The sequence below is a fragment of the Corynebacterium sp. 401_CJEI genome (genome assembly GCF_001076435.1).
In the GTDB taxonomy this organism is placed as follows: Bacteria; Actinomycetota; Actinomycetes; order Mycobacteriales; family Mycobacteriaceae; genus Corynebacterium; species Corynebacterium jeikeium_D.
In genome coordinates, this window is the sequence record NZ_JVIP01000007.1 from 57838 (window position 1) to 114756 (window position 56919).

The following is a 56919-nucleotide window of genomic DNA, read 5'->3' on the forward strand; positions in this document are numbered from 1 at the left end:
CACAGGCCGATATCGAGCAGGCCGAGGACGCCCCCACTGAGGCTGCACAGGTCGAGACCACACCGACCCAGGCCGCAGCTGACGAGAAGCAGGCGGAGCCCCGGGACGTCGTTAAGCGTGAAGAATCCAAGAGCTCCAAGGGCAAGGCCGTCGCGCGCGATGGCTACGCCGAGGACAATTCCCTCTCGGTGCCGTTGCTGCTAATCCAGGTCTTCGTGGGTCTGATTGCTGGTGCATTGGTGTTCCTGGGCTTCACCATGGCCTGGTCGTCGCTGCCAAAGATTGTGGTTGTCATCATGGCTCTCGTGGTCGCTGGTGGCTTCGCGGGAATGGCGAACTACCTGCGCCGTGAGAAGGACAAACTGACACCGATTCTCGCAGGACTTGTCGGTTTGGCGCTGACATTTGGCCCCTGGATTCTCTTCCAGTTGTAGTGGGGTCAACAGAATAATCATCACCTGATGCAGGGGTCGGAAGCGTAGTTTTCCGGTCCCTGCATTCGCATGTGTGGGCCAGTTTTGGCACACTTAGCGTCCATGACAAGAATTGCTGTAATTGGTGGCGGAAAGATTGGTAGCGCACTCGTCGGTGGTCTCATCGACGGTGGTGTCTCGCCCTCCTCGATTTATGTGGTGGGGCGCACCAAGGAGAGCCTGGCCGGTCTGAAGGAGACCTACGGCATTGTCGATGCCGACGACCCAGTAGGGGCCGTCGACGGTGCCGACGTGGTGTTCTTGTGCGTAAAACCGTACTTGATTATCGACATGCTCGAGCAGATTGCCGACGTGCTCGATGACTCTGAGGTCGACACCATTGTGGTGTCGATGGCGGCTGGCATCACGCTGGACAAGATGGAAAGCGTCTGTGCTGTCGGTACTCCGGTGATCCGCGTCATGCCGAATACCCCGATGCTGGTGGGCAAGGGGGTCTGTGCAGTCGCGCCGGGCCGCTTTGTCACGGAGAGCCAGACCGACGAGGTTGTCGAACTGTTGAAGAAGGTCGGCAGCGTTGAGGTTGTCGATGAGTCGCTGATGTCTGCAGTCACTGCAGTCTCGGGCTCCGGTCCGGCTTACTTCTTCCAGTTCGTCGAGGCGATGACCGACGCGGGTGTGAATCTGGGCCTCAAGCGTGATCAGGCTAAGCGTCTGGCGTCGGCTACGGCTGCTGGTGCAGCCGAGATGATGATGCAGGAAGGCGCGGACCCGACTGCGTTGCGTGCCGATGTCACCTCTCCGGGCGGTACAACCGCTGCGGCCACCCGAGTTTTCGAGGAAGAAGGCATTCGTCGCGCGGTGCATCGTGCGCTGCAGGCTTGCTATGACAAGGCCAACGAGATGGGTAAATAAGCATTTCGCCGAGTAGAGGCGGGTGTACAAGTAACCCCAATATTTGGGGCATTGGAAATGGTCAGCGGCAGTAGCTAATCCGATACGCAGGGACGATGGGTTAGTCACAACTGTCACACCATTCGCCAATGCCCCTATTTTTTATCAAAAATCGCACCGGCACCTTGCCTACCGGTAGGATATGAAAAGCACGTGCGTGTCACGATTTTCTGCAGGAGGGGAAGCCTGCAGCGCGTCGCGTGCGCTGAAGGGAATATTTACTAATGCAGAATGCAGATAAAGGCACCTTTCTGACCGTTGCAGAAGTTGCTGACATCATGCGCGTATCCAAGATGACCGTCTACCGCCTGGTTCACGCTGGCGAGCTGCCGGCAGTGCGCGTTGGCCGTTCTTTCCGCGTCCATGAGTCCGCAGTCAAGGAATACCTGGACTCCTCCTTCTACAACGCGGGTTAATTTTTTCTGCCTTTAAGTGGGGCTGTTTGACCTGAACGCATATGTCCCCGCTATGATTAATCCGATTAGTACATGGTGCTGTGCTGCGCCCCTGTTTCCTATCGTCTTCAAGTCATGAAGTATCTAGCTGTGAAGGCGGAAGGAAAAAGGGCGTGACATCTCGGCGGTTGTAAGGCCGCATTGAGTACGCCGCCATTGTGCAAGAAAAGAAATTTCCGTCAACGAATAGCGAGGTCGAGCCGATGGGTTCCGTCATTAAGAAGCGTCGCAAGCGCATGTCGAAGAAGAAGCACCGCAAGATGCTTCGCCGTACCCGCGTGCAGCGTCGTAAGCTCGGCAAGTAAGCCAGCATTCCTGCCGTTATCGCAGGAGCGCGCGTGCTGCGTCGCGTACACGTTTTAAAAGCAGAACCCGCCCGGTCTCGTTGAGATAGGGCGGGTTTTGTCGTTGGGGGCTAATCACGGGCTGCCGATTACGGGCTGCAAATGTGAAACTGTAGGAGTTTATGACACTTTCATGCCATTTTTCGAGCCATTTTTGTCATAAACGCAGTCACTAACTCTCGAGTACGCCTAGCAGCGCTTAACTTTCCTTATTCGCGTCCCACAGTCGCTTGCCGACGAGTCCCGCGCCCCCGACAGCTCCTGCCAGCAGTGCTCCGATCGAGAGCCACCGCATCGTGGCGAAGGTTGCGGAGCGAAAGTGGCGATAGTCGTAGATAGTCCACCCCATCTTCTGGGCGTAATTCCGCAACTTGCGGTCCGGGTTGATGGCCACGGCGGTGCCCACCATGGACAGCATGGGAATGTCGTTGGCGGAATCTGAGTATGCCGTGCAGCGAGACATGTCCAACCCGGAAGAGGCTGCCAGAGCTGCCACCGCGTGCTTCTTACCCGGGCCGTGGAGAATATCGCCTACCAGGCGGCCAGTGAACTTGCCATCTTTGACCTCGGCGACCGTGCCAAGGGCGCCGGTCAGTCCGATGTGCTTAGCGATAACCTGGGCCAGCTGCACCGGGGTGGCGGTGACCAGCCAGACCTCTTGGCCAGCCTGGATATGTAGTTCCGCCAGATCGCGGGTGCCCTGGTAAACGCGGTCGCTGATCTTTTCTTCAAAGATTTCTTCGCCGAGTTTGACCATTTCATTCACATCGTGGCCGGCGAAAAACTCCAATGCCTGTTCACGGGCCTTAGCTACGTCGGCAGCGTTTTCCGCGCCTGAGATTCGGAATTTCAGCTGCTTCCAAATCATGCCGGCCAAATCACGCTTCTTGATGAAGCCGCGCTCGACCAAACCCATGGCAAAGAGGAAGATTGATGCGCCTTGGACAAGCGTGTTGTCCACATCGAAGAAAGCGGCTGCGCCCTGATCGCGTTCGACACCTGGAATGGGCTGCGAGAGCACACGGGCACCGCCAGCGGCATCTTCGGCACCAGCTACACTGCGAAATCCCGTAGCCAGTTCTTCGCCGCCGACGTCGTAGACTTCGCCGAGAGCTTCCAGTGCATTGGCAGCCGCTGCAGCACCAGCTTCCTCCTGTGCTTCGTCATTGAGCGGAGCGAGAACTACCTGCTCGAGGAAGTTGCGGACGTTACCCTGCGAGGACGCAAGGTCACCCAGCATGTCGATGGGGAAGGGGGAGCGGTTGTCGGCACTGAACTCACTCACGGCACGAAAATCTCTTTCCACGGTGTATGCAACCGACATCCGTTATCGGAAGCTCTTGTTGAATAGTATCCGGTCTTTAGGCAAAGCTGCGCGCTGAGATTCAAGGAGCGGATGGGGCAAGGATAAGAAGAGTCACTTTTGCAGGGGAAGTGTGGGGAGGGGGACGTCGTAAAGCGAAACAGTCGACCTTTAGACTGGCCGTTATGGTGACTGTGACGGTGATGAGTAGGAAGACGTGCGGTTCGTGCGCCCGAGTGATTGCGCAGATTGAGCCGCTAGTTCGGGACCAAAATGCGCAGTTCCAGGTGGAAGACGTCGATACCGATCCGAACTTGGCCATGGAATTTGGCGATCGCGTGCCGGTGATTTTGGTCAATGATGAGGAAATCGCTTGCTGGGAAATCGATGATGATGAACTCCTGGAAGCGATAGCGGAGGCCGAATAAGTTCGGGAGACAACTCTGCCGAACTGCTAGGAGCTGCGGAGACATGGCAGAATGTGGAGTAGCGGCAAAGAAGTAGGGGAGTGCTGCGAACATCGAGGTAGAGACTAAGTAAAGTATGCCTTTGTTGTGACGAGATGGCAGAGTTGTCTAGCGTTAACAGTCATAGCTGTGTGAAAAAGCCCGTAGCGGGGCCTGTGAAGGAGCAATAGAGCGGTGATTGAGCGGTGAGTGTGCTTCTCGTCGGAATGTCGTACCGGTCTGCACCGGTGACCCTTCTTGAAAAGGTCTCCGTCGGTGAAACTGAGCGAGAGGCCATTTTGGCTCGGCTGGTCGCGGATGAAGCGATCAGCGAAGCGATGCTGTTGTCGACCTGTAACCGCGTTGAGTACTACGTGGTGGCCAACGGCTTCCACTCTGGCCTATCGGCCGTGGTCCGTGAAATTGTCGGTCGTACTGGGCTCGAACTCGATGAACTGACACCGCACCTCTATGTGCGGTACGCACAGGCCGCAGCGGAGCATGCCTTCTCGGTGTGTGCTGGTCTTGACTCGATGGTGCTGGGGGAACAGCAGATTATCGGTCAGCTTCGCAATGCTTACCAGGAAGCGGACGAAGCCGGCACCGTCGGTCGCATGCTGCATGACTTGGCGCAGAAGGCGCTGCACACAGGCAAGCGAGTCCACAGCGAAACACTGATTGATAATGCGGGCGCATCGATGGTCTCCGTGGCCATCGACGAGGCGATTGCTGCGCTGCATCCTGGGTTCAACTCTGGTGTTGACGTCGCTGAGGGTACCGATATTCTGGCCGGACGTTCGGCCCTTATCCTCGGCGCCGGTGCGATGAGTTCGCTGGCCGCCAGTTACCTGGGGCGCTGCGGCATTGATCGTCTGATTATTGCCAACCGCACCGTTGACCGGGCGCAGAACCTGGCTAACCACTCGATCGAAGCGGGCATCCCCGCTACTGCTATTGCGTTGCATGATTTCGCTGATGTCCTCGATGATGTGGACATTCTCGTCAGTGCCACCGGAGCCATGACTCCAGTGGTCTCAGCTGCAGATGTTGTCGACCACGGCCCGCTCGCCATCGTCGATTTGTCTATGCCTCGCGACGTCGCGGAGGATGTCTCCGGGCTTGAGGGGATCGCACTCTTCAACATCGAATTGCTGCAGATGACTCGCACGGAGGTTCCGGGTCGTGATGATGAGGCTGCAGCGCGCGACATTGTGGCCGAAGAGTTGGAGTCCTACCTCACGGCGCAGCGCGCAAGCGAGGTAGCACCGACTGTTCGCGCTCTGCGTGAGCGCGCGGCGGATGTGGCGGCGGCTGAGCTCGCTCGCCTGGAGGCGAAGACACCGGGTCTTACTCAAAAGGAACGTCGCGAGGTCGAGTCCACGGTTCGCCGCGTCGTCGATAAGCTCTTGCACGCGCCAACGGTTCAGGTCAAGAAGCTTTCTAGCCAGCAGGGTGGTGGCAACTACGCGCTTGCCCTGCAGAAGCTCTTCGACCTGCCCCTATCCACCCCCTCTGGCCTGTATGCTGACACCGATATCCCCGCAGATCTCATGGTAGAGGGCCGAATTGGGCGGATGCAGGGATTTGAGCAGTATGGTCTTGACAGTAGTGCCATCATTGAAGGCGTTGCTGAAACCACCAAAAATTAACACCCGGAGGGAAACATGCCTGACCCAGCGACTATTCGTATCGGTACCAGGGGCTCGGAACTGGCCACGACACAGGCCGGTCACGTCCGTGATGCACTGATTGAGCTGGGACAGCCTGCAGAGCTGGTGATTGTAAAGACCGCCGGTGACCATAACCGCCACGACCCGGTGGAAAAGATTGGCATCGGTGTCTTCACCCAGGCGCTGCGTCATGCACTCCGCGAGGGGGTGTGCGACATTATCGTGCACTCGTTTAAGGACCTGCCGACCCTGCCGGAAGACGACATGATGGTCGCAGCCGTGCCGGAGCGCGTCGATCCGCGAGAAGCGCTGATTTCCCGCGATGCCACGCCGCTGATGGACCTGCCTGAGGGGGCTCGTGTGGGTACCTCCGCGCCGCGTCGTGTCTCTCAGCTGCGTGCGCTGCGCTCCGATCTGGAACTTGTACCATTGCGTGGAAACATCGAAACCCGCATGGGGCGCGTCTCTGAGGACTTGGACGCTGTCATTCTGGCTCGCGCTGGGCTGGAGCGCACGGGTCGCCTCGGAGAGATTGCGGAATCCCTGGATGTGGATGTCCTCATGCCAGCCCCGGCTCAGGGCGCCCTGGCGCTGGAGTGCCGCACTGCTGACCGCGAAATTGTGGATATTCTGCGCAAGATTGACCACCCGGTGTCCCATGCCCGGGCTGTCGCTGAGCGCGCGGTACTCAATGAGCTGGAAGCGGGCTGCACCGCTCCGGTCGCGGCCTACTCAACCGTGAGCGACAGTGGTGAACTCACCCTGCAGGCGGGGGTGTTCGCACTCGACGGTTCGCGTCAGTTGCTCGAGACCGCTACCGCAAACGTGGATAAGGCCGATGAGCTTGGCCGGAAGGTTGCGGCGGCCCTGCTCGAACGGGGTGCTCATGAGGTAATGGGCGATACCCTGCGGGAATCTCAAAAGTAGCCGGTTAGTTAATTTGGCTCAAACCCTTTATGCTAATAGGCCTGTATGCATGCCGTTGGGATAAGGGTTTCCTTCGTGTGCTCGCATGTGAGATTCAGGTATCTACCTGCCCCTCACATGCGTTGGCGCATGTCCGCTTTCTTCCTTAGAGACTCATCGGCACGAAAAGTGAACAACCAATAGAAAAGAAATCACTCCGCAACGATGAACACCTCCCTCCCCTCAGCAACGGGACGCATCCTGTTCGTCGGCGCTGGTCCTGGAAATCCCGACCTGCTGACGCTTCGCGCCCGTGAGATTCTCGCAGACACCGCTATCGCCTACGTCGACGCCGATGTCATGCCGGGGGTTCGAGAGCTCGTCGCAACCGATGTGCCTGTTCTTCCCGAGCTGCTGAAGGAAGCCGAGGAAGAGTACGAGCGCATGTGCGCCGCAGCCAAGGCCAAGGGATCTCGTCGTAAGCCGCCGCGTCCGGCACCACCGACCGCCGCAGATCTGCGCACGCCTATCGACGATCCCAAGAAGATGGCAGAATTGCTCGTCGAGGAAGCCGCTAAAGGCAATGACGTGGTGCGTTTGGTGGCAGGCAATCCGCTGACCAACGATTCGCTGCTGGCCGAAATCAACGAGGTCTCGCACGCCGATGTTGAGTTCCAGATCGTCCCTGGCATGTCCGTGCCCTCCACCGTCCCGGCATTTGCCGGTATCGCGTTGGGCTCGACGTACACGGAGACCGATCTCGATCGCGCCGATGTGGACTGGGACGAGCTGGCCCAGGCACCGCAGCCGCTGGTACTGCAGGCCGTGCAGGACGACCTGTCCGCCATTGCAACTGAGCTCGGCGAACGCGGCCTGCCGTCGTCGTTGCCGGTGTCGGTGACTGTCAACGGTACGACTCGTCTGCAGCGCACCTACGACGTCACGCTGGGCACCTTGGCGCAGCTCTCGGGTGACCTGACCGGTCCGCTGGTGGTCACGCTTGGCAAGGGTGTGGACAATCGTTCGAAGTACTCATGGTGGGAAAACCGCGCTCTCTACGGATGGAAGGTGCTGGTCCCACGTGCCAAGGCGCAGGCAGGCCCGATGAGTGCCCGTCTCGTTGCGCACGGCGCCATCCCGATTGAGGTCCCGACCATCTCAATCGAGCCACCGCGCAGCCCGGCGCAGATGGAACGCGCCATCAAGGGGCTTGTCGACGGCCGTTACCAGTGGGTTGTCTTCACTTCCGTCAACGCCGTCACCGCAGTGTGGGAGAAGTTCCAGGAATTCGGCTTGGACGCGCGCTCCTTCGCTGGGGTCCGCATCGCAGCCGTCGGCCATCGCACCGCCGCTGCCATCCGCGATCTCGGCATCACTCCGGAGCTGCTTCCGGATGACACTCGTCAAAATGCCGCGGGCATTGTCGACGTGTTCCCGGAGTACATCGAGGATCTCGATCCGGTCAACCGCGTGCTGCTGCCGCGCGCCGATATCGGCACCGATGTGCTTGTCGACGGTCTGATTGACCTGGGCTGGGAAGTTGATGATGTGGTCGCTTACCGTACCGTGCGGGCAGCGCCACCGAGTGCGGATATCCGCGACATGATTAAGTCCGGTGGCTTCGACGCAGTGTGCTTCACCTCGGGGTCGACGGTGAAGAACCTGGTCGGCATCGCGGGTAAGCCGCATGCTCGCACCATCATTGCCTGCATCGGGCCGATGGCCGCAGCCACGGCTCGCGAGTACGGCCTGCGGGTAGATGTCGTGCCGGAGCGCGCAAGCATCCCGGAGCTGGTGGATGCGCTGGCAGAGCATGTTGCGCAACTGCGGGCGGCAGGGCAGCTGCCACCACCGCGCAAGAAGCGTCGTCGTTCGCGTAAAACCAAGGACTGAGCAGGGGCGTACCGGAGCGAGTTCGCGTTTTGATTAAGGTTGTCTTTATGACTACATCTGGAGCTTCTGAATCATCCCGCGAAATCGATCTCGAACAGTTTGGATTTCCTCTCCCGATTCGTCGCCCACGCAGGCTGCGCACCAACCCGGTGATGCGTGCGATGACGGCGGAGACGACACTGACTCCGAAAAATCTCATCCTGCCCATGTTTGTTGCAGATGGGATTGATGAGCCGAAGCCAATCAGCTCCCTGCCCGGGGTAGTGCAGCATACCGAGGACTCCCTGGTAGAAGCTGTGCGCGAGGCTGTTGAGGCAGGTATCTCGGCAGTTGACCTCTTCGGTGTCCCGCTGGATGCGGACAAGGACGGCGAGGGCTCTGAGTCCTGGAATCCGGAGGGCGTACTCAACCGTGCCCTGCGTCGTCTCCGCGACGAGTTCGGGAATGACATTTTGATTATGGCCGACACCTGCCTGGATGAGTTCACTGACCACGGCCACTGTGGTGTGCTGGGCAAGGACCGCTTCGGCAACACGGTCGTTGAGAATGACCGCACGCTGATTAACTACATCAAGATGGCCGTTGCGCAGGCCGACGCCGGTGCCCATATCGTGTCCCCTTCGGGCATGATGGACGGCCAGATTGCCGCAATTCGCGAGGGCTTGGATGCCGCTGGCCATGAGGATGTCTCCATCATGGCGTACTCGGCAAAGTACGCCTCCGCCTTCTACGGTCCATTCCGTGAAGCTGTGGGCAGCTCGCTGCAGGGTGATCGCCGTACCTACCAGCAGGATCCTGCAAACCGTCGTGAGTCCCTGCTTGAAGTGCAGCTCGACGTTGACGAAGGTGCGGACATGGTGATGGTCAAGCCGGCCATGAGCTACCTGGACATTCTGCGCGAGGTCGCGGATATGTCGCCGGTGCCGGTTGCCGCCTACCAGGTCTCTGGTGAGTACGCGATGATTCACGCCGCTGCCGCCAACGGGTGGATTGACCTGGATGCTGCGATGATGGAGGCAGTACTGAGCATTCGCCGTGCCGGTGCGGAGCAGATTTTGACCTACGCAGCGGTGGACTTGGCGAAGAAGCTGCGCGCCCAGTTCTAATTCGCTCGGGTGAACGTGCAGTAGCAAATATCGAGAAGTGGACGGATGACTAAAGAAGAGAAGAAGCCCGCAATTCCCGAGCAGGTCGAGGGAGCTAGGCAGGCGTGGCGGGTTACGGCCGTGTTGCAGCTGCTCGTCGCTGCGGTAGCTACGGTGACCTACTGGCTGCATCCGGAAATGCTGATGAGCCCCTCAACCGCTAAGGAGAATTTCCCGGGTTTCAGCGAGGGCCAGATTGATGCTGCCATGAAGGCGACTATCGTTATCGCGTTCTTTTTCGCAGTGGGGCTTTGCATCGCGTTCTTCGCCATTATCGAGCGAATGCGCAAGGGGAGCGAAGGTGCTCGCACCGTGCTGGTTATCGGCTCGCTTTACCTGGCACTGTCGGCGCTGATGTCCTTCTTCTCTTCTACGGCTTCAGAATCGGGAGTGCCGGCATCCCTCGTTCTTATCAGCGGAATTGTGCGAATCGCCTCGGCCACTGCCGCGGTAGCGGGTCTAGTGCTCGCCGCTTCGAAGGAATCCAAGGACTACTTCGATCATCAGCGCCCGTCGAAACCGTGGACCCCGTCCGCTCCGGAATCGCATCTGCCGAGAGCGTCGAAGCATGGCGCTGATCCAAAGCGGCAACAGCAGCTGGGCCAGTCACAGCCCAAGCAATCCAAGCAGCCTGAGGAGTCCAAGCGATGATGTCCCTGCCGAGTCGGCCCTGGCAGTGGGTGCTCTTCGTCGCGCTCATCGCCCAGATTGTCCTGAGCTTGATACTGGTCACCGGCGACTATTCGCAGGCTCCCGCCGCCGTTGGCCGCGATATCTACATCGTCGCCGGTGTGACGCTGGTCTGCTCGCTTATTGGTAGCGGCTGCTTGCCGACGGCCACTGAGTTCAAACTCTCCCGGAACTGCCTGCTCATCATGGTGATTATCACGGCTCTCGCCATGTTCTTTGCCATTATGGCTGGAGCGCTGACTGTATGGGTTATCGCGCCCAGCCTGGCGATGGCGTGTGGACTACTGTTGCTCTATCGTGAATTAGCGCTCACGCGCGCCAACCAGCCACAGGATTAGACGGAAAGTTTCAAAGGCCATGAGTGACACCGGTGAGTTTGATTTCTCTCTGGACAATCGCGTTGAACAAGCGATTGTGGATGCCAAGGTCGCTGCTCGTAAGGCATTGCCACGAAGCCGTCAGGACATCGACGAAGAAAGTGCCCATCAGCGGCTTGCACACCGCAGAGGCCAGTCCAACACAGCTTTCGCACTCATCCTGGAAAACTTGGAAAACGCCGAGAGCGCTGAGCGTGCTGAGCATGTTTTGGAATCCTTTCCAGATGTGACCGCCTCTGTGGTCTACAAGCCCGGACGCGCGTGGATTACCGCGCCCGATACCATCGATCCGAATCAGTTCATCGAAGCTCTCCGCGAAATTGGGGTCGAGTCGTACCTCACGCGCAGCACGCTTCGGCGTCGTGCAACTCGGCTGGATGTGTCACAACATCGCCGTCCCGCTGTTCCGGCTGCCGCTCAACAGAATGAGGAGGAGCGCATTCGCCGTCGTGAAGCGGCCTTGCGCCGAAGCGGCGGTGGCGCGGAAGTACTGTTCACGGCGCGTGAACTGGTGACCAAGCAACGCTTTTGGGGAAGCCTGTTCCTATCGATTCCGGTGCTGGTGACGTCGTTGAACGTCAACTGGCAGTTCCCGGGTTGGCAGTGGATGTGTCTTGTGCTGACCACGATTGTGGTGTGGTGGGGTGGTTGGCCGTTCCACCGGGCAATGGCGGCGTCCCTGCGTCGGCGGATGTCGGCGCTGGATGGGGCGAGCTCCATTGCCATCCTGCTGGCGTGGCTGTGGTCGCTAGCGCAGCTTATCTTTGGTCCCGCGGGACAGATTGGATATACCACTGCGCCCACTTGGTTTGCTTTCAACTACCGGGAAAGCGCCTCGGCAGAGGTGTTTTTCGACGTTGCGTGCGGCCTGACTGTGCTGTTGCTAACAGGTCGCATGTTTACGCGCTACAACAAGGTGCGTACTGGACAAATCTTGCGCAACCTGCGCATTCCAGCTGAGCGAAACGTGACAGTCGTGCGCAAGAGCGCTAAATCCGCGGAGCCGAAACGGGTGGAGGTGACGGTCGCGGAGCTCAATATCGGTGATGACATCGTGGTTCCACCGCACTCGGTGATTCCGGTTGATGGCTCAGTCATCGGTGGTGCGTCCACGATGGATGCGCAGCTACTCGGTATCGGCGTTGAACCGCAGAAGGTCAAGGTCAATTCCAAGGTTTGGGCCGGTGCAATCAACCTGGATTCGGAGCTCAAGGTGCGCGTGGAACGCACCGGTTTCAAGACCCGGGCGTCATCGATAGCGCGCTGGCTTCGTCAAGCGGTTCGAGAAGAAACGGTGATGCACCAGACCGCAGTGCACTCGGCATCAGAGCTGGTGCCATGGACGCTGTCGTTGGCGGGCGTGGCTTTTTGCGGCTGGTGGCTGGCGACTGGCACGATGAGCGGTGCCCTCGCGGTGGCGCTGGCTATGCTCTCGGGCATCGCGCCGGTGGCATTGGCAATGTCTACGTCGACCGTGCAGCGCATCGGGATTCTGGCCGGTGCTAGTAACGGAATCTTGATTCGTGGCAATGAGACTTTCCGAAAGCTGGCCGCTGCCGATGTGGTGATTTTTAACCGAGTTGGAACGCTGACCGAGGGTGACACCCACGTGCTCGGTGTCGCCGCTGAGCGCAATGAAAATCCGGATCTGGTTCTGCGTGTGGCGGGCGCTCTCATGATGGAGAGCAACCACCCGGCATCAGCGGCAATCGTGCGCGCGTGCCGTGTATCCCGCGACGCCGGTTCCGGCGGTGGCGAGGTGCCGCACTGGATTGAGACTGTACACGTCGCAATTGCGGAAGACGGTGCGTTCGTTGGCCAGGTAGAGATCCCGGTGAAGGACTCGGACGACAAGTTGGAGATGCGCTTTGTTGAGGGGCGTGTTTGGCGTCCGCGTGATCTCACTGCACTCAGCGAGAAAATGGCCGTGGCTGCGCTCAGTGGCGGTACTCCGATGGTGGTGTCGTGGCGTGGCAAGGTCCGTGGTGTCATCACCATTGGTGAGGACATTAAGCCCGATGCGGTCGAGAGCATTGACCAGCTTGAGGATATGGGCGTGGACACCATGATGATCACGCGAGATCCGTATCCAGTAGCCCGTCGTTTTGCTGACCGGCTGAATATCTCACGAGTATTCGCGGGCATCATTGCCTCCCGCAAGGCCATTGCGGTGCGTTCGGTCCACAGTGACGGCGAGACTGTCGTGATGGTTGGCGACAAGGACATCCGGGACTCTCTGCGTGCCGCTGACGTGGGTGTTTTGATGGACAACACCGAAGGCAATCAGAATCTTGATGTTGATTACGCCGATGTCGTGGCACTGCGTAACAACGTGTTGTCGATTCCGGAGGCCATTGAAATCGCACGTGCTGTGGTGCGGATGATGGACTCCAACATCTACTTTGCGTGGTTCTACAACGTTGCGGTCATCCTGCTGGGTATGACCGGTATGATTCACCCGCTGCTGGCATCGCTTTTGATGATTTTCTCCAGCTTGTGGATCGACTGGCGATCCCGTCGAGTGTCCTCTCGCCGCAAGCATCTATTCAGGGTGAAGCTGGGACGTTGGTAGGGCAGGGTAGCCCTTCATCCGAGTGGCCGTCTACGATGGTCACCGTGACTCAAGACATTAATGCTCCTCATGTCCCAGAAAACGTTGAGCTCACCGATCGTTCGGCAGAGTTCTTTACGCAGGCTCAGGCAGTGACGCCGGGTGGCGTGAACTCGCCGGTCCGCGCCTTCGGTTCCGTCGGTGGCACCCCACGTTTCATTGACCACGCCGCGGGCTCTCGTCTCGTGGATGTTGATGGCAACGAATATGTGGACTTGGTCTGCTCGTGGGGTCCAATGATTCTGGGCCACGCGCACCCGGCAGTGGTGGAGGCCGTTCAGAGCGCCGCCACTCGCGGTTTGTCTTTCGGCGCTCCGACCACGGCTGAGACCGACCTGGCTCGTCACATCGTTGAGCGCACGTCGGTAGATGAGGTGCGTCTGGTCAACTCCGGCACTGAGGCCACCATGTCCGCAGTTCGCCTGGCTCGCGGTTTCACTGGCCGTTCCAAGATCATCAAGTTCGCCGGCTGCTACCACGGTCACGTCGACGCGCTGCTGGCATCGGCCGGTTCCGGTGTCGCTACTTTTGGTCTGCCGGATTCGCCGGGTGTCACCGGTGCATCGGCTGCCGACACCATTGTTGTTCCTTATAACGACATTGAGGCCGTCAAGGCCGCATTCGCTGAGAACCCGGGCGAGATTGCCTGTGTCATCACTGAGGCGGCAGCGGGCAACATGGGTACCGTCGCACCGCAGGACAACTTCAACGCGAAGTTGAAGGAAGTCTGCCACGCAGACGGCGCACTGCTGATTCTCGATGAGGTCATGACTGGCTTCCGCGCTTCCTACAACGGCTGGTACGGCATTGATGGTGTGGCCGGTGACCTGACCACCTTCGGCAAGGTCGTCTCCGGTGGTCTGCCGGCAGCTGCCTTCGGTGGTCGCCGCGACATCATGGAGTACTTGGCTCCGAACGGTCCGGTGTACCAGGCAGGCACACTCTCCGGTAACCCGGTCGCTATGGCAGCTGGCCTGGCCAACCTGGAAAATGCCACGAAGGATGTCTATGACACCGTCGCAGCCAATGCAGATCGCCTGGCCACGATTCTGTCCGATGCCCTGACCAAGCAGGGCGTGGCTCACCACATTCAGCGTGCGGGCACGATGCTCTCGCCGCGCTTCGCCGAGGGCGAGGGCCATAACTTTGAGCAGATGCAGGCAGCGGATACTTTCCGCTACCCGGCTTTCTTCCACGCCCTACTGGCCAATGGTGTCTACCCGCCGGCTTCTTGCTACGAGACCTGGTTCGTCTCCGCTGCGCTGACCGACGCCGACTTCGAAATCATCGAGCGTGCAGCAGCCCGCGCGGCCGAGGCGGCGGCAACCGCCAAGCCGGAGTAGGTGACACGTGCCGAACAAGACCAATTCGCAGGCAGCACAGCAGGAATCGCAGCCGACACAGCCGGAAAACCAGGCGTCTAAGCGTGCAACAAAGCACGCCAAGACCACGGTCGTACATCTCGTCCGCCACGGCGAGGTTTATAACCCGGATAAGATTCTCTACGGTCGCCTGCCCGGCTGGCACCTGTCTGAGCGCGGTCAGCGTCAGGCAGCGGCCACGGCCTCGTCCTTCGAAGGCCACGACATCCGCTACTTCGCCTGCTCTCCGCTGCAGCGCACGCAGGAAACCTCACAGCCATTCACCGAGGTAATCGGCATGAAGCCGACCCTGGATGAAGATTTGCTGGAGGCTGGCAACTCCTTTGAGGGTTTGCACATCAAGGGCATTGACTCCGCACTGTGGAATCCGAAGTACTGGCCACGGCTGCGTCGTCCGAGCGTGCCCAGCTGGGGCGAGCCCTACGAGGAGATCGCGGACCGTATGTTCCACGCCATCGAGCGAGCCCGCGAGGCCGCCGAGGGAGGGGAAGCGGTGCTGGTGACGCACCAGCTGTGCATCATTGCAGCTCAGCGTCGTGCGCGGTACTTGAAGCTCGCCCACAACCCGGCAACTAGGCAGTGTGATTTGGCGAGCGTGACCTCTTTGATCTTCGTCGGAGACACCATTGTCGACGTGCGCTACAGTGAGCCGGCCGGTCACCTGTAAGGTGAATAAATAGTTTTGTTGAAGTTTCACTGACCCCGGAAGGTGGCACCCCAGGTGGCCAAGGTCTCATCGTCCCGAATTGCAGCAACGCTGGCGGCAGCAACTCTGTCTCTGTCGCTCGTGGCATGTAACCCCGGAGAGTCGGTGGGACACGACGCCGTTGCCGTTGGCGGTCAGTTCGAGTTCGTTTCTCCGGGTGGTCAGCAAATCATTGACTACGCACCGGAGGAGCGCAAGCCGGTCGGCAATGTCTTCGGTCCTTCTCTCGAGGACGACGACAAGGAAATCTCCCTCGATGACTTCAAGGACCAGATTGTGGTTCTGAACGCCTGGGGCCAGTGGTGCGCACCGTGCCGCTCCGAGTCGGATGACCTGCAGTACGTCCAAGAACAGATGGAAGAGGAAGGCATCGGCACTGTCCTCGGCATTAACGTCCGCGACAATGTCCGCCAAGCTCCCATCGACTTTGTGAAGGACAACGGCATCACCTACCCGTCCATCTACGATCCGGCTTTCGTCAACGCCGGTGCGCTCGGTGGTATCCCGGCGTCGGTGATTCCGACGACCATCATCCTGGACAAGCAGCACCGCCCGGCGAAGGTCTTCCTCCGCGAGGTCGATCACACAATGCTGATGAAGGCCGTCAATGAAGTGAAGGCGGAGGGCTAGGCCCCGGCATGTCAACTCTTGCCATGGACACGATCTTTTCTGCCGATGGCATCGGCCAACAGTTCGCCGACGTCGCCACCGGCGGTCCCATTGTGTTGGGGCTGCTCGCCGCTGCACTGGCCGGTCTCGTCTCCTTCGCCAGCCCGTGCGTTATTCCGCTTGTGCCCGGTTATGTCTCCTATCTCACTGGTATTTCCGGAGCATCGGGGGCGCAGGGCAATGGCGTGACGACGGGAGTTGCGGACGCAACCACCGTCGATAAGCAGGACGGCGATGGACACCGTGGCCAGCGTTCCTCAACAGCCCGCGTCGGCCTGGCTGCGTTGCTGTTCGTGTTGGGCTTTACTGTCATTTTTGTGCTGGGTTCGGCCTCTATTTTCGGGCTCGTGTCCACGTTGCGTTTGCAGGCGCGCACGCTGACGATTGTCGGTGGCGTGGTGACCATCGTGATGGGTCTTGCCTTCATGGGCATGGTGCCAGCGCTGCAGAAGGACACCCGCATGGCGCCGAAGCGCTGGACCACGTGGCTGGGAGCGCCCCTGCTCGGCGCGGTGTTCGCGCTGGGGTGGACGCCGTGTCTGGGCCCGACGCTGACTGCAATTATTTCGGTGTCCGCGGGCACGCAGGGTATGACCGCGGCCAGGGGAGTGGCGCTGATTATCGCTTACTGCCTGGGGCTGGGGCTGCCGTTCATTTTGGTGGCGCTGGGGTCGGCGCGTGCGATGCGCGGAGTGGACTTCCTGCGTAAGCACTCGCGAACTATTCAGCTCATCGGTGGTGTGGCGCTGGTGCTGGTCGGAATTGCCCTGGTCACGGGACTGTGGGATGTTTTTGTTGCCTGGGTTCAGGCCGCTTTTATTACTGATACGGTAACGCCAATTTAGTGAAAGATTTTTCGATGTCGGTGAATTGGAATAAGGTACGACAGCCCTTCCAGCAGGTCTGGAACTGGTTGACCAGCATGCGCACGGCGCTGATTCTGCTGTTCATCCTCGCTTTCGCAGCGGTTCCGGGCGCCCTGTTGCCACAGCGCTCGCTGAATAAGGACAAGGTCGACCAGTATCTTGCCGCCAACGGCAAGACCGCCGAGATCATGGATAAGCTGCAGCTTTTCGATGTCTTCTCGTCCGTCTGGTTCGTCGCCATCGTGGCATTGCTGCTGATTTCCCTGGTCGGCTGCATTATTCCGCGCACCATCGACCACTACAAGGCCATGAAGACACCACCGGCTAGGGCGCCGAAACGGTTGGCGCGTCTTCCGCTTCACGACGAAGCCGTGGTCGATGCCTCTGCGGATGGAGTTTCTGAGCGGGTGCGTGAACGCCTGAACAAGTGGGCGTTGACCGAAACCCCAGCAGATGAAGACCGTGCTGGGGCGCGCTCCTTCTCTGCGGAGAAGGGATACCTGCGTGAGTTTGGCAACCTGGTGTTCCACCTGGGCATTGCGCTGCTGATTATCATCGTCGGCTTGGGCCGCATGATCTATTACGAGGGTCAGGTCATTTTGCTGACCAACACCGGCACCGAGATTTCTGACGACAACGTCAATAGCGCGGTGGGCGTTCCGTTCTGTAACACCGCTGCTGCGAACTATGACTCGCTGCGTGCTGGCAACACCTTCGACGGTACAACTCTGAACCCGTTCTGTATTCAGGTCGATGACTTCTTCGCCGATTACCTGCCGAACGGTCAGGCCAAGATGTTTACCTCTCATATCCGATTCGCAGAAGAAGAGGATATGCGCAAGCCGGTCGATGAGTGGGAAAAGACCACGCTGCAGGTCAACCATCCGCTGCGCGTCGCCGGTGACCGTGTGTACCTGCAGGGGCACGGCTTTGCCCCGGCCTTTAAGGTGACCTGGCCGAATGGTGAGTCGCGTACCTCGATTGTTCAGTTCCGTCCGGATGATCCGACCTTCTTCCTGTCCTCTGGTGCGCTGCGCTTTGACCCACCGGCGGGGATGTACCCGGACTTGTTCGAGCGCCGCCAGAACCAGATCGCAATCGAGGGCCTGTTCGCTCCGACCGCCGAGTTCACCGGTGAAAAGGGCGCCCTGCTGCAGTCCTCTTACCCGGCTATGCAGGACCCAGCCGTGGCTGTCGACATCTACCGCGGCGACGCGGGCTTGGACACCGGTCGTTCGCAGGGGCTGTTTTCCCTCGACCGCGATCTGATGCACTCGGGTCAGCTGGCTAAGGAAGCCCGCGTCAACCTCAAGCAGGGCGAATCCACCGAGCTTGCCGACGGCACCAAGATTGAATTCCTCGGTGCGAAGGAATTCGTCAACTTGCAGGTTTCGCACGATCCCACGCAGTTCTGGGTGCTGGTGGCAACTGTGGCCGCACTGGCGGGCATGGTTCTTTCGTTGGGCATTAAGCGCCGACGTGTTTGGGTGCGCATGTTCCCGCTGGAAGATGGCCGCACTCGCGTTGAGTTCGGTGGCCTTGCCCGCACCGACAAGGCAGGTTGGGGCGAGGAGTTCCAGTACATCGTAGATGACATCCTGGAACGTGACAGTGATGACGAGGATGCTGCTGACAACAATGCTGCGACCGACGAGAGCGCGGACGACAAGGACAAAAGCTAACTGACCACTAAGTCTGGTCCATCATTACTGCAGGGTGAATGCGCGGGGGCGAGAATTGCGCCTCCGCGCATTTTTGCGTCCCCCGTGTCCCCGGTCCCCTTTTGCTTAGTCCTGCTTTAGTACTAGGGTTTGAAGAAGTATTCCGCTAATTCCACACTTTGGAGCCAAGTACATGCTCGTCAATAAGACACTGGCGCAGTTTTCGGACTGGTCGTACTTCACGGCCTTCGCCTTTTATCTTGTGGCCTTTGTTATTTCCATTGCCTACTACAGTCGTCGTATCGCGGCCGCTGAAGCGAAAAGCCAGGTTGCGGAACGCGAGCTGGTAGCCGCCGGTGCGGGTGAGGGAGCTACCACCGCTAGTGTTGCTGACTCGGGGGAGTCGGCGACGAAGTCGTCGGCAAGCGAGCCTAAGAACCAGGTGCTGACGAACCGACTCGGCGTTGTGACGGAAATGCTGATTTACGTCGGGGTGGCCGTGCACTTTGCATCGGTGCTGCTGCGTGGCCTGGCCGTGCAGCGTTTCCCGTGGGGCAACCTCTACGAGTACGTATCAGTTTCAATCCTCTTTGCTATGGCAATTGCAGCTGGCGTACTGCATCGTGAAACCATGCGTGTGTTCTGGCCGTGGCTGTTGGCTCCGATTCTGGCGCTGATGTTTTACGGTGGTAAGAACCTATATGTTGAGGCTGCTCCGGTGGTGCCGGCACTGCAGTCGATTTGGATTCCGGTTCACGTCTCGATTATTTCTATCGGGTGCAGTATCGCACTGATTTCCGGTGTTGCCTCGATTCTCTACATGCTGCGGATGTACAACCGCGAGGGCAAGGAAAAGGGCTTCCTGGGCAAACTGGTCGCGCCACTACCGGATGCTCAGAAGCTGGATGCGATTGCTTACCGCACCGCCATTTGGTCCTTCCCGCTGTTCGGTCTGGGCATTGTGCTGGGTGCTATTTGGGCGGAGTCCGCATGGGGCCGCTACTGGGGCTGGGATCCGAAGGAGACAACGGCGCTGATTACCTGGATTATCTACGCCCTGTACCTGCACGCTCGCGCGACTTCGGGTTGGCGTAATACCAAGGCCGCGTGGATCAACATCTTCGGTTTTGCCACCATGGTGTTCAACCTCTTCTTCATCAACCAGGTGGTTTCGGGCCTGCACTCCTACGCTGGTCTGAACTAAGTCTTCACACTTGTACAAAGCCGGCATCGCCGGGTGAACTAGAATCGCTTCCATGCGCGTTCTCGTCACCGGTGGTGCCGGCTTTATTGGTTCCAACTTCGTTCTCCGCACTCTGGCTACACGGCCCGATGTGAATGTCACGGTGCTGGACGCTTTCACCTATGCCGCGAACCCTGCGAGCTTGGATGGCGCGGACTGTGAAATCATCCGCGGCGATGTTCGTGACGCGGAGCTGATCGATCGCCTCGTGCCCCGCTTCGACGTGGTCGTCCACTTCGCCGCAGAGAGCCATAACGACAATTCGCTGGTGGATGCCGATCCCTTCGTCACCACTAATGTCATGGGCACCGTGAATCTGGCCAAGGCTTGCGCCACCCACGACGTCCGCCTTCACCACATCTCCACCGACGAGGTCTTCGGCGATCTCGCTCTCGACGATCCAGCACGCTTTACGACGGCCACCGCGTACAAACCCTCCAGCCCCTACTCGGCCTCCAAGGCTTCAGCGGATCACTTTGTCCGGGCGTGGGTGCGCAGCTTCGGGTTGGTTGCGACGATTAGTAACTGCTCGAACAACTACGGGCCGAGGCAGCATCCGGAGAAGCTGATTCCCCGCCAGATCTGTGGTCTGTTGCGCGGTCGTAGCCCTCGCGTGTACGGCACTGGCGAGAATGTTCGGGACTGGATTCACGTCGATGACCACAACGACGCGGTCTGGGCAATCTTGGATGCCGGCGAGGTGGGGGAGACCTACCTGATTGGTGCCGATGGCGAGCGTTCCAACCTCGACGTGGTCGGAGACATCCTGGAGGGCTTCGGTCGTGAGCGGTCCGACTTTGTCCATGTCACTGACCGCCCGGGGCATGACCGTCGTTATGCGATTGACCCCGCATCCATCCGCAGCCTTGGCTGGCAGCCGCGCTACCAAGACTTTTCCGCGGGGCTCGCCGAGACCATCGACTGGTATCGCGCCAACGAGTCCTGGTGGGCGGCGGCCTACGATGCCGCTGAGGCTGGCTACGCGGAGCGCGAGCAGGAGTTGTAGTTCGCTGCTGGGGCATGCCTAGCGAACCCTCAACGCACACTCAGTGCACACTCAACGCGTGCCACAGCCTCAGCCCGGGCGCCCCGTCTACACTTGTTACCCATGAGCCCTAAGAGCACATTCCAGCCCACTTCTATCGACGGCGTTTTCACCTTCGAACCGGTCATCCACGGCGACAGCCGCGGTAGTTTCCACGAGTGGTATCGCCTCGACGCATTCGCCGAGGCCACGGGCTACCCGTTCTTCCCGGAGCAGGCCAACATGAGTGTCTCCGCCGCAGGCGTTGTCCGTGGCCTGCACTTCGCTGACGTCAGCACCGCGCCAGATGGCCACCCCGGCCAGGCGAAGCTGGTTACTTGTCCCGCGGGCCACATCCTCGACATTGCGGTTGACCTGCGTCGCGGCTCCGATACCTTCGGCAAGGTCGAGGTTTTCGAGCTCGACAGCAAGACCCGCCGAGTGGTCTATCTGCCCAACGGCATCGGACATGGCTTCGTCTCGCTTGCCGACGACTCTGTGCTCACTTACCTCACTTCCACCGGTTACAACCCGGAGGCAGAGCGTGCTGTTAGCATCCAGGACCCGACTCTCGGAATTGACCTGGCTGCGCTGCTGGCCAAGGGTGGTCTCACCGACGCGGACATGATTCTCTCCGAGCGCGATCAGAAGGCTCCGACTATCGAGCAGTTCGAGGCCGAGGGCAATAAGCTCCCCAGTGAGTTTGACTGCAAGGATCTTGAGAACATGGCTCGCGACGAGTGGGCAATCGCCAACGAAGCGGCCGGGCAGTAAGGCAGAAAGGCGCGAGCACTATGAAGGGCATCATCCTCGCAGGTGGTACGGGCTCTCGGCTGTTTCCCATCACACTTGGCGTAAGCAAGCAGCTGGTTCCCGTCTATGACAAGCCGATGATTTACTACCCGCTGAGCACGCTGATGCTAGCGGGAATCAGGGACATCCTCGTCATCACCACGCCGCATGATGCCCCGCAGTTTGAACGCTTGCTTGGCGACGGCTCGCAGTGGGGCCTCACCCTCACCTTTGCCACCCAAGACGAGCCCCGTGGTCTCGCTGAAGCGTTCATCATCGGTGCGGACCACATCGGCGATGACTCCGTTGCCCTCATCCTCGGCGACAACATCTTTTACGGTGCTGGCTTGGGCACGCAGCTGCGCCGCTTCCATAACGTCGATGGCGGAGCGATCTTCGCCTACTGGGTCGCAGATCCCACAGCCTATGGAGTCGTGGACTTCGACCAAAGCGGCAAAGCCGTGGCGATCCAGGAGAAACCGAAGAAACCACGCAGCCATTTCGCGGTGCCTGGTTTGTACTTCTATGATGCCGAGGTTGTTGAGATAGCTCGCTCGCTGCAACCGTCGTCACGCGGCGAATTGGAAATCACGGATGTTAACCGCGCCTACTTGGAGCGCGGGAAACTGCAGGTAGAGGTGCTGCCGCGCGGCACGGCATGGCTGGACACGGGCACGGTGGACAATCTGATGGCCGCGGGTGATTTCGTGCGCACGATTGAGCAGCGGCAGGGGCTAAAGATTGGCTCGCCGGAAGAGGTGGCGTGGCGCATGGGATTCATTGACGATGCTGCGCTTAGCGCGCGTGCCGACGCCCTCAGCGCCAGTGGCTACGGGGAATATCTACAGCAGTTGTTGCTGCGTGGCAAGGACGTTTAGTCAGTTTCGCCGGGATTATCGGGGTTGTCGTCCTGCTCCCGTTCGCGCCGCTCCTGCAGCTCCTGCTCACGTTTACGGCGATCGAATTCGGCCTTCTTGAGCTTCCAGAGAAACTCCGGATCATCGTCGGGAGCGAGCGGACGGGGTTCCGGTTGCGGAGCGGAAATACGTCGCATGCCGTTGCCGCGACTGCCGGGGCCAAATGCCTTCCACAGCATGACTACGACAAGGATGATGAACAGCAGCAGAATGAGCCGACCCATGTAATAGCTAACCTCCTGGATTTACCGACTAGAATACGCAACGAGTCCCGTAGTGCCCACGAGGGGTATCGCACTGCATGCGGTACGGCGTACAGAGTTCGTTAGGGTACAAAGGAACGTTGGACACGAACAGCCATGGACGCTAGCAACGCCCGGGCACAGCACAGGCGTAACACGTAGAGGTGAGGGTTTAATGACCAATCCAGCAGAGCAGGACAAGTTGGCTTCTGAGGCTCAGATGCCAGCAGCTCCGGTGACCAAGAATGCTGGTCGCGGCAATGCCATGAAGGGGCTGTTCTGGTACGGCCTTGCTCGTCTGCTGCTATTCCTAGTGCTGTTCTTCATTCTGCTCGTGATTATCTACCTCGTTAATGTGCAGATTCCGGCTGCAATTACGGCTGTGTTCGCACTGATTATTGCGATGCCGCTGTCGGTTTTTGTGTTCCCGAAGCTGCGCGTCCAGGCCAATGAGTCTGTTGCAGTGTGGTCGGAGAACCGCCGCGCGCACAAGGAATACATTGCGCAGCAGATTAAGGACCGCGAGGAAAACTAGCGCACCTTCTCCAGGGCCCGCTCGATAGCCCGGTTCACCGCTTCCGGAGCCTCGAGCGGCAACATGTGGCCGGCCCCGTCGACTTCAACCAGTTCGGCGTCCGGCCACTTTTCCATAATTAGGTCTGCTTGCTTGCGCGGAGTGACATCGTCCTTCGTGCCCACCAGTACCGCTCCTGGCAAGCCCTCCAAGTAAGGCCCGGATGCGAACTCGTCGTGATCCTGCAGGTCGTCGAGATATCCCACGAAAGTTTCCAGCGGTGTTTCATTAATCATGGCCGCGTGGAACTCGATGATCTCGTAGTCCGTGCGCCGGGCGAACACCGCCACCGCCAACGACGGCGCCATCAGTGACGCGATTGCCTCGCGGAACTTGCGAATCTCCTTCGGCGAGGACTCAATTGCATTGCGCGCCGCATCCGCCACCGGGGACGCCAGAATCTGCGGCACACCCTGGGCGGCCAGCTTGTCGATAGACGTGGAAATCAACACTACGCCCGCGATCCGACGGCGAATGCTCTCCTCGGCAGCCCGCACCATGTGCAGTGCAATCAAACCGCCTAGCGAATGCCCAACCACAATGAGCTTGCCGGTCGCGGCACGTTCCGCGATCACGGCAAGCGCATCGGCCGCAGCCCCTTCGACCGTGCAGAGTGAAGCCGGAACCGCACCGGTCTGGCCGTGGCCGCGCAGATCCATAGTCAACAGGCGTGCTTCCGGGTGCGACTTCCGCAGCGCGTTGAACTGCCGGTACCAGGACTCGCCAGCCAGGGTGAAGCCGTGGACGAAGACGATGGTCACGGGTTCTTTGGCGGGTTCGCTAGGTTCAACCTCGTACCAGTGCACCGGAATATCGGTGGTGACAGCATCCGGCTTGTCGCTGGCCTTCCGCTCATCGTCCTTGGCCGCAATCTCGGCTGTGACCGGTGCGGTCTTGATATGCACCACGCCGGTTGACGTGAGATCGGTGAGTCCCGGTTCACGGGTCTGTGAATGCAGCGCGCCGTGCTCCAGCGCCAGTCGGCGTCGTCCCGATTTGGTCAGGCGCAGAGCAGCGCTGCGGGCGAAAGCTGGAGCCTTGGCTGCTGTGTCGCCAACTCGGGTTGCGGCCTCCTGGACGTCGTCAAGCGCCTTGTGCGTCAGTGTGCGGAAGTCCATCGGTACCCCCTAGCTGAGCGCGAGTGCGAGTGCCGTAATGACGGACCAGGCAAGCATCATCTTGCCGGTAAGCCCCAGTACCGGGATGAGCTCTTTGCCCTTCTTATGCATGCGAATTGGCTCGGAGGCCTTCACCCACAGCGGCACGATGAGCAGACCCACCAGCGCCCATGGGCGCCAGAAAGCGATAAAGATGCTGGCCAGCGCGGGCATGAGGGAGAGAATCTGCCAGACGATGCGGGTGCGGAAGTCGCCCAGGCGAACTGCCAACGTGATCTTGCCGGTGGCGGCGTCGGTGGGGATGTCGCGCAAGTTGTTCGCCAGGTTCACGGCAGAAGACACCGAACCAATACCAATTGCGCAGGCCAGGCCGACCCAAGACAGCGAGCCCGTCTGGGTGAATTCCGTGCCGAGCACCGCGACGAGACCGAAGAAGACGAAGACCGAGACCTCGCCAAGTCCGCGATAACCGTAGGGATTTTTACCGCCGGTGTAGAACCACGCAGCCGCGATGCACAGTGCACCGACCAGAATGAGCCACCACGCGCTCATCAGGGACAGCGCCACACCGGCAAGACCGGCGACACCAAAGGAACCGAACGCCGCGTACTTCACAACCTTCGGCTCGACCAGACCAGAACCCGTCAGGCGCAGCGGGCCCGAGCGGTCATCGTCAGTGCCGCGGATGCCATCGGAGTAGTCGTTGGCGAAGTTCACGCCCACAATCAACGCCCACGCGACAACCAGCGCGAGCACCGCACGTCCCCAGATAATCGGCGCGTGCGTCGATGCCGCTCCGACACCGACGATGACCGGCGCAAACGCATTCGCCCAGGTATGGGGGCGCGCGCCTTCCAGCCAATCGCTTAACGACGCCGTTGCAGGACTCTTTGGTGCTTCAGACATGAATTAATAATAGGACGTGACACCAAATGCCTTGAACTAATGCGTGTCTGAATGAGCTAAAAGAGCGCCGCGACTTTCTTCCGGTCGACCTTGCCCGGACCAATCAGTGGCAGAGCCTCCACACGACGCAGGTCCTTCGGAATCATCCAGTGATTGATTCGCCCGGCGTCTTCAGCATCGCCGAGCTCGTCCATAATATCGCCGAGCTCAGCCGTGCCTTCATACGCTGCGACGATGGCGTGGCCGAGCCGTGGGTGCGGCACGCCCACCACGCAGGCACCTGTTACTCCGTCGATGGCGAGCAGTTCACGTTCGAGAACTTCCGGGTGCAGTTTCAACCCGCCGGAGTCGATGATGGTGTCCAAGCGGCCCGTGATGACCAGTCGGCCATCGCGGATCTCGCCCGCATCGGAGGTGGCGAACCAACCTGGTTTATGGAAAGCCTCGTGACCGGGCGCGTTGCGGTAACCGTGTGCAATCATCGGCCCGCCCAGCCAAACACGACCATTTTCGATGGCGACCTGTGCACCCTCGATGGGCTGTCCGTCGTAGACGCAGCCGCCGGCTGTCTCGGAGGAACCATAGGTGGTTACGACGTTGATGCCGAGCTCTTCGGCCCGCGCTGCCACCTGCGGGTTCAAAGCTGCGCCGCCGACAAGGACGGCATCAAACAGGCGCAGGGCTGCCGCACCAAAGGGTTCTTCCATAGCCTTGGCCAGCTGCATCGGAGCCAGCGACGTGTAGGCGCGATCGCTGGTGAGGGTCTCGGCGCCGTCGGCGAATGCGGCAACATCAAAACCGTCGGTCACATCCACACACACCGGATCCGTGCCAGCGAGCAGCGAACGAATGAGAACCTGCAGGCCAGCGATATGGTAGGCCGGCATCGCCAGCATCCACTGTCCTTCACCGCCGAGCCACTGATGTGTAGCGGTAGCAGAGGAGACCAAGTTATCCACCGTCAGCTGTGCACCCTTCGGTGTGCCGGTGGAACCGGAAGTGCCGACAACAAGCGCGATGGACTCATCAATCGGCTCACCTGCGCGTTGCGAGTTCCGCAAGATTGAGGCGCGCGTGCCGTCGTGAAGCGGAACGGGAAGAAGAGAGACCTCACCGTCCAGCGCGGCGCGGAGGTCGGGCAGGATGGCGGTCGGGTCGTGGGGATTGACGGAAAGCAGGCTGAGCGTACGCACAACCCAAACCATAGCCCGTGTTGTGCCGTAGTTTCTGGTGGCGAGGTCGGAACAATCGTGGCCTCGGGCGCGTTGCGCAGACCAAAGACAGTCATAGATAGAAAGGCGTAGAAGATGGGTTGGATTTTTGGCAGGTCCGCAGAGCTGGTGCCGGAAGATGAGGCGCTCAAGGGCGGCTCGCACCCGGTGTTGGAAAATCCGAAGCCGCATGCGGTGCTCGGCACGCCGATCACCGGCCCATGGGAGGAAGGCCAGGAGGTCGTCTACATCGGGATTGGCTGTTACTGGGGCGCTGAGAAGCTGTTTTGGGAAACACCGGGCGTGCTCAGCACATCGGTCGGGTTCGCCGGTGGCGTGACGCCAAATCCCACCTACCGCGAGTCCTGCACCGGACGCACCAACCACACCGAGATTGTGGAGGTCGTCTACGACCCGGAGCAGATTAGCTTCGACCAGCTGATCGCCAAGGCCTTCGAAGCCCACGATCCCACGCAGGGCTACCGCCAGGGTAATGATGTCGGCACGCAGTACCGTTCCGCGATCTACACGACGACGCCCGAGCAAGCGCGCCGGGCACAGGAGATCGCCGATGCCTACGCGCCGAAGCTTGCCGACGCTGGCCTGGGGGCCATCACCACGGAGATTAAGCCACTCGCGGAGACTCCGGCAGGGGAGTACTACCGAGCCGAGGATGAGCATCAGCAGTACTTGTTTAAGAATCCGAACGGCTACTGCCCAGTGCATTCGACCGGCGTGGCCTGCGGAATTTAAAGGCGAAGCTTTTTAGAACGGTCAGTCGCGATTAGTAAAACTCACTGAGAAAAGTAAGGTGGTTATATCAATCAGATAGTCGAATAGGAGTGAACCCTTGTGGTGAAGCAAGTACTGCGCGTTGCATTTGCCTTCGTCGGCGTGGTCGTCGGCGCGGGCTTTGCGACGGGTCAGGAAATCATGCAATACTTCGTCGCCTTTGGCATCAATGGTGTCTGGGGTGCCGTTCTCTCAGCGGTGATCATGAGCCTGATGGCGATGATCATTTTGCAGCTGGGAAGCTACTTTCAGGCCAGCGAGCACGGCGAAGTTTTCCGACGCGTATCGCACCCCATCTTCTCGCGAGTACTGGACATTGGCGTGATTATCACGCTCTTCGCCACAGGGTTCGTCATGTTCGCCGGTGCCGGTGCCAACATGGAGCAGCAGTGGGGCATCCCCGTGTGGATCGGTGCCGTAATCATGGTGCTGGTTACCATTGCAGCCGGTTTCCTCGATGTTGACCGAGTGACCACAGTGATCGGTTCCATCACGCCGTTTATCGTCGGCTTTATCCTGCTGGCCAGTGTTTATACGCTGGCGTTCACCGATGCCACCCCAGCCGCGGAGCAGGCAGCTGCCGTTGCGGAAGTCCCGACCACTCTGCCGAACTGGGTTGTCGCCGCAGTGAACTATGTCGGTTTTAACCTGATGGTTGCGGTTTCCATGGCGATTGTTATTGGCGGTAGCCTGTTCAATCCCCGCGCCGCTGGAGCCGGTGGGTTTACCGGTGGTTTGATCTACTCCGCGATGCTGCTGATCACCACCATCACGTTGTTCCACACTGTTGGTACCGTCGCCACCGATGCCGTGCCAATGCTCACCGTCATTAATCGACTGCACCCGTGGCTAGGCCAGGCCATGGCCGTGGTAATCCTTGGCATGATCTTCAACACGGCACTTGGCATGTTCTACGCACTGGGGCGTCGCGTCACCGCAAATCACCCGGAAAAATTCAAGATTGTCTACGTCGCGCTGGTCTTGCTCGGTTTCGCCTTGAGCTTCATGGGCTTCCAGAACCTAATCGGTTGGGTCTACCCAATCCTGGGCTACATCGGTCTGCTGCTCATTACTGTCATGCTTGTTGCCTGGTTGCGCGGCCGCGAGCGCATCAGTGAAGAGACTTCCCGCCGCAAGCGCATCTTCCGCCTGGTCCGCCGTGGCCGGAACAAGGAGGCCCGCGAGGAGATTGAAGACTCCAACCTCAGTGTCGAAGAGGTCCGCGAGGCGATCGAGGAGTAGGTGGGGTGCTCGCGGCACCGCTGTCAATCTTGGGATCGGATGGCCTTTAGCGATGTCGCCCGAGCCCAAGCCACGAACGCCGCCATCACAATGGCGGACACGAGAACCATCGACGGCCACCGCTCGGGGTAATCACGGACTACCCAAGTCCATCCCCATTCCGAGGTCCACCACAGCGGTGAGGCGCTGAGGACATCACCGCCAACCATCACCGCCCAACCGCCGAGCGCGACCGAGACAAAGATTGCGGCCGCCACACTTCGACGCGCAATTAAGCCGGTCACGGCCACAATCATCGCGGCCACAAGAGGAGCGATGACCGCCTGGTACGGCCAGGGGTTAATGCCCGTCTGGCTATTGGTCTCGCCGCCTGCACCACTGATCACCACCGCAACCACCAGCACCGGCAGGAGAAACGCCATATCCAAGGCAAACAGTCGGAGCGTGATGCTGCGTCGCGCACGCCGATACATCAGTGCTGGCCAGGCATCGGCTTGCGAAGTCCATGTCATGATGGCCACCACGGTTGCGGCCGTCGGCACGCAGACGAAACTCAGCAGCCCCAGCGCATACTCCGGGTTCCACACCACACGCACGACCGCAAGTCCGGCAAGCATCAGCGCTGCGAGACTCCACCAGGTGCGCCAGGGAAGGGTCGCGCTCATGCCATGGCTTAACGACGAAGTGCTGCGTTCCCGGCCCGTCGGCAAGCTGAGAGATTTTCCGTGCGCAAGCAATGCGATGGCAAATAGACCTAGCCCGAGGAGTAAATGCAGCAACGCGGGCGGCAGGATGGCGATGTTCCAGATCTCGCTGTCGGCGGGAGCCGAGATGGAATTAGCCTGCACTCCGTGGATAGGTAACGTTGGGCGGATTGCCCAGGTCCACGGGAGAACTTTCCAGTTTGGGCTCATGGCGTCCAGTGTTCCTGCGATGGCCCAAGCGATGGAAGCGAGCGGAGCGAGGAAGAGAGCTGCGCGTGGCACAAGGCGCCATAGGGCAAGGCCGAATGTCCAGAAGACGAAGAATGACAACGTGCTAAAGAGCGTGAATTGCAATGCGGTGCTCACGCTCCGGGCAAGGAGTGCAGCCATCAATGCGTGACCGAGGGCCGCGGAGGCAATGACAGTGGCTGCGCGGGCAAGGAGCACTCGAGTGCCCGAGATATTGCGCCAGATTAGGCCGCCTTGGCGGAGTTTTTCTTCACGGTTTTGGCCGATGACGGACGTAATAGCAGCCAGGGGAGGAAGCAGGATAAGCGAGTAGATGTGGGCGCTCGCCATGGCGGTGGCGTCAACGCCTCTAGAAAAGACCATGCTGACCAGAGCGATTGCCACCATGATGATGGGAAGAAACATGGTGAGTGACCACTTTGCCCGCAGTAGCTCGGCGCGGAAGTAGCGGCGGGCAGGAACGGTGCGCGTGTTAAGAGTGCGCGTGTGCGGTTGAGTGCTCATCGGGCAACACCTACTGCGGTGAAGAAAGCTTGCTCGAGGGATTGACCAGCAGCCGCAAAGTCAGCCAGCGGGCCTTCGTAGACCAGTCGGCCACCAGCAAGGACGCCAAGGTGGTCAACGCTCTTCTCGACCTCTCCGAGTTGATGGGAGGACACCACGACGGCCTTGCCACTAGCGGCAAGATTTCGCAACAAGGTGCGCAGGCCCACGATAGCTTCGGGGTCGAGGCCGTTGGTGGGCTCGTCGAGAAGCACAATGTCGGGGTCGGTGAGCAGCGCCATCGCCAGGGAAAGACGAACCTTCATGCCCGTTGAGAAAGCGCGGGCACGCTTGTTACCAGCATGAAGCCCGACCAAGTCGAGGACTTCGGCGATACGGCTCTTGTCCGTGCCGGTCAGGTGCGCGTGAACCTTGAGGTTGTCGGTGGCCGAGAGCTGCGGGTAGAACGCCGGGCCATTGATGGAGGCGCCGATGAGGTCTAGGTCGGCAACGGACCATGGGCGTCCCGCAATACTGATTTCACCGGAGTAGGGAATTAGCCCAAGCACCGTGCTCATCAACGTGGATTTACCTGCGCCGTTGAGTCCCAATAGCCCGTAGACCTCGCCGGCGCGGACGTTCATATCGAGGCCGTTCAGGACAGGTTCGTTCTTGCCGTAGGAGACAGTGATGCCGCGCAGCTGGAGGAGGGGAGCGGCGGCGTCTGCGGAAGGGCCTGAGGTGGGGGTTGGTGCGTTCATGCCTTAAGTAATAGGAGTGTTTGGCACGGTTCGCGCCCTCCCTGAGGATGAGGTGGCGGAAATATCCTCCCTAGGGAGGAGGCGATAGCGAGGATGACGGTACCAGCGAGGAGAAGCTACAGCAGCCCGTTTTTCGCAGCCCAAATGACAAGATCCACGCGACTGCGTGAGCCTGTCTTGGTCAACAGGGATTTCACATGGGTTTTCACTGTCGTTGTAGCGACAACCAACCTGCGAGCAATTTCGTCATTGGAAAGCCCTTGGCAGACGAGGTTCAAAATCTCCTGTTCGCGGGGTGTGAATTGGGTTCCTGTGTGAGTGGGGTCTGAGTCAGCGCCATGTGTCGAGAACGCTCTCGCTGGCTGTCCTGAGTGCGGTGCGCGCGGTGAAACATGCCGCAACACCATCGGCGTCACCTTCGGATCGATGACTCCTTCACCACGGTGGATACGCATGATGGCCGAAAGCAGCTCACGGGGATTGGAGTCTTTGAGCAAAAAGCCTGCGGCCCCAGCTTCTAAAGCGCCGAGCACCAGGTCTTCTTCGCGGAAAGTGGTCAGTACCAAGACTTTTGGAGTGGAAGCGCGAGCCGCACCTCCGGACGGCACGCCTTGCACAATCTGTCGTGTGGCCTCGATACCGTCCATCACGGGCATTCGAATGTCCATGACGACCACATCGGCTCCGGAGGCAAGACGCACAGCCTCGGCGCCGTCGCCCACGGCACCAATGACTTTCATCTGCGGGTGGGCATCAATAAGCTGCGCGAAAGACTGCCGAATCAAAGCCTGATCTTCAGCCACTAATACTCGAATTACATCCATTGCTCGTCTTTCTCAACAGGATTGACAGTCAGCCCTGCTTCGGTCGAACCGCTTACAGCCGAATACTGACGCGGAACATGCCGTCGCTTTCACCATAAGTCATCTCGCCACCGAGCTGAGCCACGCGTTCTTCCAGACCAATCAGGCCAGCGCCAGCTCGCTTCCTGGGTTCCAAAGTTTCGCTCTCAGCCCGGTTTGCAGTCACCAAATGAACCCGCGCCGGGCTGTCATCAGCATCGGCAGGTGGATCGATTACCAGTGCCAGCTGACCAGCGCCCGATGAGTGCTTGGCCATATTCGCGGCCAACTCCGTCACTGCCCGCACCAAAGTCAAACGCTTCGCGAGTGGCCAATCCGCCAGGTCTCCATAAGACTCCGGCAGAGTCACCGAAACATCGCGACCCGGCGGACAAACTGCCGCAACCAGACGCGGAATCTCATTCGGGTCAGCGCTAATCTCGCCGCCATCACGTAGCGCATCGACAAGCGCATGCACATCCCGCAACGATTGGTCTGCGGTCTGGGCAATACCTTCCAGCGTGGTCTTTTCAGCAGCGGATTCCGCTCGTGAGCCATCCATCTCCGCCAGGTACAGAGCGGTTTGGGCCTGAACCTTAATAGAGGTGAGTCCGTGCCCCACGACGTCGTGAAGCTCCCTGGACAACTCCAGCTTGTTGAGCGCCACGACGTTCTCCAACTCCGCGGCATGTTCCTCGGCGTTGATGCGCAGCCATAGTGGCACTGCGTACGCGCTCGCCGTGATAAGCACCGCCGGTAGTCCGAAGACCAATAGTCGTTCCGGGGTAAAGCCGAAGGCAGGAACTGCCGGGTTGAGGAAGCTGCCAATCAACCCTAAAAACAGCCCAACGATGCCCCAGGTGCGATTCGGTTCCCACCTGGTCACAGCCCATAGAGATAGTGGGGCAGCAACAATAATGGGGTCTAGCCCAAGGTTCACTGGGGATAGCCACACCAGCAAGGCGAGACCCGCTAGGGCACTGTACGTAACCACAAACGATGCACGCACTGCTTTACGACGAAACGCTGCGGCCCCGGCAATCATCGCGGACAGAATCACATTGGTGACATAAGTAAAGCTCGGGCCATAAGTAAGTAGCGGCGTCATGCTCAACCAGCAGCACAGCAGGAAAGCAGTCGCAATAGCGAGATCGGCAGTTGGGAACGAGCCGACAAAGAAACGTACCCGGCTGCGCCAGTCGAGTGGGGCAGGGGTCTGCGCGGTGGCAGGCTGTGCGTGCATGGAGGAAGCGGTGCGCTGCATGTGTCTAGGCTAGCGGTCGGTGGCTTGCGCGGTTTAGTGTGAGTTTTCCACTTGCCGGAATGTGATGTTGATGCGGCCCTCTTTAAGCCCGCACCCTTCCGGCAGCGTGCCCGGACGAGTCTTGGGCACACCATGAAACGCAAGCCGCTTCGGACCACCAAACACAATCACATCCCCGCTGGCGAGAGTCACGTCATCCCAGGGTTTGTTGCGGTTTTCAGTCCCGCCAATGCGGAACAGAGCCTCATCGCCGATAGAGAGTGACACAATCGGGGCAGGGTAGTTTTCGTTTCGATCCTGGTGCATCCCCATGGTGGCCCCGGGCGGGTAGTAGTTGACCAACGCCATGTCGGGCCGAAAAGTGGTGGGCCACTGGCTGAGGGATTCGTCGTAAAGCGCGGCAGCGCCGAGTGCTTCGGTAGCGAGCTGTAGCAGGTTGTCAGGCACGGGCGGGACGCGAACGCCGCCTGCGTGCGTGACGTAGCGGTAGGGATTGGTGGCCCACATGCGACCGAGATGCAGCATAAAGACCTGCATCTGACCACTTTTGAGCTGCGGGCGAGTCATGGCCAGGGGAGTGCCGGCAACGTCGCGGGCGATGTCGCGGAGTTGCGTGATGATGCCCGCCTGCCGCTCCAGCGTAAGCCACCCCGGCAAATGAACAACTCCCGGCGTGATGCGGGCATCGTCGCGCGGGAGTTGATCAAAGAGCATAGGTCTAGTTTGCCTCTTAACCCGCGATGATTGCGTTAACCGGGCGGGACAGGAACTGCGGGCCAATCTTGCCCAGGTAGCGCAGGATGAAGTCCGCTGCTGACACCGAGTAGAAGTGGCGCTGGCGCTCGATGAAGTTCTGCGGGTGCGTTGCCTTCCATACGGCATCAGCGACCTGGTCCGGTGTGATGCGCACGCCAAGACGGCGGGTCGAACCAGCGGAAACGTCCGCCAGCTTGGTCTTCGCCCACAGCGGCATGATTGCGACGACGCGAATCTTGTCCTTGCGCCATTCCAGATCCAGAGCCTGCGTCAGACCCGAGACGTAAAACTTCGACGCGGAGTACGGCGCGATGTGCGGCTGACCGTAGATACCCGAAGCCGAACCCATGTTGACCAGGTGAGATCCCTTGGTGCGCTTCAGATACGGGTGCGCCGCCTTCGCGCCCAGTGTCAGGCCGGTGCAGTTGATGTCCACCTGCGCGCGAATAATCTCCGGCGACTGGTCGGTGATATCGCCATCGCCGATGATGCCCGCGTTATTGTCCAGCACTGTCAGCTTGCCGCCGGTGTGGGAGGTGAAGTCCGCAAGCGCGTCCTCCCACTGCTTAAAGTCTGTCACGTCCAGCTTGCCGACGATTACCTCCGGGCGCTCAGCTTTGAGCTTCGCCAGGGCGTCCTCGTTGATGTCGTAGACACCTACGGTCCAGCCTGCAGCCAGGAACTTCTCGGCCACCGCGCGGCCAATGCCCTGTGCGCCGCCGGAGATGAAAATGGACGGGGAATCAGAAGTGGCCATGGTGTCTCAATCCTGCCTTTTCTTGCTGTTTTTATAAGTGGATAAATGTTATTCGTCAGCTTAGATGAGCATTTGCCTTCAAACAGGCGAATCGGAAAACGAGATCCGATTACAAACGAGCCCTCTACACTGGCCATCATGAAACCCCTGAAGATTCCACCAGGTCCCGGCATCCCAAAGGGCCTTGTCATCCCCTCAGCGGAGCTCACTGAACGCTTCGCGCGCTCCGGTGGGCCGGGCGGTCAGGGCGTTAACACCACCGACTCCAAGGTGCAGCTATCGGTCGATATTGCCGAGCTCAGCGTGCTTTCCGACGTCCACCGCCGCCGCGCCCTCCAGAACCTCAGCCACCGCCTCGACGGCACGACACTCACCGTGTCGGTCACCACGCAGCGCTCCCAGGTACGCAACCGCGCGGAAGCCCGGCGTCGCCTTGCCGATCTCATCCGGGAAGCCGTGCAGCCACCGCCTCCGAAGCGCCGGCGGACTCGACCGAGTCGGGCCTCGATTGCCCGTCGTAAAGCGCAGAAGCAGCGCAGATCCGAGCTCAAAGCCAGCCGACGTCGCCCCAGCGCCTACTAGGGGAATATGGGATTTTCGCGCATCCGTTGCAATATAGACGGTATGAGCGAAAATCAGGCCCCTACCGAAAAGGCAGCTGAAGCCGTCGCGGAGTTCAACCGCGTGCCCTCGATCCTGTCCATCCAGTCGCATGTGAGCTATGGCCACGTGGGTAACTCCGCTGCCGTTTTCCCGCTGCAGCGCGCAGGTTTTGAAGTGTGGCCGGTCCACACCGTCGATTTTTCCAACCACACCGGTTACGGCCAGTGGCGCGGCCCGATGATTCCGGCCACGGATGTGCGCGAGGTCATCAAGGGTATCGATGAGCTGGGCAAGCTTGACGACGTCAACGCGATTATCTCCGGCTACCAGGGCGGTAGCGATATTGCGGATGTCATCATCGAGGCCGTGGCGCTGACCAAGGAGCGCAACCCGAAGGCCATTTACTCGTGTGACCCGGTGATGGGAAATGCCAAGAGTGGCTGCCACGTCTCGGAAGACATTCCGCCGCTGCTGCGCGACAAGGTCGTGCCGGTGGCAGACGTGATTACGCCGAACCAGTTTGAGCTGGGATACCTGACGGGCCGCGAGGTCAGTGATCTGGAGTCCACCATTGCGGCAGCTCATGCTGCTCGGGAGCTCGGCCCGGAGGCCGTGCTGGTCACCAGCGTGCTGCGTCCGGAGCGCAAGGAGGGCGAGATTGAGATGCTCGCCGTCAACGGCTCGGGCGCATGGCTGGTGGCGACGCCATACTTGCCGCTAAAGCGCAACGGCTCCGGCGATGTCACGGCTGCGCTGTTTGCGGGCAACCTGCTGCGCGGTCGCGGTATTGACGGTGACCTGTCGGTCGCGTTGGGCAACACCGCGGCCAGCATCTTTGAGCTGCTAAAGGTCACGCACGAGTCCGGCTCTGGCGAGCTGGAGCTCGTTCGTGCGCAGGAGGCCTACGTCCACCCGGAGCAGCGTTTTGAGGTTACGAAGGTAGCGTAGCGCTTTATAAGCGAATATGGGGGGAGTCGATGGCGGCAGCACTTATGTGTTGCCGCCATCGTCGTACCAGGTCTTCGGGGTTTTTCTGCCTTTTACCTGGGTTCTAAACATTTGCGCAACAAGAAGAAAAGATTTTGAACCATTGAAATAAAGTTTCCAATGAGTAGATAATGAAAACGGTTACTACTTAGTTGTGCCTATCCTTCAATAAAGGGGAGTAAATGTTTTCTACCCGCACGGGGCGAACCCTGGCTGTCTCGGTCTCTGCACTTGCGATTTGTGGCCTCGGGTTGACCGCCTGTTCGAACCCCGATGATAAGTCCGCCTCCGGTGCCGCCGGGGACTCCGGCGCCAGCGCCGAGCAGACCCTGGTCCTGCTGGATAACAACGAAACCGGCGGATACAACCCGGTTGCTGGTTACAGCAGGTCCGGCGATTCCCCGGTCTACGAGGGCCTTTTCCGGCTCAAGCCGGTGTCGGGTGACACCTCCACGAAGCCCGTCGACTTTGAGCCTCTGCTAGCCTCCGGCCCCGCCGAGCCGAGCAATGGCAACAAAACGTGGACCGTTCCAATCAAGGACGGAATCACCTTCTCCGACGGGACCACCTTCGGGCCGGAGGACGTCGTGGCGACCTACAAGGCCATCCTCGACGAGCGCTCGGCCTCCTCTGAGGCTCCGAACTGGGAAATGCTCGATGAGGTGCACGCCGACGGAGACAAGGTCGTCTTCGAGCTGAATATCCCGTACGCGGAATTCGATCACCAGCTCCTCAACGGCATCGCCCCGTCGGAGGCCTTCAACTTCGATGATTTGAAGCCCGCCGAGGACTCAGATCTCAATACCAAGCCCGTGGGAACTGGCCCGTTCAAGCTCGAATCTTTGCGTGCCGACGAGGCCATCTTCACGGCCCGCGAGGATTATCACGGCGGGGCCCCTGAGCTGAAGAAAGTCATTTACCGAGTCAATCAGGACGAAAACTCCCGTGCTCAGCAGCTGCGCGGCGGCGAGGGCGACGGAACCATTATGGAGCCGGCGTTGGCGCAGGAATTTGAAGGCCAGGAGGGATTCAAGGTCGAGTCGGCGCATTCGGCGGACTGGCGCGGAATCACCCTTCCAGCGGGCAACCCGGTCACCGGTGACCAGGCAATCCGCAATGCGGTCAACCTGGCTGTCAACCGTGAGGCCATGGCGAAAGACGTGATGAAGGGCCACGCGAAGCCGAACTCCACCTTCCTCGCGGACTTCTACGGCGACGCCTACGACCCGACCGCCGAGATCAAGCACGACACCGCGAAGGCCGAGAAGCTTCTCGACGACGCCGGGTGGAAGAAGGGCTCGGACGGCATCCGCGTCAAGGACGGCCAGCGCGCCGCGTTCGATGTCATCTACTTCCCGAACCGCGATCACGCCCGCACAGACCTGACGTTGGCCGCAGCCTCCGACCTGAAGAAGGTCGGCATTGAGGTCAATCCGGTCGCCCGTGATTCCAAGTCTGTCACCCGCGAGGACTACGCCAAGACCCCGGTCATGCTGGGAGGAGGCGGTACCCCGTACTCCGTCGACGGCCAGATCTACTCAATCTTGCACTCCAAGTACGCTGAGCCGGGTGCCGGTGCCAAGTGGGATAACGGCTCCGACTACGTCAACCCGGAGATCGACAAGCTGCTCGACCAGGCGCGCGTCGAAGCGGACCAGGCCAAGCGAGACGAGCTCTACCGTAAGATTCAGAAGCTCTACGCCGAAAAGCCCGCCATGCTGCAGCTGGTCTACGTTGACCATGTCTATGTCGAGCGCGACCGTGGCTACACGCACCCGGATGCCATCCTTGAGCCCCATGCCCACGGCCTGAACTTCGGCCCGTGGTTCAACCTGGGGGCATGGCACAAGTAAATGACAAAAGCCGAGCCACACCCACGTCCTCACCCTCGCTCGCGCCCGCACTCACACCCGCGTCTACACCCCTCTGAGCATCAACCCCGTTTCAAGAGCCGGAAACGGCAGGTCGCAGGAATCGTCGTGAGGCGAGTGCTGGTAGCCGTTCCCATCGTTGTGGCGGTGACGGCAGCAGTGTTCGCGCTGGCGGCGGTGAGCCCCTTCGACCCTTTGGATGCGTATCTCAAAGGTCAGGCGGGCAACCTGACCGAAGCGCAGAGAGTCTCGATTTCTCACCAGTTGGGGCTGGATAGGCCCTGGTGGGAGTCGTGGTTGGTGTGGCTGCAGGGCCTGGCGGTGGGCGACCTTGGCATTTCGAGGTCCTACTCACAGCCGGTGACGCAGGTGCTCGCCGAGCGTCTGCCGTGGACGATGCTGCTCGGCGCCTGCGGACTTGCCGGAGCTATCGCGCTGTCATTCGTTCTGGCACTGTGGGCTGCGGTGCGGCGCGGGGGAGTGCTAGACCGGCTAGTCCTGTCGATCTCGACGGTGATTCAGGCGACCCCGCCCTTCGTCGTTGCACTCGGCGGCCTCGGCCTTTTTGCGTTGGCCTGGAAGCTATTTCCCACCGGAGGCCTGACCTACCCGGGCGAGCCCGTGACTTTCTCCTCTACGGTGGCGCACCTTACGCTGCCAGCTGTCGTTCTTGCGATTACGCAGGTGCCGTGGCTGGTGCTGTCGTTGCGTGAGTCCATCGTCGAGGTCATGGACTCCGGCGCGGTCACCGGAGCGCAGGTCCGCGGCATTCCGCGCCGAACGATTATTTTCTCCCATATCCTGCCGACCGCAGTGCCGCCTTTCCTCGCGCTCATCGGCGCGCGACTGTCTGAGCTGGTCGTCGGATCGACACTGGTGGAGGCGGTCTTCGCGTGGCCTGGGCTCGGAACCGCGCTGGTCAAATCGGCTCAGAGCTTGGACTTTCCGCTGCTGAGCATTCTCACTATCGCGACGACGGCTATCGTCCTGCTCGGAAATCTGCTTGCCGACGTCGCCTTCGTCGTCCTCGACCCACGGGTGGATGCAGATGCTTAAAACGACAAAGAGGCCGGTCGCCCCGGTCGTGGCCGTGGCGTGCCTGGTCCTCATCGCTGCCTACGCCTTTTTAACTCCGCTGTTTCACGACTCCGACCTGGTGCTCACCGACTTTGCCAATTCCGGTGTCGCCCCGGGGCCTGAGCACTTCTTCGGTACCGATTCGAAGGGGCACGACGTTTTCGTTCGAGTTGCTGCGGGAATGCGCATTTCCCTTTTCATTGCACTGGTCACGGCAGTGTGCTCGGCGATCGTCGGTATCGTCCTCGGCGTTACCGCAGGCATGCTCGGCGGGCGCGTCGACCGCGTCATTATGCGCAGCGCCGACGTCACCAACGCGCTGCCGCACCTGCTACTGGGGCTGCTCATCGTCAGCCTTTTCCGAGGCTCGGTCCCCGCAATCATCATCTCCCTGGTACTGACGCACTGGGTGACCATCACCCGAACGGTCCGTGCGTCCGTGCTGCATCTGCGGGGCGCCGAGTTCGTCGAGGCCGCGCTCCTGTCCGGAATGAGCCGCGCACGCGTGCTAGCTCGGCACGTTGTTCCGGCGGCACTGGGGCAGTCCTTGGTCGGCCTTATCTTGCTGATCCCGCACGCAATCTGGCACGAGTCGACGCTGTCTTTCCTTGGGGTGGGCCTGCCGCCGCACAAGCCGTCTCTCGGGACTCTGCTTGCCGACGCCGAGGGCGCCCTGCTTCTCGGCCATTGGTGGATTTTGGTGTTTCCCTCGTTTTTCCTCGTCGCCACAACGTTGTGTATTGCGGCCGTCGGCACGCATTTGAAGGAGCGGGTGACCGGACAGGAGGTGCTGGTGTGAGTGCTCGGGAGGGCGTCGGCAAGCGAGAGAAGCTGCTGGACATTGAGAGACTGACAGTGCGGATTCCCCTGCGCGGTGGTGACGTGGTGCATGCCGCGACGGGCGTGTCCCTGACTGTGGGTAGGGGAGAGGTCGTCGCGGTTGTGGGTGAGTCGGGCTGCGGAAAGTCGATTATTGCCTCGGCGGTGGTTGGCATGCTGCCGCCGCACGCGAGAGTAGAGGGGCAGGTGCGTTTCTATCCGCGCGAAGGGGCAGCTGACAGTGGTGCAGAAGCGGAGAGGAACGCCGAGCCCATCGAAATTCTGGCGCGGCGACGTACCGGCGCGGGCCTTGCTCGCACTGACGAGGAGCTGGCGGGGCGGCAAATCGCGCTAGTACCGCAGTCGGCGGCGACGTTTTTGACACCGGTGCGCACGGTCGGGGCACAGCTAAAAGAAACAATTTCCGTTCTGGGGCGCAACCACACGGTGGAGGAGATGCTGCGGCGAGTCAGCCTGGATGCGGAGGTCGCGGCGCTGTATCCCCACGAACTTTCCGGGGGTATGGCGCAGCGCGCAGCAGTGGCATTCGCCCTGGCTGGCGACCCTGCTCTGGTGATTGCTGACGAGCCGACGGCCTCCCTCGACCCCGACCTGACCATGGCCCTGCTGCGCATGCTTCGCCAAATCGCCGACAGTGGTGTGGGAGTCATGCTAATTACGCACGACATTTCCGAGCTGCGCGATAGCGGCATCGCCGACCGAGTTGCAGTGATGTACGCATCGCGCCTTGAGGAGACGGGATCGGCAAAACAGGTGATTGAGGCCCCAGCCAGCGAATACATGCGCGATCTGCTCGCAGCGCTGCCCGAAAACGGCATGCGGCCGATGCCCGGCGTGGTGCCGAGCTTGACGAACCTGGACGAGGACTATTGCTACGCGCGCAGGCTCGAGGAGGCGGGGAAATGAACGAGGAGGCTGTGGTGAGTAAGGCGTTGGTGAGTGAGCAGGCTTCGGTGAGCTGTGACGCGCAGGCGAGTGGCAAAGCGCTGGTCGCCGAGAACGTGTCGAAGTCATTCGGCGCCAAGGACGGCTCTGCGAGAGTCGTTTTATCGGACGTTTCCATCAGGGTTGATCCAGGGCAGATCGTCGGGCTTCGTGGGCCTTCGGGGGCTGGCAAGTCCACGCTCGGCCGTATCCTCGCAGGCCTGGAAGTGCCCGATTTAGGGCAGTGCTTCTGCGACGGGGTGCCGGTCGGCGCTGTGCGCAGCCGCGCCGGGCAGCGGGTTCGTGGCCAGATTGGGATGGTGTTTCAGTCTCCCCGAAGGTCCTGCGACCCGCGGATGACTTTGGGGCGCACCATTCGCTCAGCCGCACGACAGGGGCGGCAAGGGCGGCGGGATGGTCAGCGAACCGGGAAAAGTGTGGACATCGACGAGCTCATCCGAAACGTTGGGCTGACTCCGGACCTTCTCGATCGCTTCCCTAGCCAGGTCTCAGACGGGCAGCTCCAGCGTGCCGCAGTCGCTCGCACCCTGGCCGCCGGTCCACGCTACCTCATCTGCGACGAGATGACCGCCATGCTCGACGCCGCCAACTCCGCGGCAATCGTCGAGGTCATCCGGGATTTCGCCGTATCTGGCGGCGGTGTTCTCATGATTAGCCATGAACACAGGCTTCTCGCCGCCGTGTGCGACGGCGTCGTCGCCTTAGAGTAGCGATATTGCTTAGCGCCCAGCTTGGAGTCATTGAACCTTCACTGCCTGTGATCGCCGATAGAATTTAGGAATTAGGGTAGCCATACCTATGACAGGTAGTGTAGGCTCTCCTTTTGTTGGTTGAATGGTTGGCTATCAATCGTTACTTGCTTGAAGGACTTCTATTGATTGATTCAAAAACTCCAAAGCTTCGACTTTTGACCCGATCGGACTTGGAAGATATCGAACTCGAACCTTCGCTGGTTATCCGTGCAGTAGAAGATGGATACTTGGCATTCGCGGAAGGTTCCTCGCAGTGCCCGACAAAAATGATGATTGACTTACCGGTTGAGAGCCGGGACTCGATTGCTTTTTCGATGCTCGGTTTTGATGCCAACCGTGATCTCGTTGGATACAAGACCTCTTATCGCCACGGAAGCGACAACCCAGATAAGTACTACACCACCATTAGTCTCTACGACGATGAAAGCGGCATGCCATACGCGCTAATGGACTGCCAAAAAGTTGGAGCCTCGCGAACTCCCGCTACGACAGCATTGATTGCGCGAGAATGTGCACGCGCTGATGCGAAGACTGTGACTGTTTTTGGCACTGGGATTCAGTCAGTTAACACACTTTCCTACTTGGTCACAGCAGTGCCGAGCCTCGAAAAACTACAGCTGCATGGAACTCATCCGGGAGGATTAGAAAAAAGCCGGAAGTCGCTTAATCACTGGTTTCCCGAGCGGAATATCGAACTAGTTGAACGCGATGATGCTTCTGTTATGAAGGCAGTTCAAAGCAGCGATATCACCGTAGTTGCTTCCGGTCGTGCCTGGCACCCATCGATTCAAACTGAATGGATTCCCGAAGGTGGGCTGCTAATTTCTGTTGCTTCCAAGGGAATTGCGGATGGTGCTGTTGCTGCTGCAGACAGGGTAATTGCTACTAGTGCCGGACAGTTCGAGCTAGTTGGGCAGCGATTGCTCCAGGGCAAAGAAGTGGAATTGGATGCAACACTACCCGATATTCTCGCGCGAAAGGCCCCAGGGCGCACGAATGAAACTGACCGAGTTTTTGCATTCTCGACGGGAATGATTATTACGGATATTCCAGTTGCTCAGGAACTTGCGGTTCGTGCATTTTCTGCTGGGCGAGGTACGGAGGTGTCGCTATGGTCGTAACGCTCGCTGTCGGCACTACGGGAAATGAAAAGTGAACGATAAAACTTTTGCTTCTACACCCTCTGTGCCCAAGACCTCGACCCTGGTCCCGAAACAACGTGACTGGGCGAAAGATTTACTGTCAATTCCAAGTGACGGCGTCTCGGAACTAACTCGTTTAGCCACACTAGCGGCAGGGCCTTTTCATGTTCTAAATACTCAGGTTTTTCGCCAGAATTTGAATGCTTTTGCTGCTGTTTGCGAGCGTCACGGAGTCGACTCGCATATCTACTTCGCTCACAAAGCAAATAAGTCTGCGTGCTGGATCCCCGCAGTCGCCGAAGAGGGTCATCGCGTAGATGTTGCGAGCGGGGAGGAGCTCACCGGCGCTTTAGGCGCTGGTGTGTGTGCTGCCGACTTAGTTGTTACGGGTGCGGAAAAATCGCAATCGCTTTTGACTCTTGCTCTCAGGCAGAGAGTTCTAATTGCAGTAGATTCTCCGAGCGAACTATTCCGAATTAATTCGCTGGCTAAGGATCTTGGAGTCGTTGATGCTCCGGTGTTGATTAGGTTACTGCCTGAAGAACAGCCTGAGACTCGCTTCGGCACCTCCATGGCACAGTGGCTTCGAGAGCTTGAGGCCCTGCGAGAACAATCTAGTAATGGGATTGACTGTAGAGGCGTGACCTTCCATTTGAACGGATACAGTCCCGCTCAGCGTAACCGCCAAGCACATAAAGCTTTGGATTTTATGGAAATTCTTCGAATTAAAGGATGGACGGCAGAGATGCTGGACATAGGTGGAGGATTTTCGGTTCAGTATTGTGAGCCATCCCAGTGGGAAATGTTTCGGGAAAAGGTTATTGATTCACCGGATAAGCGAGACTATTTTCATTCTGGTCGAATTCCAGAAGGGCTTTATCCGTATGGTGGGCAGGGCAATGATGGCCCTGAAATGTTAGATGAAATTCTTTCGGGAGTAGCTAATTCGCCTTCAGTTGAGAGGATTGATAAAACTAGCACTTCGCTTGCGGAACGGCTAAAAAATGGGCGATTTCAGTTGGCCATTGAACCAGGCCGAGCGGCGTTAGATGGTTGTGGATTGAGCGTTTTTCCAATTCAGGGTGTGAAATGGAGAGACGACTACATAATTATTACTGTTGCGGGTTTAAGTATGAGCCTTTCTGAGCAATGGAAAGGCAGTGAATACATGCCTGACATGACGTTATGGGAGAATCCCGGCTCAGATGATGGCGCCAATTACATGGGCAGGCCTAGCGGTGGCAGTAATTGTCTATCGCGCTCGGTTGGTGTCTGTGTTGGCGGAAGTAGCTGTATGGAATATGACATGCTCACTTGGCGAAAGGTCCAAATGAATCGAATTCCGAGAGTTGGGGATTTGGTTATTTATCACAATACGGCTGGTTATCAGATGGACAAAAATGAAAGCGAATTTCATCAAATTCGCCTGCCCATGCGGTTTGTTTGGGAAGGTCGGGGAAGCTTGCCGAAAATAGATAGGCCTTTATATCGGGAATTGGTTTAAATGTGTAATTGGGGTCTGTCATGATTGATTTTCCATATTCTGAAAAAAAATTAAGAAAACCTTGCGCAACATGTTCGCTTGAGAGTTGTAGTTTAATTGGAAACACGCCAATTCTTGAACTGTGTAATACCGGATCCGGAAGCCGGTTATTACTGAAGATGGATTGCCTAAATCCGACGGGAAGCGTAAAGGTGCGAATGGCGCTGGAGATGATTGTTGCTGCGGAGATCTCCGGCGAGCTCAAGCCGGGCGGAAGAATCATTGAACCCACTAGTGGAAACACTGGTTTAGGTCTGGCATTTGTGGCCTCTCAGCGGGGATACAAGTTTACGGCGATTGTGGATCATCACGCTGCTAAGGACAAGCTGCGTTCCATGCAAGCACTTGGAGCAGAGTTGGTCTTCGTCGGGGATAAAGAATCCTGTGTTCCGTCTACGAGCCTTAGACGTGCGAAGGCCGCAGAAATTGTCGCCGAGACCTCGGATGCATGGTGGCCAGATCAGCACAATAATCCCAACAACCCAGCTGGTTACTGGCAGCTTGCATACGAACTCGATGAGCAAATCCCAGAAAAGGTTGACGTTCTCGTTGCGGCAATTGGAACGGGCGGGACGTTGTGCGGTACAACGGAACATCTGAGGAAGCTTGGGCATACCGCCGAGTCGTTGGCTGTTGAACCCGAAGGCTCCATCATTTTTGGTGGGGTGCCAGGGGCATATAAGCAATCAGGTGCCGGTGCTCCGTCGGGTTTCAAAATCGGCAATAACGTCCGCTACAACCTCATCGACCATGGAGTCAAAGTTAGCGATGTCAAGGCATTCGCTGTGGCCCGAGTGTTGGCTAGGGAACATGGGCTCATGGTTGGAGGCACAGCAGGTGCTGCAATCTACGAAGGTTTGCGTCATCTACACGAGTTTCAGGCAGGAACAACAATGGTCGTCATTGTTTGTGATGCTGGTGAGAAATATCTCGACACAATTTTTGATACTGATTGGCTTCAGAAAAATCATTTGTATTCAGAAGTTATGGAGCGTCAAGTTTCGCGAATGCTCAGAGCCTATGGTGATTCTCGTGCCATTGCTAGTTCCTTCGAGGTGGCCGGGTGATAAATCCAGCTCGTGCAATTGGCCAGCAAACCGTGTCCTACCGTGATGTCTATTCGCTTGCGCTACCCATCGCGGGCGTTCAGCTAGCGGGGGTTGCGCTAACCACGACCGATGTGCTGATGCTGCAGACCCTCGGTGTAGTGGCAATTGCCGGCGGCGGACTCGCAATGCAGTTCTACAACCAGATTCGCACCATGTGTGTCGGTATGGTCACCGCCGGAGGCAACCTAGTAGCCGAGGCCGCGTCGGAGTGGGAAAAGACAGGCGAGGAAGTTGCGGCTGAGCGAATCCGCCAAGCGGTACGCAGTTGCATGGCCGTCGGTACCGCAACTGCAATCATTGGTGGCCTCATCGTGATTTCATTTGGTGCGCTTGCACTCATCTTGCCCATCGACGACACTGTTGCCGAGCTAGCGTTCTCGATGACGGTCGCGCTTGCACCAGGCCTTATCCCGATGATTTGGCTCAATGTCCTGCGGCAGTTTGCAGTCGGCATGCGTCGGCCGGGCTCTCTGCTGGTGGTTACGCTCATCTCCATCGTTGTCAACGCTGCTCTCAACGCTGGATTCCTCCGGCTAACAAGTGTCAATGAATGGGGAACTGCATGGGGACTGGTGGGCATCGGTCTGTCGACCACCTGCGTCCAGGTTTTTACCCTGCTGTCCTTTGCTGGCTTGCTGCAAAGAGACCGTCAGCTACGGAAATTCTTCGCGGTCATTCCGAGGCCCGGCGACGCAGCATGCATGAGGCGCATTATTCGGCTTGGGATTCCAGTTTCGCTTACCTACGGCTCTGAAGCTGCGATTACTACTATCGCAGGTCTAGCGATGGGCCTGGTTAGCCCAGTCATGCTGGCAGCGCACACCGTTGTTAACCAACTCGCTTATATCGTCTACCAAGTATGTATCGGCTTCTCGCACGGAGGATCTATACTGGTCAGCCGTGCATTAGCGGATGGTGCCGAGGCAGTCAAACAGGTATCACGTCGGGTTTTGCACGCAGTGGGTATTTATCTTGCCGTCGTCGGTTTGCTCTGGTTGCTACTGGGCAAGTACGTCGTTGGACTGTTCCTTACTGATTCCAACGTTAGTGCCAATCCCGATGTACGCCATATAGCGACAATCTTGTTGTGCCTTGCCGTGCTTCAGCAGTTCGCTAAAGGCTCCCAGAACGTGCTGGTGGGGCTCCTTCGTGGGCTGCGCGACACGAAGTCGGGTCTCAGTGCGACCCTTTGGGGCTACTGGGCGGTGGGGGTTCCAGCTCTCCTGATTCTTGGCCTTGGCCTTCGTTGGGAAGGATATGGCGTTTGGGTTGGGCTCATCCTTGGCTTTTCCACGACCGCTGCTCTGCTTTACCGCGCTCTGCAGCGTCACCTGCAACCCACTAGTTCCGTGTGACGGCCGAAGCTTCGTAACACCCATCCAGAAATAGTCTGAACCATCCACGTAAAGATGACGTTTTCCCTCTACCGAAGGGGATCCGAGGAGCTGAATATGCGGTCGACTGACCGCCTGCTCCGGAAAGAAGAAAATGAAGGTTAGTTCTCCTCTTACTCCAAGCGTGCTACTGCGTGACTTCCCCGCAAGGGTGCTTTTCGCGGTACTCCTATGCATGTCGCTCGTCCTTCTCGCCGCTTGCTCAGATGGAAATGGAGACGCATCCGCTAGCAGTGAGAAGCGTACCGTCGTCGATGCGCTAGGACGCGAAGTTAAAGTCCCGCAGAATGTCGAGCGAATCCTGATGGGCGGGCAGAAGATGCTTTACACGACGGCGCTTCTGAACCCAGACAATCCAACTGACAAGATCGTTGCCTGGCCAGAGGACCTGAAGGAAAACGACAAAGCCACTTACGACCGCTACGTTGAGAAGTTCCCCAAAATCAAGGACATCCCGACCACAGGCGAGATTTACAACAACACTATGTCGCTGGAACAGGCTCTGGAGTCCCGACCCGATGTCTTCGTAGTAAATGCGGGTGTCTTCGACGCGGCTAAAGATGCTGGAATCGTTGATGGATTAGAAAAGGCAGGCGTGCCGACGGTGACTGTCGACTACTTCATTGACCCAGTGAAAAACACCGAGCCCAGTATTCGAATGATGGGACAACTGCTGGGGCGTGAAAAGCAGGCGGAAGACTTTATCAACTACTACGAGAAGAAGGTCAACAAGGTCGCTGACCGCCTTGCCGAGAAGAAACCAGCACCGACACCGACATTCCTGTGGCGAGCACCCGGTTACTTTGACTGCTGCTCAACCTTCGCCAAGTCCAACCTGGCGCAGATTGTCAATTTTGCCGGTGGACTAAACCTTGGCGACGAAATGATTGATGCGAAGCAAGGGCAGGTATCGCCAGAGGCATTGGCCGGGAAGAATCCTGAAGTCATCATTGCCACAGGCGCAGACTGGGATCAGGGTAAGACTCCGGTCAAGGAAGGAAATTACGTACCGCTGGGTTACTCGGAATCGAAGGAAGAGGCGCAAAAGGCCCTTCACGATGTCGTCGGTAAGCAACCCGCTGTGCGTGAAGTCGACGCGGTGAAAAGTAAGCGTACTTTCGTCGCATGGCATCATTTTTACGATTCGCCATATAACTTCCTGGCAGTCGAGATGTTTGCAAAGGCCATGCACCCGGACTTGTTCGGCGACATTGACACTGAACGAGAGGTACAGGACCTGCACGATAAGTTCCTGCCAATCGAGGCCTCGGGCACCTTCTGGACTGGGCTGGAGTGATGTCGAACATGCAAGTTTCGCACGGAAACCTGGCAACAACGCAGGGGAGCGGAGACGCCGTTCGCGGGGAGCAGGAAGTCAGCCCTGATAGAGTAATGGTGCAGTCAACTTTTCACTGGTATCAGCGCGCAGCACGGAAGAAGTGGGTGATAATCGCTCTGATTACTGTGGTGTTGGCTTTGACATCGCTTGCTGACTTTCTACTCGGTGGCGGTAGCATGCCTGCCAGCGAAGTTTTGCATACATTGACCCATCCGGTTGGTGCGCGACCCATTGACCACCAGATTGTTTTCGACATTCGGCTTCCGATGACCGTGACTGCAGTGCTCGTCGGAGCGACGCTGGCAGCGGCGGGCTCACAAATGCAGACAATTCTGGGAAATCCCCTGGCCGAGCCGTACACCCTGGGCGTGTCAGCGGCGGCCGGATTCGGTGCTGCCCTGGCTGTGGTCACCGGCTTCGCTTCTGAGGGAATCGGTGCGGTGCTGGGGATGGCCGGGACTGCGTGGGTGTTCGCGATGCTGGCCTGCGCTGCGATTCTGCTCTTTTCCCGATTTCGTGGCCCAGGAGTCGAGGGGATGATTCTCCTCGGTATCGCGATTGTATTCTTTTTCGACGCTCTACTGGCCCTGATGCAATACCTGGCCTCGGAGACGCAGTTGGAACAGGTTGTGTTCTGGACGATGGGCAGTCTCACCCGCTCGAACTGGACGCAGATTGCGTTGCTCGCGGTGATATTCGTGATGGGGCTACTCTTCTTTTACCTCAATGCCTGGTCGCTGACTGCATTCCGGATGGGCGATGACCGCGCAAAAGCCCTTGGCGTAGACGTTGATCGACTGCGTGCGCTGACCCTTATCGTGGTGTCCTTTATGGCGGCAACCGCTGTGTCGATGGCCGGTACGATTGGATTTATCGGTCTCGTCGGCCCACACGTTGCGCGCTTATTGGTAGGCGAAGATCAACGTTATTTTCTTACTGCTTCGACTTTGGTAGGGGCGCTGCTTCTGGTTGCGGCATCGGCAGTGTCGAAGGTGATTCAACCGGGTGTAATTCTTCCCGTAGGCATTATTACCGCAATTGTAGGAGTGCCCGTATTTGTCGCGATTATCGCTGGCCAGAGGAGGAAAATGTGGGTTGGCTAAAGGCAAGTCGCTTTGTCGGGAACGACGCTGTACATGGTCATCACGACAGCCCCAGTAAACCTGACGGTAAACCCCTCGGCGAAACCCCTCCAGAATCGTCCGCTCTTAGCGCGCGAGGAGTGTCTTTTGCTTACGACGGCCATCATGTCCTGCACAATGTCGACGTTGGGCCTCTTCCGATGGGAAGCGTGACTGCGTTGGTCGGTCCCAACGGAGCTGGCAAATCGACACTGCTGAGGTGTTTGGCGGGCCTTGAAAACTGCTCGGGGCAGGTACGTGCTGAAAGATCTCTATATTTGCCACAGGACCCTCCGCCGCTGAGCTCATTGACCGTGTACGAAAGCGTCCTGCTTGCCCGGCAACAGTCGTTTTCTGGGTTTTCCGCACTGCGTGTCGGATCCACAGTGCGGGCAGAAGTGCAGGCCACCATTGAACGACTTGGGTTGGTTGCGTTGTCATCGCGGCTGATGTCTGAGTTGTCTGGGGGACAGCGGCAGTTGGTGAGTTTTGCGCAGGCGGTTGTGCGACGACCTCGGGTATTGCTTCTCGACGAGCCCACCAGCGCACTCGACTTGCGTAACCAATTGATGCTTCTCGGGCAGGTACGCAAGTGTGCGCGGGAATTGCCCTGCGCGGTAGTGATGACACTTCATGACCTGGGGCAAGCGGCGCGCTTTTGCGAACATGTGGTTGTTCTAGCCGATGGTCGGGTCAGCAGTGCAGGGCCTCCGGCAGAGGTCATTAATGAAGCTATGCTGCGAGAGGTTTATCAGGTAGAAGGTGCGGTGCTCCCGACTCGCAATGGCGGGCTGGCGGTCGAAGCGTCGGAGGCACTCTAGCGCAGACCCGTGACTGTAGCGCACGCTCTCGGCTGTTCTACAGCCACGAATGAGCGCTAAAGTGCAGGGCCCGACGAGCGCCCCAGCCGGCGCCCCCCCCTAACTGCCCCTAGTAGTAGAACGGGAACTCGTCCCAGTTCGGGTCACGCTTTTCCAGGAACGCTTCCTTGCCCTCGACGGCCTCGTCGGTCATGTACGCCAGGCGAGTAGCCTCGCCCGCGAAGACCTGCTGGCCCATCAGTCCGTCATCGGTCAGGTTGAAAGCGAACTTCAGCATGCGCTGCGCCGTTGGGGACTTACCGTTGATCATGCGGCCCCACTCCACCGCGACATCTTCCAGCTCAGCGTGGTCGGCGACCTCGTTGACAGCGCCCATGCGGTGCATGGTCTCAGCGTCGTAGGAACGGCCGAGGAAGAAAATCTCGCGGGCAAACTTCTGACCAACCTGCTTCGCCAGGTAGGCCGAGCCATAGCCGGCATCGAAAGATCCCACGTCAGCGTCGGTCTGCTTAAAGCGGGCCTCCTGGCGGGATGCCAGTGTCAGGTCACACACCACGTGCAGGGAGTGTCCGCCACCTGCGGCCCAACCATTGACCACGGCAATGACAACCTTCGGCATAGTGCGAATCAGGCGCTGCACCTCCAGGATGTGCAGGCGGCCACCCTCGACCTTGGCACGCGCGGTATCGATGGTGGATGCGTCCGCGGTAGCGTCGTCATGCTCGTGGGATGTGGCGTACTGGTAGCCGGAACGACCGCGAATGCGCTGGTCACCACCCGAACAGAATGCCCAGCCACCGTCCTTGGTGCTCGGGCCGTTACCGGTCAGCAGCACAACGCCGACATCCGGGGTGCGACGCGCGTGGTCGAGCGCGCGGTAGAGCTCATCGACGGTATGCGGGCGGAATGCGTTACGAACCTCCGGGCGATCAAACGCAATACGCACAATGCCGTTTTCGCGGCCCTCGCCGACGTGGCGGTGGTAGGTGATGTCGGTCAAATCCTCAAAACCATCAACCGTCTTCCACTGCTCGGGGCGGAAGGGGTTATCGGTCGAGTACTTCGCGGTATCAGTCATGGCTTCCAGCATAAAGGTCTCTAGCATGAGGGGTATGTGTGTGTCCGCTGCGCCCAACATCCAGCTTCCGCCAATCGACGACATCCTCGACCGCGCCCACGTCGTGGCTCTGCCCATGGCAGTGAAATTCCGTGGCGTCACCACTCGCGAGGCGCTCCTCATCGACGGCCCCGCCACCTGGGGAGAGTTCGCTCCCTTCCTGGAGTACGAGGCACCCGAAGCTGCCGCGTGGCTGCGCTCGGCCATCGAATGCGCATACGTTGGCCTGCCCACCCCGAAGCGCGAGTTTGTCGAGGTCAACGCCACCATCCCCGCCATCACACCCGAGCAGGTGCCGGAGGTCGTGGGGCGTTACCCCGGGTGCCGCACGTTCAAGGTCAAGGTCGCAGAGAGCGGCCAATCGCTTAACGACGACATCGAGCGCGTAGCCGCCGTCCGCACCGCGGTGGCCGAAGCCTATGGCTATGAACCTGTGGTGCGGGTGGATGCGAACCGTGGCTGGTCGGTGGAGCAGGCCATCCGCGCCGCTCATGAGTTGGACCCGCTGGAGTATATGGAACAGCCCGTTGCGACTGTCGCCGAGCTGCGGCAGGTCCGCGACGCAGTGGGGGACTTTTGCCCGGTTGCGGCCGATGAGTCAATCCGCAAGGCTGAGGATCCGTATTTGGTTGCGCGCGAACAGGCGGCTGACGTGGGCGTAATGAAGGTCGCGCCACTTGGTGGGCCACGCCGCTTGCTTCGGTTGGCCGAGGAGCTGGCGATGAAGGTGACCGTCGCCAGCGCGTTGGACACCGGCATTGGCATGGCTGCCGGCTTGTTCACGGCGGCGGCCCTGCCTACTACCGAGCTGCAGCCGGAGCCGAACGCGGCGGGTTTGGCCACGTCGTCACTCTTTATTGAGGACGTCATCGAGCCCCGGCCACTTATCGATGGCCGACTGCCCGTCACCAACCCCGCGCCCGACCCTTCCCGCCTGGCCGAGCTCGCCGCGCCGGGCCCCCGCCGCGATTGGTGGTTCGACCGCCTCCGCGCGGCGTACACCCATCTATAACGCCAAGAAAGTGACTAGGTTTATGACACTTTGAGCCCGAAAAACGGCTTCCAAACTGACATAAACCTAGTCAGTAACTTCCGGCAAGTAGCCTATTGAGTGTGAACAATAACCAGGACACCCCTCAAGACCCGGACACCGGCGCGACCGAAACCACTCACGCCGTCCAGTCCACACAAGCCCCATCCGCAGTGGTAGCGGGCCTCATCGTCGATGAGCTGCTGCGTCTCGGCATGGTCGATGCCGTGGTGTGCCCGGGTTCCCGGTCCGCCCCGCTCGCCCGCGCTCTGGTCCAGGCCGCCGACGCGGCGAAGGTTCGCCTCCACGTACGTATCGATGAACGCTCCGCCGCCTTCCTCGCCCTCGGCCTGGCCTCGCGCACCCGCAAGGTGACCCCGGTAATTACAACGTCCGGCACAGCAGTGGCGAACCTCGTGCCCGCCATGGTGGAAGCCACCGCGTCGGGCATTCCGCTGCTGGCACTGACCGCCGACCGCCCCGCGCATTATCGAGGCACTGGCGCGAACCAGACCATCGTCCAGGACCGCCTGTTCGCTGATGCCTCCGTCGTCGAGTTCGATCTGGACGGCACCGCCCCGGTCACGAAGGCCACCGCCGCGCAGATCCGCGCCCGCATCGATCGCGTTGTCGCCGCCATGGCATCCGGCGCCGGCCACCTTAACGTCCGTTTTGTCGAACCGCTCGTGCCTGACGACGACTCCGTCGCCGACATCCCCGAGGGCCGCGCCGACGGCGGCCCCTGGACCACGATTGCGCCTACCAACAGCAACAACGTCGGCGCGGCCGCCATCGCAGCCAACTCGGCCACCGCAACCGGCCCGGCCAACTCGGCTAGCACAGCCACAATTGACATCAGCCGCCGCACACTCGTGATTGCGGGTTCGAATGCCTCGCACCTGCCAGAACTGGAGGATCTGCCAACCATCGCTGAGCCGAATGCATATGCGCCGGCGCACCCGGTTCACCCGCTCGCGGCGGGTACTTTTGCGCAGATTCTGCCGGAGCAGATTGTGTTAGTCGGCAGGCCGACGCTGCACCGAGGTATCTCTAAGCTGCTGGCCAATCCGGATATCGAGCTGACCGTTGTCTCCGAAGCGGAAAACCACGGTTTTGGGGTGGAGTTCCCGGATGTGACGGCGAACGCAAGGGCCGTCGTTAGGCATGTGCAGACTGTGGGGGAGCAGGACCCGCAGTGGACGAAAATCTGTGAGGCTGCCAGCGAATTGGCGGTGAAGTCCGTGCGAGAGACGCTTACCGAGTCGATTGAAGCGGAGGAACCGCTGACCGGATTTCATGTGGCGGCGGCGCTGACGGATAGCCTGCGCACGGGTGACAACGTGGTGCTGGGCGCGTCGAACCCGGTGCGCGATGCGTCGTACACGGGCCTGCCTTTCCCGGGTGTGAACACGTATGCGGGACGAGGTGCCGCGGGCATCGACGGCACGGTGGCGACGGCAATCGGTATTGCGCTGGCGTCCGACCGTGAGCATGCCGACGAGATTCGCCCGCCGCGGACGATTGCACTTATGGGTGACCTGACGTTCCAGCACGACTCCGCAGCGTTGGCAATTGGGCCGCTGGAGCCGAGGCCGGAAAACCTCACCATCGTGGTGGCCAATGATGCCGGTGGCGGTATTTTCGAGACGCTGGAGGCGGGCAGCCCGGCTCTGCGGGGAAGCTTTGAGCGCATCTTCGGCACGCCGCAGGACGTGGACTTTGAGGGCATCTGCCAGGCTTACGGAGTCGAGCACGTGCGTGTCGACCGCCTCCCAGATCTGCTCGCGCAGCTGCACCCGGATACCGATGTCGACGGCATCCGCGTCATCGAGGTGGCGACCACACGTGCGACGCGTCGGCAGTTGCACCACAAGCTGGCATACAATGCGGAGATTGGGGTGCTGGACAAGCACTAGCCGGCCGGCAGCATCCAATCAGAGCTGGAAACAATCAGGGACAGAAAAATAGGAGGTCGCGACCGCCATGCAGTGGAAAACTGCCCTGGCCAATTGGCCGCGCTTCCTTCGTCAGGTACTGCTCTTTGTGATGATTTGCCTGTTGCTGTCGTGTCTGGCCATGGTGGTTGGCTGCTTCATTAATGACCGCAATATCGAGTCGAACATGGGGCAGTCCGTAGCCAATGTGCGCTCGGTCGAGCTCCTTCGCACCACGGTTGATTTCGTCGACGAGAATGGCGATTTTCAGTCGCCACCAACCGGTTTGCTCTATCCCGTTGGTCTGGAAGAGGGGCAGCGCGTCCGCGTCGAATACGACCGCACTGATCCCAATGTCGTCCGCGTCGCCGGGCGCACATGGACGCTGTCACTTCTCCCGGCGACCAGTATCGCTGTGGTTACATTTCTCGTCGTCGCGCCGTTGTGGTGGTTGTCGTTGCGCGCAACCCGTCGTTTACAAAGAGATCCCCAAAAGGTAAACAGAGGGTCACTTTCGCTTTCCGACGAGATGGAAAACTAGCACCATGCGCGTTGCCATCATTGCTGAAAGCTTCTTGCCCAACATCAATGGAGTGACAAACTCCGTGCTGCGGGTGTTGGAACACTTACGCCGTGAAGGACACGAGGCGCTGGTGATTGCGCCGGGTGCTCGGGACTGGCAGGAAGAGGCAGAGTTCTACTGCGACTACCGCATTGAGCGTGTGCCCACTGTGATGGTGCCGTTGATTGATTCGCTACCGATTGGTGTGCCGAACCGTCGGGTAGCGTCGGCGCTGACGCAGTTTAAGCCGGATGTTGTCCACTTGGCTTCGCCATTTGTGCTCGGTGGTGCGGGCGCGCTGACTGCCAAGGCACTGGGCATCCCGGCTGTGGCCATCTATCAGACGGACGTTGCGGGTTTTGCCAAGAACTACAAGTTGGCGGGGCTCTCCACGGCCGCATGGTTGTGGACGCGCGTGATTCACAACTCCTGCGCCCGAACGCTGGCGCCGTCGTCGCCGACTATTGAGGACCTGCAGGATCACAAGATTCGTGATGTCTACCGCTGGGGCCGCGGTGTTGATGCGGTTCGCTTTACTCCGACAAAGCGTAGTGAAGAGCTCAGGAAGCAGTGGAGCCCGGAGGGCAAGCCGATTGTTGGTTATGTCGGCAGGCTCGCGGCGGAGAAGTCTGTGGAGCGGCTGGCAGCGCTGAACGGCCGCGATGATATCCAGGTGGTCATTGTCGGCAATGGCCCGGAGCTGCAGAAGCTGCAGAAGCAGATGCCGAATGCCGTCTTTACCGGACAGCTCACCGGCGATAAGTTGGCAGCGGCATTCGCCAGTCTGGACGTGTTCGTCCACACCGGTGACTTTGAAACCTTCTGCCAGGCGGTACAGGAAGCCCACGCCTCCGGTGTGCCGGCCATCGCTCCGAACGCAGGCGGCCCGCGCGACCTGATTACCAACGACGTCAACGGCTACCTGCTGGAACCCAAGACTTTCACCCGCGATTTGGCTGAGGCGGTCGACAAGCTGCTGCTCGTTGACGATGAGCTGGCACGTAAGCAGCTGCGCAACCGCTGCCGCGACACCGTGACCGAGCGCACCTGGGAAGCACTGTGTGCAGACCTGGTTCGCCACTACGAGGAGGTTTCTGGGGTTTCCGCGGCCGAGACGTCAAGCAAGGTCGCAGCAGATGCGATTGATGCCTCCCATGCAGGTGCTGCTACGCGTCAGAAGTCGGTCGCGTAATCTGGACATCGTGTCTAGGGCTGATTTAACGAAAAAACCCAGCGAAGTCGCCTCGATGTTCGATGGCGTGGGGAAGAATTACGACATCACTAATACCGTGCTCACCGGTGGCATTGACCACTACTGGCGCGTGCGCACGGCAAAGCGCCTGAACCTGCAGCCTGGCCAGAAAGTCCTCGACCTGGCCGCCGGTACGGCTGTTTCATCAGTGGAGTTGGCAAAGTCTGGCGCATACGTCGTTGCCTGTGATTTCTCCCGAGGCATGCTCAAGGCCGGTGCACACCGCGATGTTCCCAAGGTCTGCGGTGACGGCATGAAGCTGCCATTCCCGGACAACACCTTCGACGCGGTGACCATCAGCTTCGGTCTGCGCAACATCGTGGACTACAAGGCGGGCCTCGCTGAGCTAGCTCGCGTGACCAAGCCCGGAGGCCAGCTAACAGTCTGCGAGTTCTCCACCCCTGTAGTGCCGGTGTTCAGCACCTTCTACAAGGAGTACCTGATGAGGGCACTGCCGCAGATCGCCAAGGTCGTCTCCTCTAACCCGGAGGCGTACGTGTACTTGGCGGAGTCGATTCGCGCCTGGCCAAACCAGCCGCAGCTTGCCCGCGACATCAATGCCTCTGGCTGGGAGGATGCCGGTTGGCAGAATCTCACCTTCGGTATCGCAGCGCTGCACTCGGCAACCAAGCCCGTGGAGTAGCTCGCTAGCTCGCAATCGGGCTGGGTCGCAGGGCCCGTCGTAAAGCGATTCCTACTGCCAGGGCTGGCGTCCGAAGCACTTATCGGAGGCCAGCGCTGCTCTCCCCGAAGCGCGCCAGAGTCGCGCCACTACGTCGCGGTCGTGTTCCGTGACCAGGTTGCCCATCAGGCGTGCGGCAACGCCCATGAGCTGGCCTCCCCACGGGGCGCCGATGGTCAACGGGCCGACCGTGGGAAGGAAGCTCGGGTACGTCAGCGTCAGCGCCAACTTGCGAGCCAGCGAGAAGCCGGTGCCGTAGTGCTCGCGAAGTAGGGCGGGCCAGGAGTGCGTCAGCCCATCGCGGCCCGCACCAATCGAACTAATCAGCTCCACTGCCAGTCGCGCCGACTCCATGCCGTAGTCAATGCCCTCACCGTTGAGCGGGTTGACTAAGCACGCAGCATCACCGAGC

56 protein-coding genes (2 of these 56 cut by a window edge) are annotated in these 56919 nt (G+C 59.5%); 43 read left to right on the forward strand and 13 right to left on the reverse strand.

From position 1 onward, the window contains the following. From ADM64_RS01670 to ADM64_RS10720, 4 genes are all read left to right on the forward strand, one after another. Positions 1 to 434 carry the 3' end of a hypothetical protein gene (locus ADM64_RS01670; RefSeq protein ID WP_016421982.1) on the forward strand. Its footprint begins 970 nt before the window's first position, so the window shows 434 of its 1404 coding nt (coding positions 971-1404); its start codon lies beyond the left edge, outside the window; its stop codon occupies positions 432 to 434. 102 nt (positions 435 to 536) lie between these two features. Next, positions 537 to 1346, forward strand: a complete 810-nt coding sequence (proC, locus tag ADM64_RS01675) for a pyrroline-5-carboxylate reductase (RefSeq protein ID WP_016421983.1) — start codon at positions 537 to 539, stop codon at positions 1344 to 1346. A 263-nt stretch (positions 1347 to 1609) separates the two neighbouring features. After that, positions 1610 to 1801: a helix-turn-helix domain-containing protein gene (locus ADM64_RS01680; protein ID WP_005509751.1), complete on the forward strand. Its 192-nt coding sequence runs from the start codon at positions 1610 to 1612 to the stop codon at positions 1799 to 1801. Positions 1802 to 2043: 242 nt separating this feature from the next. Further along, the gene (locus ADM64_RS10720; RefSeq protein ID WP_003855542.1) at positions 2044 to 2145 is read left to right on the forward strand and encodes a 30S ribosomal protein bS22; all 102 of its coding nucleotides are present in this window, start codon (positions 2044 to 2046) and stop codon (positions 2143 to 2145) included. 238 nt (positions 2146 to 2383) lie between these two features. Here ADM64_RS10720 and ADM64_RS01685 read toward each other — a convergent pair whose 3' ends face one another. Beyond that, complete coding sequence (locus ADM64_RS01685; protein ID WP_016421984.1) at positions 2384 to 3508, reverse strand: HAD family hydrolase; 1125 nt, start codon at positions 3506 to 3508, stop codon at positions 2384 to 2386. 164 nt (positions 3509 to 3672) lie between these two features. Between ADM64_RS01685 and ADM64_RS01690 the strand changes: the two genes are divergently transcribed. The 17 genes from ADM64_RS01690 to rfbA all read left to right on the forward strand — a co-directional run bounded on the left by ADM64_RS01690 (position 3673) and on the right by rfbA (position 22446). After that, entirely contained in the window at positions 3673 to 3915 is a 243-nt protein-coding gene (locus tag ADM64_RS01690) for a glutaredoxin family protein (RefSeq protein WP_016421985.1), read from the forward strand. Positions 3916 to 4139: 224 nt separating this feature from the next. Then, positions 4140 to 5582, forward strand: coding sequence for a glutamyl-tRNA reductase (locus ADM64_RS01695; protein ID WP_042388369.1), 1443 nt, complete (start codon positions 4140 to 4142; stop codon positions 5580 to 5582). A gap of 15 nt (positions 5583 to 5597) precedes the next feature. Next, positions 5598 to 6530, forward strand: a complete 933-nt coding sequence (hemC, locus tag ADM64_RS01700; RefSeq protein WP_049190547.1) for a hydroxymethylbilane synthase — start codon at positions 5598 to 5600, stop codon at positions 6528 to 6530. 204 nt (positions 6531 to 6734) lie between these two features. After that, positions 6735 to 8402 (forward strand): uroporphyrinogen-III synthase, encoded by a 1668-nt coding sequence (locus ADM64_RS01705; RefSeq protein WP_049192978.1) that lies wholly within the window; start codon positions 6735 to 6737, stop codon positions 8400 to 8402. 47 nt (positions 8403 to 8449) lie between these two features. Then, positions 8450 to 9508, forward strand: a complete 1059-nt coding sequence (gene hemB / locus ADM64_RS01710) for a porphobilinogen synthase (protein WP_049172406.1) — start codon at positions 8450 to 8452, stop codon at positions 9506 to 9508. 45 nt (positions 9509 to 9553) lie between these two features. Continuing rightward, positions 9554 to 10198: a hypothetical protein gene (locus ADM64_RS01715; protein WP_016421990.1), complete on the forward strand. Its 645-nt coding sequence runs from the start codon at positions 9554 to 9556 to the stop codon at positions 10196 to 10198. Continuing rightward, positions 10195 to 10575, forward strand: coding sequence for a hypothetical protein (locus ADM64_RS01720; protein WP_016421991.1), 381 nt, complete (start codon positions 10195 to 10197; stop codon positions 10573 to 10575). The genes ADM64_RS01715 and ADM64_RS01720 overlap by 4 nt, the downstream gene beginning before the upstream one ends. A 19-nt stretch (positions 10576 to 10594) precedes the next feature. After that, complete coding sequence (locus tag ADM64_RS01725; RefSeq protein WP_016421992.1) at positions 10595 to 13186, forward strand: heavy metal translocating P-type ATPase; 2592 nt, start codon at positions 10595 to 10597, stop codon at positions 13184 to 13186. A gap of 35 nt (positions 13187 to 13221) precedes the next feature. Next, complete coding sequence (gene hemL, locus ADM64_RS01730; protein ID WP_049192979.1) at positions 13222 to 14568, forward strand: glutamate-1-semialdehyde 2,1-aminomutase; 1347 nt, start codon at positions 13222 to 13224, stop codon at positions 14566 to 14568. Between the two features lie 7 nt (positions 14569 to 14575). Then, positions 14576 to 15274 (forward strand): histidine phosphatase family protein, encoded by a 699-nt coding sequence (locus ADM64_RS01735; RefSeq protein WP_080985591.1) that lies wholly within the window; start codon positions 14576 to 14578, stop codon positions 15272 to 15274. A 54-nt stretch (positions 15275 to 15328) separates the two neighbouring features. Continuing rightward, positions 15329 to 15943 carry a TlpA disulfide reductase family protein gene (locus tag ADM64_RS01740; protein WP_049192980.1) on the forward strand — a complete coding sequence of 205 codons (615 nt, stop codon included), beginning with the start codon at positions 15329 to 15331 and terminating at the stop codon, positions 15941 to 15943. 23 nt (positions 15944 to 15966) lie between these two features. Beyond that, positions 15967 to 16827, forward strand: a complete 861-nt coding sequence (locus ADM64_RS01745) for a cytochrome c biogenesis CcdA family protein (RefSeq protein ID WP_049193003.1) — start codon at positions 15967 to 15969, stop codon at positions 16825 to 16827. 14 nt (positions 16828 to 16841) lie between these two features. Next, positions 16842 to 18530, forward strand: a complete 1689-nt coding sequence (gene resB / locus ADM64_RS01750; protein WP_049192981.1) for a cytochrome c biogenesis protein ResB — start codon at positions 16842 to 16844, stop codon at positions 18528 to 18530. A 172-nt stretch (positions 18531 to 18702) separates the two neighbouring features. Continuing rightward, positions 18703 to 19713, forward strand: a complete 1011-nt coding sequence (ccsB, locus tag ADM64_RS01755; RefSeq protein WP_016421998.1) for a c-type cytochrome biogenesis protein CcsB — start codon at positions 18703 to 18705, stop codon at positions 19711 to 19713. A gap of 52 nt (positions 19714 to 19765) precedes the next feature. Continuing rightward, positions 19766 to 20758 carry a dTDP-glucose 4,6-dehydratase gene (gene rfbB, locus ADM64_RS01760; RefSeq protein ID WP_049192982.1) on the forward strand — a complete coding sequence of 331 codons (993 nt, stop codon included), beginning with the start codon at positions 19766 to 19768 and terminating at the stop codon, positions 20756 to 20758. Between the two features lie 102 nt (positions 20759 to 20860). Next, positions 20861 to 21550, forward strand: coding sequence for a dTDP-4-dehydrorhamnose 3,5-epimerase family protein (locus ADM64_RS01765; RefSeq protein ID WP_016422000.1), 690 nt, complete (start codon positions 20861 to 20863; stop codon positions 21548 to 21550). A 20-nt stretch (positions 21551 to 21570) separates the two neighbouring features. Further along, a complete protein-coding gene (gene rfbA, locus ADM64_RS01770; protein ID WP_016422001.1) occupies positions 21571 to 22446 on the forward strand; it encodes a glucose-1-phosphate thymidylyltransferase RfbA in 876 nt (291 codons plus the stop codon). Here rfbA and ADM64_RS01775 read toward each other — a convergent pair. Continuing rightward, on the reverse strand, positions 22443 to 22709 hold the full coding sequence (locus tag ADM64_RS01775) for a hypothetical protein (RefSeq protein ID WP_016422002.1): 267 nt from the start codon (positions 22707 to 22709) through the stop codon (positions 22443 to 22445). The two genes, rfbA and ADM64_RS01775, sit on opposite strands and share 4 nt — an antisense overlap. Positions 22710 to 22902: 193 nt before the next feature. Between ADM64_RS01775 and ADM64_RS01780 the strand changes: the two genes are divergently transcribed. Continuing rightward, on the forward strand, positions 22903 to 23262 hold the full coding sequence (locus tag ADM64_RS01780) for a DUF4229 domain-containing protein (protein WP_016422003.1): 360 nt from the start codon (positions 22903 to 22905) through the stop codon (positions 23260 to 23262). On the opposite strand, the gene ADM64_RS01785 is transcribed toward ADM64_RS01780, so the two are convergent. Genes ADM64_RS01785 through menE form a run of 3 tightly spaced genes read right to left on the reverse strand, consistent with a single transcriptional unit; the run spans position 23259 to position 26530 of the window. After that, positions 23259 to 24419: an alpha/beta fold hydrolase gene (locus ADM64_RS01785; protein ID WP_049192983.1), complete on the reverse strand. Its 1161-nt coding sequence runs from the start codon at positions 24417 to 24419 to the stop codon at positions 23259 to 23261. The genes ADM64_RS01780 and ADM64_RS01785 overlap by 4 nt on opposite strands. 9 nt (positions 24420 to 24428) lie before the next feature. Continuing rightward, positions 24429 to 25325, reverse strand: coding sequence for a 1,4-dihydroxy-2-naphthoate polyprenyltransferase (locus tag ADM64_RS01790; protein ID WP_049192984.1), 897 nt, complete (start codon positions 25323 to 25325; stop codon positions 24429 to 24431). A 56-nt stretch (positions 25326 to 25381) separates the two neighbouring features. Further along, positions 25382 to 26530: an o-succinylbenzoate--CoA ligase gene (gene menE, locus ADM64_RS01795; RefSeq protein WP_049192985.1), complete on the reverse strand. Its 1149-nt coding sequence runs from the start codon at positions 26528 to 26530 to the stop codon at positions 25382 to 25384. A 102-nt stretch (positions 26531 to 26632) separates the two neighbouring features. Between menE and msrA the strand changes: the two genes are divergently transcribed. Both msrA and ADM64_RS01805 read left to right on the forward strand, forming a co-directional pair. Next, on the forward strand, positions 26633 to 27289 hold the full coding sequence (msrA, locus tag ADM64_RS01800) for a peptide-methionine (S)-S-oxide reductase MsrA (protein ID WP_016422007.1): 657 nt from the start codon (positions 26633 to 26635) through the stop codon (positions 27287 to 27289). A 99-nt stretch (positions 27290 to 27388) separates the two neighbouring features. Next, positions 27389 to 28570 carry a hypothetical protein gene (locus ADM64_RS01805; protein ID WP_016422008.1) on the forward strand — a complete coding sequence of 394 codons (1182 nt, stop codon included), beginning with the start codon at positions 27389 to 27391 and terminating at the stop codon, positions 28568 to 28570. 23 nt (positions 28571 to 28593) lie between these two features. On the opposite strand, the gene ADM64_RS01810 is transcribed toward ADM64_RS01805, so the two are convergent. The 6 genes from ADM64_RS01810 to ADM64_RS01835 form a co-directional block, all read right to left on the reverse strand. Then, positions 28594 to 30027, reverse strand: a complete 1434-nt coding sequence (locus tag ADM64_RS01810) for a hypothetical protein (protein WP_049192986.1) — start codon at positions 30025 to 30027, stop codon at positions 28594 to 28596. Further along, on the reverse strand, positions 30024 to 30767 hold the full coding sequence (locus tag ADM64_RS01815; protein WP_049192987.1) for an ABC transporter ATP-binding protein: 744 nt from the start codon (positions 30765 to 30767) through the stop codon (positions 30024 to 30026). The genes ADM64_RS01810 and ADM64_RS01815 overlap by 4 nt, the downstream gene beginning before the upstream one ends. 116 nt (positions 30768 to 30883) lie before the next feature. After that, entirely contained in the window at positions 30884 to 31570 is a 687-nt protein-coding gene (locus ADM64_RS01820) for a response regulator (RefSeq protein WP_239660049.1), read from the reverse strand. A 73-nt stretch (positions 31571 to 31643) separates the two neighbouring features. Beyond that, complete coding sequence (locus ADM64_RS01825; RefSeq protein WP_049192988.1) at positions 31644 to 32873, reverse strand: sensor histidine kinase; 1230 nt, start codon at positions 32871 to 32873, stop codon at positions 31644 to 31646. A 33-nt stretch (positions 32874 to 32906) separates the two neighbouring features. Continuing rightward, entirely contained in the window at positions 32907 to 33587 is a 681-nt protein-coding gene (locus tag ADM64_RS01830) for an alpha-ketoglutarate-dependent dioxygenase AlkB family protein (protein WP_049192989.1), read from the reverse strand. Between the two features lie 16 nt (positions 33588 to 33603). Further along, on the reverse strand, positions 33604 to 34386 hold the full coding sequence (locus ADM64_RS01835; RefSeq protein ID WP_048759274.1) for an SDR family oxidoreductase: 783 nt from the start codon (positions 34384 to 34386) through the stop codon (positions 33604 to 33606). 138 nt (positions 34387 to 34524) lie between these two features. Here ADM64_RS01835 and arfB point away from each other — a divergent pair, with 138 nt between their 5' ends. The 14 genes from arfB to ADM64_RS01905 all read left to right on the forward strand — a co-directional run bounded on the left by arfB (position 34525) and on the right by ADM64_RS01905 (position 49930). Then, on the forward strand, positions 34525 to 34968 hold the full coding sequence (arfB, locus tag ADM64_RS01840; RefSeq protein WP_049192990.1) for an alternative ribosome rescue aminoacyl-tRNA hydrolase ArfB: 444 nt from the start codon (positions 34525 to 34527) through the stop codon (positions 34966 to 34968). Positions 34969 to 35010: 42 nt separating this feature from the next. Then, positions 35011 to 35937, forward strand: a complete 927-nt coding sequence (gene pdxY, locus ADM64_RS01845; protein ID WP_241486311.1) for a pyridoxal kinase PdxY — start codon at positions 35011 to 35013, stop codon at positions 35935 to 35937. A 221-nt stretch (positions 35938 to 36158) separates the two neighbouring features. After that, a complete protein-coding gene (locus ADM64_RS01850; protein ID WP_016422017.1) occupies positions 36159 to 37829 on the forward strand; it encodes an ABC transporter substrate-binding protein in 1671 nt (556 codons plus the stop codon). A 135-nt stretch (positions 37830 to 37964) separates the two neighbouring features. Beyond that, positions 37965 to 38903: an ABC transporter permease gene (locus tag ADM64_RS01855; RefSeq protein WP_224783768.1), complete on the forward strand. Its 939-nt coding sequence runs from the start codon at positions 37965 to 37967 to the stop codon at positions 38901 to 38903. Further along, a complete protein-coding gene (locus ADM64_RS01860) occupies positions 38896 to 39723 on the forward strand; it encodes an ABC transporter permease (RefSeq protein WP_016422019.1) in 828 nt (275 codons plus the stop codon). The genes ADM64_RS01855 and ADM64_RS01860 overlap by 8 nt, the downstream gene beginning before the upstream one ends. Further along, positions 39720 to 40670, forward strand: a complete 951-nt coding sequence (locus ADM64_RS01865; RefSeq protein ID WP_053087287.1) for an ABC transporter ATP-binding protein — start codon at positions 39720 to 39722, stop codon at positions 40668 to 40670. Before ADM64_RS01860 ends, ADM64_RS01865 begins: the two co-directional genes overlap by 4 nt. Further along, positions 40667 to 41419 (forward strand): ABC transporter ATP-binding protein, encoded by a 753-nt coding sequence (locus ADM64_RS01870; protein ID WP_016422021.1) that lies wholly within the window; start codon positions 40667 to 40669, stop codon positions 41417 to 41419. Before ADM64_RS01865 ends, ADM64_RS01870 begins: the two co-directional genes overlap by 4 nt. 164 nt (positions 41420 to 41583) lie before the next feature. Next, complete coding sequence (locus ADM64_RS01875; protein WP_070653449.1) at positions 41584 to 42582, forward strand: ornithine cyclodeaminase; 999 nt, start codon at positions 41584 to 41586, stop codon at positions 42580 to 42582. 31 nt (positions 42583 to 42613) lie between these two features. Further along, positions 42614 to 44107, forward strand: a complete 1494-nt coding sequence (locus tag ADM64_RS01880) for a hypothetical protein (protein ID WP_016422023.1) — start codon at positions 42614 to 42616, stop codon at positions 44105 to 44107. 20 nt (positions 44108 to 44127) lie between these two features. Beyond that, complete coding sequence (locus tag ADM64_RS01885) at positions 44128 to 45213, forward strand: PLP-dependent cysteine synthase family protein (RefSeq protein ID WP_080985592.1); 1086 nt, start codon at positions 44128 to 44130, stop codon at positions 45211 to 45213. Next, positions 45210 to 46610 (forward strand): MATE family efflux transporter, encoded by a 1401-nt coding sequence (locus tag ADM64_RS01890; RefSeq protein ID WP_065421727.1) that lies wholly within the window; start codon positions 45210 to 45212, stop codon positions 46608 to 46610. Before ADM64_RS01885 ends, ADM64_RS01890 begins: the two co-directional genes overlap by 4 nt. A gap of 214 nt (positions 46611 to 46824) precedes the next feature. Continuing rightward, complete coding sequence (locus ADM64_RS01895; protein WP_224783767.1) at positions 46825 to 47946, forward strand: ABC transporter substrate-binding protein; 1122 nt, start codon at positions 46825 to 46827, stop codon at positions 47944 to 47946. Between the two features lie 95 nt (positions 47947 to 48041). Beyond that, positions 48042 to 49091 (forward strand): FecCD family ABC transporter permease, encoded by a 1050-nt coding sequence (locus ADM64_RS01900; RefSeq protein WP_042389120.1) that lies wholly within the window; start codon positions 48042 to 48044, stop codon positions 49089 to 49091. Positions 49092 to 49270: 179 nt separating this feature from the next. Next, complete coding sequence (locus ADM64_RS01905; RefSeq protein ID WP_080969612.1) at positions 49271 to 49930, forward strand: ABC transporter ATP-binding protein; 660 nt, start codon at positions 49271 to 49273, stop codon at positions 49928 to 49930. Between the two features lie 109 nt (positions 49931 to 50039). Here the strand turns inward: ADM64_RS01905 and ADM64_RS01910 are convergent, their stop codons facing one another. Beyond that, complete coding sequence (locus ADM64_RS01910; protein WP_016422029.1) at positions 50040 to 51020, reverse strand: 1,4-dihydroxy-2-naphthoyl-CoA synthase; 981 nt, start codon at positions 51018 to 51020, stop codon at positions 50040 to 50042. Between the two features lie 13 nt (positions 51021 to 51033). On the opposite strand from ADM64_RS01910, the gene ADM64_RS01915 reads away from it, so the two are divergent. From ADM64_RS01915 to ADM64_RS01935, 5 genes are all read left to right on the forward strand, one after another. Continuing rightward, a complete protein-coding gene (locus ADM64_RS01915) occupies positions 51034 to 52059 on the forward strand; it encodes an o-succinylbenzoate synthase (RefSeq protein WP_049192991.1) in 1026 nt (341 codons plus the stop codon). A gap of 101 nt (positions 52060 to 52160) precedes the next feature. After that, positions 52161 to 53993, forward strand: coding sequence for a 2-succinyl-5-enolpyruvyl-6-hydroxy-3-cyclohexene-1-carboxylic-acid synthase (gene menD, locus ADM64_RS01920; RefSeq protein WP_049192992.1), 1833 nt, complete (start codon positions 52161 to 52163; stop codon positions 53991 to 53993). Between the two features lie 67 nt (positions 53994 to 54060). Next, positions 54061 to 54552 (forward strand): DUF3592 domain-containing protein, encoded by a 492-nt coding sequence (locus tag ADM64_RS01925; protein ID WP_049192993.1) that lies wholly within the window; start codon positions 54061 to 54063, stop codon positions 54550 to 54552. Positions 54553 to 54556: 4 nt separating this feature from the next. Then, positions 54557 to 55765 (forward strand): glycosyltransferase family 4 protein, encoded by a 1209-nt coding sequence (locus ADM64_RS01930; protein ID WP_016422034.1) that lies wholly within the window; start codon positions 54557 to 54559, stop codon positions 55763 to 55765. A 10-nt stretch (positions 55766 to 55775) separates the two neighbouring features. Then, positions 55776 to 56468, forward strand: a complete 693-nt coding sequence (locus tag ADM64_RS01935; protein ID WP_049192994.1) for a demethylmenaquinone methyltransferase — start codon at positions 55776 to 55778, stop codon at positions 56466 to 56468. Positions 56469 to 56519: 51 nt separating this feature from the next. Here the strand turns inward: ADM64_RS01935 and ADM64_RS01940 are convergent, their stop codons facing one another. Then, positions 56520 to 56919, reverse strand: partial view of a geranylgeranyl reductase family protein gene (locus tag ADM64_RS01940; protein WP_162838041.1) — the end only. It continues 953 nt past the right edge of the window; the window shows 400 of its 1353 coding nt (coding positions 954-1353); its start codon lies beyond the right edge, outside the window; its stop codon occupies positions 56520 to 56522.

What these genes read in the sequence shown, in the direction of transcription:
- ADM64_RS01720 (WP_016421991.1), top strand. Translation starts at nt 10,195, where the DNA reads ATGATGTCCCTGCCGAGTCGGCCCTGGCAGTGGGTGCTCTTCGTCGCG.
- resB (WP_049192981.1), top strand. Translation starts at nt 16,842, where the DNA reads ATGTCGGTGAATTGGAATAAGGTACGACAGCCCTTCCAGCAGGTCTGG.
- pdxY (WP_241486311.1), top strand. Translation starts at nt 35,011, where the DNA reads ATGAGCGAAAATCAGGCCCCTACCGAAAAGGCAGCTGAAGCCGTCGCG.
- ADM64_RS01765 (WP_016422000.1), top strand. Translation starts at nt 20,861, where the DNA reads ATGAGCCCTAAGAGCACATTCCAGCCCACTTCTATCGACGGCGTTTTC.
- hemC (WP_049190547.1), top strand. Translation starts at nt 5,598, where the DNA reads ATGCCTGACCCAGCGACTATTCGTATCGGTACCAGGGGCTCGGAACTG.
- ADM64_RS10720 (WP_003855542.1), top strand. Translation starts at nt 2,044, where the DNA reads ATGGGTTCCGTCATTAAGAAGCGTCGCAAGCGCATGTCGAAGAAGAAG.
- ADM64_RS01745 (WP_049193003.1), top strand. Translation starts at nt 15,967, where the DNA reads ATGGACACGATCTTTTCTGCCGATGGCATCGGCCAACAGTTCGCCGAC.
- ADM64_RS01895 (WP_224783767.1), top strand. Translation starts at nt 46,825, where the DNA reads ATGTCGCTCGTCCTTCTCGCCGCTTGCTCAGATGGAAATGGAGACGCA.
- ADM64_RS01830 (WP_049192989.1), bottom strand. Translation starts at nt 33,587, where the DNA reads ATGCTCTTTGATCAACTCCCGCGCGACGATGCCCGCATCACGCCGGGA.
- msrA (WP_016422007.1), top strand. Translation starts at nt 26,633, where the DNA reads ATGGGTTGGATTTTTGGCAGGTCCGCAGAGCTGGTGCCGGAAGATGAG.
- ADM64_RS01930 (WP_016422034.1), top strand. Translation starts at nt 54,557, where the DNA reads ATGCGCGTTGCCATCATTGCTGAAAGCTTCTTGCCCAACATCAATGGA.
- ADM64_RS01780 (WP_016422003.1), top strand. Translation starts at nt 22,903, where the DNA reads ATGACCAATCCAGCAGAGCAGGACAAGTTGGCTTCTGAGGCTCAGATG.
- ccsB (WP_016421998.1), top strand. Translation starts at nt 18,703, where the DNA reads ATGCTCGTCAATAAGACACTGGCGCAGTTTTCGGACTGGTCGTACTTC.
- ADM64_RS01870 (WP_016422021.1), top strand. Translation starts at nt 40,667, where the DNA reads ATGAACGAGGAGGCTGTGGTGAGTAAGGCGTTGGTGAGTGAGCAGGCT.
- menE (WP_049192985.1), bottom strand. Translation starts at nt 26,530, where the DNA reads ATGGTTTGGGTTGTGCGTACGCTCAGCCTGCTTTCCGTCAATCCCCAC.
- ADM64_RS01860 (WP_016422019.1), top strand. Translation starts at nt 38,896, where the DNA reads ATGCTTAAAACGACAAAGAGGCCGGTCGCCCCGGTCGTGGCCGTGGCG.
- ADM64_RS01690 (WP_016421985.1), top strand. Translation starts at nt 3,673, where the DNA reads ATGGTGACTGTGACGGTGATGAGTAGGAAGACGTGCGGTTCGTGCGCC.
- rfbB (WP_049192982.1), top strand. Translation starts at nt 19,766, where the DNA reads ATGCGCGTTCTCGTCACCGGTGGTGCCGGCTTTATTGGTTCCAACTTC.
- ADM64_RS01825 (WP_049192988.1), bottom strand. Translation starts at nt 32,873, where the DNA reads ATGCAGCGCACCGCTTCCTCCATGCACGCACAGCCTGCCACCGCGCAG.
- ADM64_RS01900 (WP_042389120.1), top strand. Translation starts at nt 48,042, where the DNA reads ATGGTGCAGTCAACTTTTCACTGGTATCAGCGCGCAGCACGGAAGAAG.
- ADM64_RS01715 (WP_016421990.1), top strand. Translation starts at nt 9,554, where the DNA reads ATGACTAAAGAAGAGAAGAAGCCCGCAATTCCCGAGCAGGTCGAGGGA.
- ADM64_RS01785 (WP_049192983.1), bottom strand. Translation starts at nt 24,419, where the DNA reads ATGGACTTCCGCACACTGACGCACAAGGCGCTTGACGACGTCCAGGAG.
- ADM64_RS01925 (WP_049192993.1), top strand. Translation starts at nt 54,061, where the DNA reads ATGCAGTGGAAAACTGCCCTGGCCAATTGGCCGCGCTTCCTTCGTCAG.
- hemB (WP_049172406.1), top strand. Translation starts at nt 8,450, where the DNA reads ATGACTACATCTGGAGCTTCTGAATCATCCCGCGAAATCGATCTCGAA.
- ADM64_RS01885 (WP_080985592.1), top strand. Translation starts at nt 44,128, where the DNA reads ATGATTGATTTTCCATATTCTGAAAAAAAATTAAGAAAACCTTGCGCA.
- ADM64_RS01790 (WP_049192984.1), bottom strand. Translation starts at nt 25,325, where the DNA reads ATGTCTGAAGCACCAAAGAGTCCTGCAACGGCGTCGTTAAGCGATTGG.
- ADM64_RS01835 (WP_048759274.1), bottom strand. Translation starts at nt 34,386, where the DNA reads ATGGCCACTTCTGATTCCCCGTCCATTTTCATCTCCGGCGGCGCACAG.
- ADM64_RS01910 (WP_016422029.1), bottom strand. Translation starts at nt 51,020, where the DNA reads ATGCTGGAAGCCATGACTGATACCGCGAAGTACTCGACCGATAACCCC.
- arfB (WP_049192990.1), top strand. Translation starts at nt 34,525, where the DNA reads ATGAAACCCCTGAAGATTCCACCAGGTCCCGGCATCCCAAAGGGCCTT.
- ADM64_RS01815 (WP_049192987.1), bottom strand. Translation starts at nt 30,767, where the DNA reads ATGAACGCACCAACCCCCACCTCAGGCCCTTCCGCAGACGCCGCCGCT.
- ADM64_RS01685 (WP_016421984.1), bottom strand. Translation starts at nt 3,508, where the DNA reads ATGTCGGTTGCATACACCGTGGAAAGAGATTTTCGTGCCGTGAGTGAG.
- ADM64_RS01915 (WP_049192991.1), top strand. Translation starts at nt 51,034, where the DNA reads ATGAGGGGTATGTGTGTGTCCGCTGCGCCCAACATCCAGCTTCCGCCA.
- ADM64_RS01680 (WP_005509751.1), top strand. Translation starts at nt 1,610, where the DNA reads ATGCAGAATGCAGATAAAGGCACCTTTCTGACCGTTGCAGAAGTTGCT.
- ADM64_RS01705 (WP_049192978.1), top strand. Translation starts at nt 6,735, where the DNA reads ATGAACACCTCCCTCCCCTCAGCAACGGGACGCATCCTGTTCGTCGGC.
- ADM64_RS01775 (WP_016422002.1), bottom strand. Translation starts at nt 22,709, where the DNA reads ATGGGTCGGCTCATTCTGCTGCTGTTCATCATCCTTGTCGTAGTCATG.
- hemL (WP_049192979.1), top strand. Translation starts at nt 13,222, where the DNA reads ATGGTCACCGTGACTCAAGACATTAATGCTCCTCATGTCCCAGAAAAC.
- proC (WP_016421983.1), top strand. Translation starts at nt 537, where the DNA reads ATGACAAGAATTGCTGTAATTGGTGGCGGAAAGATTGGTAGCGCACTC.
- ADM64_RS01850 (WP_016422017.1), top strand. Translation starts at nt 36,159, where the DNA reads ATGTTTTCTACCCGCACGGGGCGAACCCTGGCTGTCTCGGTCTCTGCA.
- ADM64_RS01725 (WP_016421992.1), top strand. Translation starts at nt 10,595, where the DNA reads ATGAGTGACACCGGTGAGTTTGATTTCTCTCTGGACAATCGCGTTGAA.
- rfbA (WP_016422001.1), top strand. Translation starts at nt 21,571, where the DNA reads ATGAAGGGCATCATCCTCGCAGGTGGTACGGGCTCTCGGCTGTTTCCC.
- ADM64_RS01905 (WP_080969612.1), top strand. Translation starts at nt 49,271, where the DNA reads ATGGGAAGCGTGACTGCGTTGGTCGGTCCCAACGGAGCTGGCAAATCG.
- ADM64_RS01810 (WP_049192986.1), bottom strand. Translation starts at nt 30,027, where the DNA reads ATGAGCACTCAACCGCACACGCGCACTCTTAACACGCGCACCGTTCCT.